The following is a 53,987-nucleotide window of genomic DNA, read 5'->3' as shown; positions in this document are numbered from 1 at the left end:
AGGCACTTTTCGGAGCCCGCGAACACCGTGAGGCGCCGGCCGATTTTTTCGGCGAGGCCGTCGATCGGCTCGGCATTGATCAGCCTCAAACTGATGCCATCGGGGCGCTCATCGGCCTCCACCGTCAGCACCACGGATTTGCCCGGCTGCAGCACATTGGTGAACTGGCTGATCTGCTCGGAAAACGCGATCACCTCGTAGCCGCCGCTGGCGTCCGACAGGCTGATAATCGCCATCGGCGTACCCTTTTTGGTACGCCGGTCGTTACGGGTTGCGATGGTGCCGGCAAGCCGCCCTGCCCGCGCGTCGGCCTCCTTCACCGCCCGCTCGAAATCGGCATAGGGCGTCACCCGCAGCCGGTCGAACAGTTCGGCATACTGGTCGAGCGGATGACCGGAGAGGTGGAAGCCGATCGCCCCGTGCTCGCGCGACAGCCGCTCCGCAGGTGACCAGTTGGTTACCGCTTGATTGAGCAGGATCGGCTCCGGGCGGTCGGCCGCGAACATATCCATGATGCCGTCGGCAGCATTGGCATTGGTGCGCTGTGCCGTCGCAACAATCGCGTCGATGGCGGCGAACGCCTGCTCGCGCCGCGGCACCAGTTGATCGAAGGCTCCCGCATTGATCAGCGCTTCCAGCGTGCGGCGGTTGATGATCCGCGCATCCACCCTGGTAGCAAAATCTCCGAGGTCGGCGAACGGCTTGTCGCCGCGCGCCTCCATGATGTGTTCGGCCACCGCCTGCCCCACGCCCTTCACCGCGCCGATGGCATAAAACACCTTGCCGTCGTGGGTGTTGAACACCGCGTCCGAGCGGTTGACGCAGGGCGGCACGATCTCGATGCCGTGCTTCTTGGCGTCCTGCCGGAATTCGTTGAGCTTGTCGGTATTGCCCATATCGAGCGTCATGGTCGCCGCGAAGAACTCGTGCGGGTAATGCGCCTTGAGATAGGCCGTCTGGTAGCTGACCAGCGCATAGGTCGCGGCGTGCGACTTGTTGAAGCCGTAGTTGGCGAACTTGGCGAGCAGGTCGAAGATGGTGTCGGCGAGGCCCTTCTTCAGGCCATACTTGATCGCGCCCTCCTGGAAGCGCGCCCGCTGCGCATCCATTTCGGCCTTGATCTTCTTGCCCATGGCGCGGCGCAGCATATCGGCTTCGCCTAGCGAATAGCCGGAAAGGATCTGCGCGATCTGCATCACCTGTTCCTGGTAGACGATGATGCCATAGGTCTCGTCGAGCACCTCGCTCAGCGCTTCATGCGGATACTCGATATCCTCATCGCCGCGCTTTCGCGCATTGAACAGCGGGATGTTCTCCATCGGACCGGGGCGATAGAGCGCCACCAGCGCGATGATGTCCTCGAAGCGGTCGGGCTTCATGTCGACCAGGGCTCGGCGCATGCCGGCGCCTTCCACCTGGAACACTCCGGCGGTGTCGCCGATCGAATAGAGCTTGTAGGTCTTCTCGTCGGTGATCGGGATATCTTCGATGCGGAACTTACCGTCGCCGCTGCGATTGATCATGTCGACGGCGCGCTTGATGGTGGTCAGGGTCTTGAGGCCCAGGAAGTCGAACTTCACCAGCCCGGCCGTCTCCGACCATTTCATATTGTACTGGCTGACCGGCATGTCCGAGCGCGGATCGCGGTAGAGCGGCGCCAGTTCCTGCAGCGGCCGGTCGCCGATGACGATACCGGCGGCATGGGTCGAGGCGTGGCGGTAAAGCCCCTCGAGCTTCTGTCCGATGGCCAGAAGGTCGCGAACCTGTTCGTCTTCGTCGGCCAGCTGCTGGAGCTGCGGCACTTCCTTCAGCGAGCGCTCGAGCGTCCAGGGGTCAGCCGGGTTGGCCGGCACGAGCTTCGCGATCCGGTCGACCTGCCCATACGGCATCTGCAGCACGCGGCCGACGTCACGCAGCACGGCGCGCGCCTGCAGCGTACCGAAGGTGATGATCTGCGCGACCTGCGCCTCGCCGTATTTCCGCTGAACGTAGCGGATCACCTCTTCGCGGCGATCCTGGCAGAAGTCGATGTCGAAGTCCGGCATCGACACGCGTTCGGGGTTGAGGAAGCGCTCGAACAGCAGGTTATAGGCGAGCGGATCAAGGTCGGTGATGGTGGTGGCATAGGCCACCAGCGAGCCGGCGCCGGAGCCGCGGCCCGGGCCGACTGGAATGTCCTGCGCCTTGGCCCACTGGATGAAGTCGGCGACGATCAGGAAGTAGCCGGGGTACTTCATCCGCTCGATGATACCGAGCTCGTATTCCAGCCGTTCGCGATAGATTTCCTCGGTCTTGCCCGGAGCGACGCCGACGACACGGAAGCGTTCTTCGAGTCCGGTGCGCGCCATGTGCGCCAGCGCCTGCGCCTCGGCGGCTACTGCCTCCTCGGCCGACTGCCCCGGGGACGCGGCAAAGGTCGGCAGCACCGGGTTGCGCTTCTTCGGCCGGTAACCGATGCGTTGCGCGATCTCGATGGTGTTGTCGAGCGCTTCGGGCAGGTCGGCGAAGAGTTTTTGCATCTCCTCGCGGGTCTTGAAATAGTGCTGGTCGGTGAGCTTGCGGCGCTCGGTCTGCGCGACGACCGTACCGCCGGCGATCGCCAGCAGCGCGTCATGCGCCTCGTGATCGCTCGGGCCGGGATAGAACGGCTCGTTGGTGGCGACCAGCGGCACGCCGCGGGCATAGGCGTAATCCAGGAGCTTGCCTTCGTTCAGCGTTTCCTGCGGGCGGCCATGCCGCTGCAGCTCGATATAGAGCCGGTCGCCGAACAGTTCACGCAGCCGGTCGAGCCGACCGAGCGCAATCGCATCCACATTGTTGGCGAACCACGGGTCGATGGCGCCTTCCGGGCCACCGCTGAGGCAGATGATGCCCTCGAGCGCCTCGCGCTGCAGCCAGTCGAGCTTTGCGGCGGCGCGCCCATTCTCGCCTTCGAGGTGAGCACGGCTGACGAGACCGGACAGATTGGCGAAGCCGGTCTCTGACGCCGCCAGCAGCACCAGCCCGCCCTTGCCATAACGGCCGCGATCATGGCCGCGCTCCTGCATGCGATCCTGGCTGTCCTCCATGGCAGAGAAGTCGACGGCCAGTTCGACGCCGATCAGCGGCTGAATTCCCTTCCCTGCCGCTTTCTCGGAGAACTCCAGCGCGCCGAACAGGTTATTGGTGTCGGCGATGCCGAGCGCCGGCTGCTTGTCCGCCTTGGCGAGATCGAGCAGCTTCGAAAGCGGCAGCGCTCCCTCGAGGAGCGAGTAAGCCGAGTGTACGTGCAGGTGAATAAAGCCGGGGCCAGCCATTCGTCGTTCCTAACCCCGTGGCGGCACCACGGCCACACACGAGGACGTCAATCCACAGCTCGTCACACGAGTCGGGCAGCGATATCCATCCAGGTCAGCGAGGCGACCGAGAAGCCGCAGATGGTGACGAAAGCCAGCAGATCCTTGACGAAAGAGAGCATCGGAACCTCCAAAGTTTCTGTTCCGTTCTTGTATGTTCTCAATTTGTTCTTGTCTAGCGTCATCGGCCTAGCCATGAATACGTGGTTAACGCGCGAGTCGCCGATCCACCAAGCCGTAAGGAGAACGAGTGTTGAACCAGGACCAGAAAGCCGAGCGTTTCCAGGCCCTTCACCAGGGCCCGCTGTTCGTCATCCCCAACCCGTGGGATGCCGGTAGCGCGCGCCTGCTCGCCGGCTTCGGGTTCAAGGCGCTCGCGACGACCAGCGCCGGCCTCGCCTTTGCCCTCGGCCGCCGCGACGGCGAAGGCAGCGTCAGCCGCGATGAGGCCCTGCGCAACGCGGCCGACATCGTCGCCGCGACCGACCTGCCGGTGAGCGCCGACCTTGAGAACGGCTATGGCGACACGCCCGAGGACGCCGCCGAAACCACGCGCCTCGCTGCCGAGGTGGGCCTGGTAGGCAGCTCGATCGAGGACGCGACGGGCAACGCGGCCGATCCGATCTACGACTTCAACCTCTCGGTCGAACGGGTCGCTGCCGCAGCCGAGGCTGCGCATGCCCGTTCCTTCCCGTTCACCTTCGTCGCGCGTGCCGAGAACTTCCTCCATGGCCGCAACGACCTCGACGACACCATTCGCCGCCTGCAGGCCTATGAGAAAGCCGGCGCCGACGTGCTGTTCGCTCCGGGACTGCCCAACCTCGATGCCATCCGGACGGTCTGCGCGTCAGTGACAAAACCGGTGAATGTCGTGCTTGGGGCCAAGAACACCCCCTACTCTCTCGCCGACCTCGCCGCCGCCGGCGTGCGTCGGGTAAGCACCGGCAGCTCGTTCGCACGCGCCGCACTGACCGGCCTCAGGGACGCGTCGATGGAGCTCCTGGGCCCCGGCACCGCCACCTATCTCGATAACTCCATCACCTTCGCCGAAGTGACGGCGCTGATGGCGCCGAAGCGCTAGGCTGTGAACGTCTCTGGAGCCCGCTGTTTTGCACTTCTCCCATCATGGGGGAAGTGAGGCGGCTGGATTTCGCGTAGCGATGCGGTTACCCCTTGCCCCATGGCGATAGATGCCCGCACCCGCAAGAAACTCATCCGCATCCTGAAACTGCTCGGATCGGACCAACCGGGCGAACGCGACTCCGCCGCGCTCGCCGCGCATAAGCTGGTCGCTTCGCTGGGGACCGACTGGGATACGCTGCTGGAGGCGCCGCCTGAAACCAAGGTGGTGGTCCGCCGCGTGCGCGAATGGGACATCAACCATCAGGAAGCCGCCGAGACGCGTATCCGCCAGCTCCGGGATACCAACGAGCGCCAGGCCCGACAGATCCGTGGCCTCAGGACCCGGGTGAACACCCTGCTCGATCGTGAGCGGCTGCGGCGCGCCAGCGAGGGTGATGAGGACGAGATGCGGCCAGACGGCTAGCGACCTCTGGTGCTCTCACCCATTTCGCCCACGTGCAAGCGGCTCGGGTCGCTTCTCCCCTCCAAGGGGGCGCAATAGCGCCTCCCGCGGGAGAAGGTGGCGCGAAGCGCCGGATGAGGGGTGAAGCGGTGCAGCGAGCGCTCACTGAGAAGCTGAACCCCTCACCCTAGCTCCGCTACGGACCTGACGGTCCTAGCTGCACTACCCTCTCCCCGCAGGGGAGAGGAGACGCAGGCCGCCCTACTTGCGTTGAACCACAAGCCGCCTACAGCGTGATCGGCTCGATCAGCCCGCCGCGCAGCGTCACGATGCGGTTCGCCCGCCGGGCCAGCTCGTGGTTATGCGTGGCGATCAGCGCCGCGGCGCCCTCTTCCCGGATCAGCGATGCAAGCGCATCGAACACCACATCGCTGGTGGCCGGGTCGAGGTTGCCGGTGGGTTCGTCCGCGAGGATGATCCGTGGATGGTTGGCCGCGGCGCGGGCAATGGCGACGCGCTGCTGCTCGCCGCCTGAAAGCTCGGCCGGTCGATGCTGGGCCCGCGGCGCGATGCCGAGGATATCGAGCAGTTGCATGGCCCGCTTCTCCGCCGCCGCGCGATCCCGTCCGGCGATCAGCTGCGGCATGGTCACGTTCTCGAGCGCCGAGAACTCCGGCAAGAGATGGTGGAACTGATAGACGTAGCCGATGGTATCGCGGCGCAAGAGCGTCCGGCCGCGCTCGTTGAGCTTGCTGGTCGGCACGCCGGTGATCTCGACCTCGCCGCCCTGTGGCCGCTCCAGCAGCCCTGAAATGTGCAGCAGCGTCGATTTGCCGGCCCCCGACGGCGCGACGATAGCGACGAGCTCGCCGCCCTTGACCTCGAGGTCGGCCGCCTCGAGCACCCGCACCAGCGTGTCGCCCTCGCCGTAGTGGCGATGCACCTTGGCGAGCTTCAGGTGGACGTCACTCATAGCGAAGGGCCTCGACAGGATCGTATTGGGCGGCGCGCCAGGCGGGATAGAGCGTCGCGAGGAAGGACAAGCCCATGGCGACGGCGACGATGGCGATCACTTCTGATGGGTTGGTACGGCTGGGCAGCGAGGACAGGAAGAACACCTCGGGCGGAAAGATGGTGAAGCCGAGCACGCTCGACAGGAACGCCCGGATCGCCTCGGCATTGGCGGCAATCAGCAACCCCAGCGCCAAGCCGAGCAGCGTGCCGCCGACGCCGATCGCCACGCCCGCGATGCCGAAGATTCGCATGATCGAGCCACGGGTGGCGCCCATGGTGCGCAGCACCGCGATGTCGGTGCCCTTGTCCTTCACCAGCATGATCAGGCTGGAGATGATGTTGAACGCCGCGACGACGACGATCATCGACAGGATCACGAACATCACGCTGCCCTGGGTCTGCAGCGCATCGAAGAAGTTCTGGTGCTGCTGCCGCCAGTCCGAGAGGATCAAAGGCCGCTCGATCTCTTGGCCGATCTTCAGCCGCATCGCATCGAGCGCGTTCGGATCGGCGATGAACACCTCGATCGCCGTGGCGCGATAGATCCGGTCGTAGGCGGCCTCGCGGTCAGCCTCGTCCGCATCGACCGGCGGCACGCTCGCATCGGGCTTCAGCACCCGGTCGAACATCTCAAGATAATCCTGCGCCGGCCTGAGCGGCATGTAGAGGTAGAAACTGTCGAACTCGGTCATCCCGAGATCGAAGATCACCTGCACCGGGAACGATCGGGTGCGCGGCCGGGCGCCGCTCTGCAGGCCCGATGCATCCGGGCTCAGCAGGGTGACGGTGTCGCCGATATTGACCTTGAGCTTCTCGGCCAGGCGCCGCCCGATGGCGACGCCGTTGCCGTCGTCCCAGCCATCCCAGTGGCCGAGGATCGCCCCGTCATGCAGCAGCTTGAGCTTCTCGATCGAGTCGAGCGAAACACCGCGGACGATCGCCCCGGTGGCATCGGCCTTGGCCCCGGAGGCCAGCGCCTGCCCCTCGACGAACGGGATCGCCGCCACCACGCCGTCGACACTCTGAATCTGGAACGCCGACTTCTCGTAGTCGGTGAAGCGCGCCTCTATCGGATAGGCCGAAAAGTGGCCATTGAGGCCCAGCAGCTTGCTGACGATCTCGGCATTAAAACCGTTCATCACCGAGGTGACGACGATCAAGGCCGCCACCCCAAGCGCAATACCCGTCAGCGTCAACGCGGCAATCACCGAGACGAAGCGGTCGCGTCGGCGGGCCCGCAGATAACGGCCGGCCACCAGGAACTCGAAGCGCGAGAATGGGCCGGGATCGGAAGCCGGAGCGCGATCGGTCATTGATTCAGCCCCTCGATCGGGTCGAGCCGCGCAGCGCGCCAGGCGGGATAGAGCGTCGCGAGGAAAGTTAAGCCCAGCGACAGCAGCACCACCACCGTCACCTCGCCCGGGTCCACGCGCGACGGCAGGGCCGACATCAGGAACAGTTCGGGTGGGAAGATCGAGATGTTGAGGAGGTTGGAGACGGTCGAGCGGATCGCTTCCACGTTGATCGCGAACACCAGCCCGAGGATCAGGCCAAGCAAGGTTCCCGACAGCCCGATGGCGGAGCCGGTCATCGAGAAGATGCGCAGGATCGAGCCGCGGGTCGCGCCCATGGTCCTGAGCACCGCGATGTCGGGTCCCTTGTCCTTCACCAGCATCACGAGGCTGGCGATGATGTTGAAGGCGGCGACGAGGATGATCAGCGACAGGATGACGAACATCACCACCCGCTCCACCTGTAGGGCGGAAAAGAACGTGGCGTTGCGCTGCTGCCAGTCGGTGATGGTGAAGTCGCCGTCCAGCGCCGCCTGCAGCTTTCCGCGCATCCCGGCGATGTTGTCGGGATCGGCAACGAACACCTCGACGCCGCTCACCTTGTAGGCACGCTCATAGGCAGCATCGATCTCTTCGTCGGTCGCCATCACCCCAGGCATCTGCACCCCGGGCTTCAGCTTGTCCTCGAACAGCCGGAAATAGACCTGCGCCTCCTGCATCGGCAGGTAGACGTAGAAGCTGTCATATTCGGGCATGCCGATATTGAAGATGACATTCACCGGCAGCGACAGTTCGGCCGGGGTCATGCCGAACGGCGTTGGGGTACCATTGGGGTTGATGATGGTGATCTGGTCGCCCAGCGACACGCCCAGCCGCTCCGAGAGCCGCTGGCCGATGGCGACGCCCTGGCTGCCATCCCACTGGTCCCAGCCGCCTAGCGCCGCCCCCTCACGCAACAGGTCGAGCTTGGCCAGCGACGCCTCGCTGATGCCGCGAACCACCACGCCGGTGGCGCTGGCATTGCCCGAGGCGAGCGCCTGCCCCTCGACATAAGGAATGGCGTAACGCACGCCCTCGACGCCTTCGAGGCGCGTCACCACGTCGTCGTAGCCGTCAAAGCCCCCAGCCGCGGTCTGCACCACGAAATGGCCGTTGAGACCGAGGATTTTGCCGAGGAGCTCGGTGCGAAAGCCGTTCATCACCGACATCACGACGATCAGCGTCGCAACGCCGAGCACCACGCCCAGCAGCGTCAGTACCGCGATGACGGAGGCGAACTTCTCCTTGCGGCGGGCACGCAGATAGCGGCCCGCCACCAGGAACTCGAAGCGCGAGAACGGCCCTGGCCCCTTCGCCGCGGTGGGCGGAGAAACGGTCAAACGCTATCCCGCCGCTGCGGCACGATCAGCGACTTGAGCCGACCGACGGCTTCCTCGATCGACAGTGTCTCGCGCTCGCCCGACTTGCGGTGCTTGATCTCGACCACGCCGTCCTTGAGGCCACGCGGCCCGACGATCAACTGGTACGGGATGCCGATCAGGTCGGCCGCAGCGAACTTGCCGCCGGCGCCCTGGTCGCGATCGTCGAGCAGCACGTCGATGCCCTCGCGCGTCAGATCGTCGTAGAGCCGTTCGGACGCCCGGTCGCTCTCCGCGTCGCCGACCTTGAGATTGATCACCACGGCCTCGAACGGCGCAACGCTGACCGGCCAGATGATGCCGGCATCGTCATGCGAGGCTTCGATGATCGCAGGCACCAGCCGGGTCGGGCCGATGCCGTAGCTGCCCATGTGGACGGTGACATCCTTGCCATCGGGACCGGTCACCTTGGCGCCCATCGGTTCGGAATACTTGGTGCCGAAATAGAAGATGTGTCCGACCTCGATGCCGCGGGCAGCGAGCTGGTTGTTGCCCGAGACGGAGGCGCGGAAAGTTTCCTCGTCAGTCATCTCATCGGTCGCTGCAAACAGCGACGTCCAGTCCTGGAAAATGGGATCCAGGTCGCCGGTGAAATCGGTGTCGATCGAAGGGATCGGTTTGTCCAGCAGGCCAGAGTCGAGGAACACCGCGCTCTCGCCGGTTTCCGCGAGCACGTGGAACTCGTAGCTCATGTCGCCGCCGATCGGGCCGGTATCGGCGCGCATGGGGATGCCGGTAAGGCCGAGCCGATAGAACGTGCGCAAGTAGGCGACGAACATGCGCTGGAACGCCTTCTTGGCGCCGGCCTCGTCGAGGTCGAACGAGTAGGCGTCCTTCATCAGGAACTCGCGCGAGCGCATGGTGCCGAAGCGCGGGCGCACCTCGTCGCGGAACTTCCACTGGATGTGGTAGAGGTTCAGCGGCAGGTCTTTGTAGGACTTCACATAGGTGCGGAAGATGTCGGTGATCATCTCCTCGTTGGTCGGCCCGAACAGCATGTCGCGCTCGTGCCGGTCCTGGATGCGGAGCATCTCCTTGCCGTAGGCATCGTAGCGGCCGGATTCCTTCCACAGGTCCGCCGACTGGATGGTCGGCATCAGCAGTTGCACCGCGCCCGAGCGGTTCTGCTCCTCTTCGATGACGCGGATGACCTTGTTCAACACCTTGAAGCCGAGCGGCAGCCAGGAGTAACTCCCCGCGGCCTGCTGCTTGATCATGCCGGCACGCAGCATCAGCTGGTGCGAGACGATCTCGGCCTCTTTCGGCGTCTCCTTCAGGAGGGGCAGGAAGTAGCGGCTCAAACGCATGTACGGTCCTCGATGGCGCCGGATTCGGATTGCGATCCCTATACCGCAAAGCGGGGCAAAGTGGAGCCCGCAAAAGCGCGCGAAACTTAGGCAAACGCTTGGCTCTGCGTCGCTTTTGCGCAACTTCGTGTCGCTGCCAAATGATGGCTTGAATACTATGTAAAAATGCGATGGCTGCCATGCAGAATCCGCTTGGCAGCCCCAGATTCAGTTGTTAGGGTCCGTCGCCATAAGAACACAGGCAACCGCAAGTTGCCGGACGTCGACAACGTCAAGGGAGGAGCGTTGGCAGCCACCTAACCGTGTGCCTAAGACCAGCGTATTGTCGAGAAACTTTACAAAGCAGGGCTTCGGCCCTGCTTTTTTCATTTGCGGATGAAGAATCGATGACAACTTCTTCTGACTTCAGAGCAATTGCATTGGCGCTGGAGGGCACAACCGAGGCGCCGCATTTCGATCGGCGCGCCTTCAAAGTCGCCCGCACTTACGCCACCCTCGCCGCCGACGGGCTCACCGCCAACCTGAAGCTCACCCCCGACGAGCAGGAGTTCAAGGCGATGCTGGCGCCGGAGGCATTCGTGCCGATCGACAATGGCTGGGGCCGCCAGGGCTGGACCACGGCGATACTGGCAAAGCTCTCAGCCGAGGAGCTGAAGGCAGCGCTGGAGATGGCGTACGCGCATGCACTGCCGAGGCCAAGAGCCAAGCGGCGCTAGCCACGCCTCGCTGCCGCCCCAGGGCACCGGGTCATTCCCGCGAAAGCGGGAAGCTCCGTTTGCGATCGTGCCGGAGGCAAGAAAACAGAGGTTCCCGCTTTCGCGGGAATGACACCGCGTCCAATCGGGCTACCGAGGGCTGCTTACCGCCAGTATTCCTGGAGCCACGGGGTGGTCAGCCCCCATAGCAGCAGGCCGGTGACGATTGCCGCGAGCACCGTGGTGATCAGCAGCTTTGGCCACAGCCGAAGAATCCCCGCCGGCGCACCGCGCTCGGTCCCCTGGATCCACTCGCCCGCGTCGACCTGATTGCGCACCTTGAACGGCAACACCAGGAACAGGCAGATCCACCAGGTGACGAAGAAGATCGCGAGGAACGTTCCGACTTGCATGGCGAGCCTCAGACTCGGTGTACGAACACCGTTACATTGGGTTTGCGGCCCCAGTAGGACGAAACCTCGCTGCGGACGGCCCGCTGCAGCGCCGTGTTGACCAGTTCCGGGTCATTGCGGCGCTTGGGCGGAATCGACTTGAGCGTACCTGTTACCGCACGGCGGACGATCTCGGGCAGCGACTCATCGTCATCCTCGACGTCCGGCAGGCCTTCGATCACCGTTTCCGGCCCGGCCAGCACCTGGCCGGAAGAATTGACGCAGAGGCTGACCACGATGTGGCCGCCAAAGCTGAGCCGGCGGCGGCCCTTTACGCCGCTCTCTTCGGGCGTGCAGAGCACGTTGCCATCGAGATAGAGCTGGCCGACACGAACCTCGCCCGGGAACTGCGTCGTCTCGGGGAACAGCCGCACCATGTCGCCGTTGCGGGCATGGACGACGGTGTCGATGCCATGCTGCCGGCCGAGCAGTGCGTGCGCCTCGAGATGCGCAGCCTCACCGTGTACTGGCACCAGCACTTCCGGCTTGATCAGATCGTAGAGCCGCTTCAGTTCTTCGCGGCGCGGGTGGCCGGTGGTGTGCACCAGCCCGTGCGTCTGGGTGATGACGTCGACGCCGCGGTCGATCAGCATGTTCTGGATGTCGATGACCTCGCGTTCGTTGCCCGGGATGGCCCAGGACGAAAAGATCACCCGGTCGCCGGCATTGAGCGAGATCTCCGGATGCTCCTCGCGGGCAATGCGGGCGATGGCGGCGCGCGCTTCGCCCTGGCTGCCGGTGCACAGCAGCACCACCTTGGAGCGCGGCAGCGCCTTGTACTCGTTCTGGTCGAGGAACGGATCGATCCCCTCCAGCATGCCGAGTTCGCGGGCGATGCCGCTGATGCGGTGCAGCGCCCTGCCCGACATCACCACCTTGCGGCCGGCCTTCTGCGCGGCGCGGGCCACCGAAATCACCCGACCGACATTGGAGGCGAAGGTGGTGACGGCGACGCGGTGCGTCGACGAGGCGATCAGCGCCTCGAGCGTCGACGCGACCTCGTCCTCCGACGGGCTGGTGCCGTCCTTCATGGCGTTGGTGGAATCGCAGATCAGTGCGATCGGCGTCGAACGGTCCTCGCCGATCTGGGCGAAGCGGCCGACATCGGTGGGCGGGCCACCCACGGGGTGCGGGTCGAGCTTCCAGTCGCCGGTATGGACGACCCGGCCGACCGGGGTGGTGATCAGGAGCGCACAGCTCTCGGGGATCGAGTGGGCGACGTTGATCGCCTCGATGGTGAAGGGGCCGACGGTGAAGGGCTTGCCCACCCGCATCGGCTTGACCTCGACATCCTCGACGATGCCCTCGGATTCCTTCTTGGCGCTCAGCATCGCCGCAGTGAACGCGGTGGCGTAGACCGGGCGGTCGAACGCCGGCCACAGGTCGAGCACGGCGCCGTAGTGGTCTTCGTGGCTATGGGTAAGGATCAGCGCGAGGATATCGTCGGCATTCTCCTCGAGAAATGCCGGATCGGGCAGAATGAGTTCGACGCCCGGCTCCTGCGGCCCGGCGAAGGTAACGCCGCAATCGACCACGATCCACTTGCGGCTGCGCTCCGGCCCAAAGCCGTAGGCGCCCATGTTCATGCCGATTTCGCCTACGCCGCCAAGCGGCACGAAGACGAGCTCATCGGGTCTCGGCTTTGCCATTGTCAGTTCCTAACGCTTGCGGTCGTGCCGAAATGCACATCACCGGCGGTGATGGCAATACGGCTGTTGTCATTGGCGCGAACGATCAGTCGTCCGCCCTCGTCGATAGTTTCAAAGATGCCGCGCACGACGTCGCCATCGCGGTTCACCGCGACTTCGGCACCGATCCCGGCAGCCGAACGGCGCCACAGCTCGAGCACCTGCGTAACGCCCCTGCCCCGGTCCCAGAGTTCGACGGCATCGACCCAGGTATCCGACAGCGCGCCGAACACGGTCTCGGCACTGGCATCGAGCCCGAGAGCGCGCAGCGACGTCGCCGGATATGGCAGCCCCTCAGGGGCCTCGACCACGTTGACGCCGATCCCGACCACGATCGCCATGCTTCCATCCGGGCGTTTGTGCGCTTCGAGCAGGATGCCGGCGAGCTTGGCGCCATCGGCCAGCACATCGTTGGGCCACTTGAGCGCGATGCGCCCGTCGGCTGTGTCGGCGCCGTCGATGCCGGTCTTGAGTATGGCGGCCGGCACGATGCTGGCGAGTGCCCGGTTAAGTGAGACACCGGCGACGAAGCCGAGCGTCGCAGCGATCGCCGGATCGACGTCGGGCACCACCAGCAGACTGGCAGCGAGGTTGCCGTATGGCGATTGCCACGGCCGGCCACGGCGGCCACGACCGGCGGTCTGCTGCAAGGCGCAGAACCAGACATCGCCGGTATCGCCCGCCTGGGCGGCCCTGGCCGCCTCGGTCGAGGTCGAACCGACGCTGTCGAAGCCGTTCAGCCGGTAGCCGCGGGTAACCGCCCTGGACCCAAGCCAGAATCCTGCCACTAGAACAGGCTTCCGGCCGCAATACGGGCAGCCGCAGTCAGCGGCGAACCCACCGTGACGAAATAGGTGACGATCAGGAAGCCGATGCCGGCCATGACCACGTTCAGTTCGCCCGGCACGGCGGCGAACTGCGCCACCGGCTCGTCGAAATACATCACCTTGACGATGCGCAGGTAATAGAACGCGCTCACCGCCGAGGCGAGGACACCGATCACCGCGAGGATGAACAGGTTCTGTTCGACGGCGGCGAGGAACACCTGCCACTTGGCGAAGAACCCGGCCAGCGGCGGCAGCCCGATGAGCGAGAACATCAGGATGGCGATGATGGCGGCGACGAACGGACGCTTCTGGGCAAGGCCAGCCAGCTCGGAGATCGTCTCGACCGGACCGTTCTCGGTGCGCAATGCCAGCACGCAGGCGAAGATGCCCACCGTCATGGCGATATAGATCGCCATGTAGACGGCCACGCCTTCGACGCCGGTCTCGGTGCCGGAAGACAGGCCCACCAGCGCGAAGCCGACATGGCCGATCGACGAGTAGGCCAGGAGGCGCTTGAGGTTGTTCTGCCCGATCGCGGCGAAGGCGGCGAGGACCATCGAGGCGATGGAGAGGAAGATGACGATCTGCTGCCAGTCGTGCGTGATCGGCGCGAAGCTGACGGTGGTGACGCGAATGAACAGCGCCATCGCCGCAACCTTCGGAGCAGCCGCAAAGAACGCCGTGACCGGCGTGGGTGCGCCTTCGTAGACGTCGGGCGTCCACATGTGGAACGGCACGGCGGAAATCTTGAAGGCGATACCGGCGAGCAGGAATACCATGCCGAAGATCAGGCCGATCGAACGGCTGTCGAGTGTGATAGCCGCGACGATCTGATCGATCTGCGTCGTGCCGGTAAAGCCATAGACCAGCGACGCGCCGTAGAGCAGCATGCCGGACGACAGCGCCCCGAGCACGAAATACTTGATGCCCGCTTCGGTGGCCTTCTTGTCCTCGCGCTTCATCGCCGCGACGACATAAAGCGCCAGGCTCTGCAGCTCGAGGCCGATATAGAGGCTCATCAGATCATTGGCCGAAACCATGATCATCATGCCAAGCGTCGCCAGCAGCACCAGCACCGCGTACTCGAACTTGTCGATGCCGTGCTCCTTGCTGTTCGACAGCGAAATCAGCAGCGTCGCCGCCGCGCCGCCGAGCACCAGCGCCTTCATGTAGCGGGCGAACCCGTCGACGATGAACACGCCGTTGAACAACACGCCGGTGGCTGGCTGCAGCAGCAGCACCGCCAGCACCACGAGGAGCAGCACGATAGCGACGATCGACACCGCCGTAGAACTGATGCCCTTCCAGAACAGCGAGACCAGCAGCACCACGATGGCACCTACGGCCAGCAGCAGTTCCGGATAGGCGGGGGCGAGCGAAGCGAAGCTCGTGACGTCGGACAGCATGCCCGTCTCCTAATGGCCGGTCGCCGCGGCAACCGCTTGCGGTGCGGCACCAATGGCGTTGGCAAAGTTTTCCGCGACGAGGTTCACCGAGGCGGCAGTCGCATCGAGGATCGGGGCGGGATAGAAGCCGAAGAGAATGGTGAGGAGCACCAGCGGCACCAGCACGAAGGCTTCGCGCCGGTCGAGATCGAGAATGCCCTTCAGCGATTCCTTGGTGAAAGCGCCGAAGATCACCCGGCGATACAGCCAGAGCGCATAGGCCGCCGACAGGATCACGCCGAACGCCGCGAAGAACGCCACCCAGGTATTGGCCTGGAACGCCGCCAGCATGGTGAGGAACTCACCGACGAAGCCCGAAGTCCCCGGCAAGCCGACATTGGCCATGGTGAACACCATGAACACCACGGCATAGCGCGGCATCGGCGACACCAGTCCGCCATAGGCATCGATCTCACGCGTGTGCATCCGGTCGTAGACCACGCCGACGCAGAAGAAGAGCGCCGCCGAGACGATACCGTGCGAGATCATCTGGAAGATCGCGCCGTGGATGCCGTAGATGTTGCCGGTGAAGATACCCATCGTCACGAAGCCCATATGGGCGACCGACGAATAGGCGATCAGCTTCTTGATATCGGTCTGCACCAGCGCGACGAGCGAGGTGATGATGATCGCCGCGATCGACAGGACGAACACGAAGTTCGCGAACTGGTGCGAGGCATCGGGGAACATCGAGATCGAGAAGCGGATGAAGCCGTAGCCGCCAAGCTTCAACAGGATTGCGGCCAGGATCACCGAGCCGCCGGTCGGCGCCTCGACGTGCGCTTCCGGCAGCCAGCGGTGGAACGGCCACATCGGCATCTTCACCGCGAACGAGGCGAAGAACCCGATCCACAGCCAGGTCTGCACCTCGGGCGGGAACTTGAAGGTCAGGAGCTTGGCGATATCGAGCGTGCCGGCCTGCCAGTACATCGCCATGATGGCGATCAGCATCAGCACCGTGCCGGTGAAGCTGTAGAAAAAGAACTTGTAGGTCGCCTGGATGCGCCGCGCCCCGCCCCAGATACCGATGATCAGGAACATCGGGATCAGCGTGCCCTCGAAGAACACGTAGAACATTGCCAGATCGAGCGTCGCGAAGGCGCCGATCATGAACGTCTCGAGGATCAGGAAGACGATCAGGTACTCCTTCACCCGCTTGGTGATGGAGCCCCAGCTCGAGAGGATCACGGCGGGCATCAGCACCGCGGTCAACGGGATGAACAGCACCGAGATGCCGTCGACGCCCATGCGGTAGCCGATCGAGTCGCTGAACGCCCACACTTCAACGAACTGGAAGCCGGTATTCGACGGGTCGAACAGGTACCAGAGCCAGAGGCTGAGGGCAGCCGTCACCAGCGTCACGCCGAGCGCGATATAGCGCGCCAAGTTGTTGGCAGCCTCGTCGCGACCACTGACGAACAGCAGCAGCAGCGCGCCCGCCGTCGGCAGGAAAGTGATGAACGTCAGAAGGTGGTCACTGAAGATCATCCAAGAAGTCCCCCGGCGGCGATGGCCCAGGTGAGCAGCGCCGCGATACCGATAAGCATGGCGAAAGCGTAGTGATAGAGGTAGCCGGACTGCAGCTTGACCACCTTGCCGGTGATGTCCTTGACCCGATTGCCAAGGCCCTCGGTGATAGTCTTGTCGATCAGCATGTCGTCAAAGCCCTTCCACAGGGCGTTACCTAGCCAGAGCGCCGGCTTGACGAAGATGCGGTCGTAGAGCTCGTCGAAGTACCACTTGTTCAAGAGGAACAGGTAGAGCCCCGGGTTGGCATGTGCCAACCGCTTCGGCGCCGCCGGATCGCGGATGTACATCTGGTAGGCCGCTGCGAAGCCGAGCAGCATGGCGATCGTCGCCGACCACTTGACCCAGAGCGGCACGCCGTGCGCCGCCTCGAGCAGCTCTTCGGAGACCACCAGCGAGCCCTGGAAGAAGTGCTCGATATGCTCGGCATGGCCGAAGAACAGGTCGTTGAACACCACGCCTGCCAGTACCGCACCGGCCGCCAGCACGTAGAGCGGCACCAGCATGACACTGGGGCTTTCATGTGCATTGTCATAGGCACTGCCATGATGCCCGTGATCGTCATGGGCATGGTCAGCATGGGCATGGTCGTCATGCGCCGCATGCGCACCGTGGCCGTGATGCTGGCCGCGCGGCTCGCCATGGAAGGTCAGGTGGATCAGGCGCCACGAGTAGAAGCTCGTGAACATCGCCGCGATCACCAGGGCCCAGAAGCCGATGTAACCGGTAGAACCACCCGCCGCGTAGGCGACTTCGATGATGCCGTCCTTCGAGAAGAACCCGGCAAAGCCGAGTGGCGTGCCCGGGATGCCGACGCCGGTAAGCGCCAGCGTGCCGACGATCATCATCCAGTAGGTGATCGGAATCTTCTTCCTGAGCCCACCCATGTTCCGCATGTCCTGCTCATGGTGCATCGCATGGATGACCGAGCCGGCGCCCAGGAACAGCAGCGCCTTGAAGAACGCGTGGGTGAACAGGTGGAAAATACCCACCGAATAGACCCCTGCCCCCAGCGCCACGAACATGTAGCCAAGCTGCGAACAGGTCGAATAGGCGATGACGCGCTTGATGTCGTTCTGGACGAGGCCAACCGTCGCGGCGAAGAAGGCGGTCAGCGCACCGACCAGCATGACCACAGTCATGGCAAACTCGGAGGCTTCGAACAGCGGCGAGAAACGGGCCACCATGAACACGCCGGCGGTCACCATGGTCGCGGCATGGATCAGCGCCGACACCGGGGTCGGGCCCTCCATGGCGTCCGGCAGCCAGGTGTGGAGCAGGAACTGCGCCGACTTGCCCATGGCGCCCATGAACAGCAGCAGGCACACCACGGTCATGGCGTGCAGATCCCAGCTGAGGAAGCGGAAAGTCAGGTCCTTGTTCGCCTCGACCGCGTGGAACGCGCCGTCGAAATCGAGGTGACCGAGCACCACGAAGGCCGCAAAGATGCCGAGCGCAAAGCCAAAATCGCCGACGCGGTTGACCACGAAGGCCTTCATCGCCGCCGCGTTGGCCGAAGGCCGCGTGTACCAGAAGCCGATCAGCAGGTAGGACGCGAGCCCCACGCCTTCCCAGCCGAAGAACATCTGCAGGAAGTTGTCGGCGGTCACCAGCATCAGCATGGCGAAGGTGAACAGCGACAGGTAGGCGAAGAACCGCGAACGGTGCGGATCATCGGCCATGTAGCCGATCGAATAAAGGTGCACGAGGCTGGATACGGTGGTTACCACCACCAGCATCACCGCGGTAAGGGTGTCGACGCGCAGCACCCAGCGCAGATCGAGCGCACCGGAGACGATCCAGCGCATCACTTCGACCTTGGTCGCCGCATGTTCTGCACCGTGCGCGCCTTCGGCTGCTGGCGGCGCAAACCAGTACTGGGCGAAGACGATCCAGCTCAGCACTGCGGCGCCGATCAGCAGCCCGGTGGTGATGTACTCGCTGGTGCGGTGACCGATGATGCGGCCCAGCAAACCTGCGATCAGGGCCCCGACGAGCGGGAAAAATACGATGGCCTGGATCACTTTGCGGTCAGCCCTTCAGCGAGTTGACGTCTTCCACGGCGATGGAGCCGCGGTTGCGATAGAAGATGACGAGGATGGCGAGACCAATTGCCGCTTCAGCAGCGGCGACGGTGAGAATCAACAGCGCGAACACTTGTCCGGCGAGGTCACCCAACTGCGACGAGAACGCCACGAAGTTGATGTTCACTGCCAAGAGGATCAGTTCCACCGACATCAGGATGATGATGATGTTCTTCCTGTTGAGGAAGATACCGAACACGCCCAGCGTGAAGAGGATCGCCCCGACGGTCAGGTAGTGCCCGAGCCCGATGCCTGTTGCTGCCAGCATTTAGAGCCCCTGCCCCGATTTGACCTTGACCAGTTCCGTGCCTTCCGAGCGCTTCCGCCCGGTCTGGCGGAAGATGTCCTGCCGCTTGACGTTGGACTTGTGCCGAAGCGTCAGGACGATCGCGCCGATCATGGCGACCAGCAGCACGCCGGCGGCGCCCTGGAACAGGAAGACGTAGCGCGTGTAGAGCAACTGCCCGATGGCGCGCGTATTGTCGATCGCCGCATCCATCGGCACCGCAGCCACGGCCGCGCCATCGACCGGCAGCACAAAGCTCCCCGCCACCAGCAGCAGTTCGAGCAAGAGGATCACGCCGACCACCACACCCACCGGCGCGTATTGCAGCATGCCCTGGCGCAGCGACGCGAAATCGACGTCGAGCATCATGGTGACGAACAGGAACAGCACCGCGACGGCGCCGACATAGACGACGATCAGGATCAGCGCCAGGAACTCGGCGCCGGCCAGCATGAACAGGCCGGCCGAATTCACGAACGCCAGAATCAGGAACAACACCGAGTGCACGGGATTGCGCGCCGCGATCACCATCAGCGCCGAAGCGACGGTGATGACCGAGAACACATAGAAGAAGAATAGCGGCAGCGTCATCTCGATCCCTTACCGGTACGGCGCGTCGGCAGCGAGGTTGGCCGCGATTTCGCGCTCCCAACGATCACCATTGGCGAGCAGCTTCTCTTTCGAGAAATACAGCTCCTCGCGCGTTTCGGTCGCGAACTCGAAGTTCGGCCCTTCGACGATGGCGTCGACCGGGCAAGCCTCCTGGCAGAAGCCGCAATAGATGCACTTCACCATGTCGATGTCGTAGCGCACCGTACGACGGGTACCGTCGTTCTGGCGCGGGCCGGCTTCGATGGTGATGGCCTGCGCCGGGCAGATCGCTTCGCAGAGCTTGCAGGCGATGCAACGCTCTTCGCCGTTGGGATAGCGGCGCAGCGCGTGCTCGCCGCGGAAACGCGGCGAATACGGGATCTTCTCGAACGGGTAGTTCACCGTCTTCTTGGGCGCAAAGAAGTATTTCATCGCGAGGAAGAAGGCGCCGACGAACTCACGCAGCAACAGGCCGTTGAGGAACTGGGCGAAACGCATCAGACGGACCCTCCGTGCCAACCCCAGCCGGTGAGCTGGAGCACCGCGGCGACGACGACCACCATGACGAGCGAGATCGGCAGGAAGACCTTCCAGCCGATGCGCATCAGCTGGTCATAGCGGTAGCGCGGCACGATCGCCTTGGCCATCGCGAACATGAAAAACACCAGGCAGAGCTTGAGGACGAACCAGACGACACCCGGGATCCAGGTGAACGGCGGCAGGTCGATCGGCGCCGCCCAGCCCCCGAGGAACAGGATCGTCGTCATCGAGCACATCAGGATGATGGCGATGTATTCGCCGAGCATGAACAGCAGGTACGGGGTCGAGGAATACTCGACCATGTAGCCGGCCACGAGCTCGGATTCACCTTCCGGCAGGTCGAACGGCGGGCGGTTGGTTTCCGCCAGCGCCGAGACGTAGAAGATCACGAACATCGGGAACAACGGCAGCCAGTACCAGTTCAGGACACTGAGCCACGGCACGCCGAGCATGTGCGCGATGCCGCCAGACTGCTGCGCCACCACGATATCGGTGAGGTTCAGCGAGCCGACGACCAGCAGCACGGTGATGATCACGAGGCCGATCGAGACTTCGTACGACACCATCTGCGCTGCCGAACGGAGCGCACCGAGGAAGGCGTACTTCGAGTTCGAAGCCCAGCCGCCCATGATGATGCCGTAAACGCCCAGCGACGAGATGGCGAAAATGTAGAGGATGCCGACATTGATATCGGCGAGCGCCCAACCCCTGTCGAACGGGATCACGGCATAGGCCGAGAGCGCCAGGATTGAGGTCACCAGCGGCGCCAGAATGAACAGCACCTTGTCCGAACTTGCTGGGATTACAGGCTCTTTGAGGACGAACTTCAACAAGTCCGCGAAGCTCTGCAACAGCCCGAGCGGGCCGACCACGTTGGGGCCGCGACGCTGCTGCACCGCCGCCCAGATCTTGCGGTCGGCGAGCAGGATGTACGCGGTGAACAACAGCAGCGCGATGAGGAGCAGCAGCCCCTTGTAGATGAAGCCAACCTGCGTCCCCCACCCGAAGATCGGGATACCGAGCAGGTAGTCCAGCGCTGAAACAACGAAATCCATCTGGGCCCCTTACTCTGCTGCCTGCCGGAGACCGGCCTGCAGCGCGGCGCATTCGCCCATCGTCGCGGACGCCCGCGCGATCGGGTTGGTGAGGTAGAAGTCGGCAACCGGCGAGGTGAAGGTTGCGGACTTGGTCTTGATCGCGGCGCCGGCGAGCTTCTTCACATCGGCCAGCGAACCCTGGGCGATCTGGTCGAGCCGCGCCAGGTGCGGGAACTCGGCATAGATCGCGGCGCGCAGCTGGCTCAACGAGTTGAACGGCAGCGGCTGACCGAGCACAGCGCTCAGCGCCCGGAAAATCGCCCAGTCTTCCTTAGCCTCGCCCGGCGGGAACACGGCGCGCTCGGCGAGCTGCACGCGACCCTCGGTATTGACGTAGGTACCCGACTTCTCGGTGTAGGCGGCGGACGGCAGGATCACGTCGGCGCGGTGTGCGCCGGCATCGCCGTGCGTGCCGACATAGACCACGAACGCCTTGCCCATGGCCGAGGTGTCGTACTCATCGGCGCCGAGCAGGAACAGCACATCGAGCTCGCCCTTGCCGGCAAGGCCGATCTGGTCGGCCGAGCAGACGCCGCCGTCATGCGGCACGAAGCCGATGTCGAGGCCGCCGACACGACCGGCGGCATTGTGCAGCAGCGCGAGGCCATTCCAGTCTTCCGCAGCGCCCGAGCCGGTAGCGAGCTTGGCCGCCATGGCGAGGACGTCACGGCCGATCTGCTTGGAATGGGCGGCGCCATGCGATACGGCGCCCTCGCCCACGATGATCAGCGGACGCACGGCCTTGGACAGGATCTCGCCGAAGTTGCCCTTGCGCGCCACGAGGTCGGCCAGCGCCGACAGCCCGTTGCCCAAGTACTCGTACTTGTAGGTGAGGTCGGCATTGTCGCCGATCAGCGCGATCGGAGTGTTCTTGGCGCGCCAGGCCTTGCGGATGCGCGCGTTGACCAGCGCCGCTTCCTTGCGCGGGTTCGAGCCGATGATCAGGATCGCGTCGGCTTCTTCGATCCCGGCAATGGTCGGGTTGAAGATATAGGCCGAGCGCGGCATCGACGGGTCGATCCCCGACATCGCCGGGCGGCAATCGGTCATGCCCGAGCCGAGCGAGGTCATCAGCGCCTTGAGCGCATACATGTCCTCGACGGCCGCCAGGTCGCCGGCAATGGCGCCGACCTTGTTGCCGCCGCCCGAAGCCTTGATCGCTTTGGCGATGGCGGCAAACGCCTCATCCCACGATGCCGGCTTCAGCTTGCCGCCGGAGCGGACATAGGGGCGATCGAGGCGCTGGCTCTTGAGGCCATCCCAGATGAAGCGGGTCTTGTCCGAAATCCACTCTTCGTTGATCGCCTCGTTGACGCGCGGCAGGATGCGCATCACTTCGCGGCCACGGCTGTCGACGCGGATATTGGAGCCGACCGCATCCATCACGTCGATGGTCTCGGTCTTCACCAGTTCCCACGGACGCGCATGGAACGCATAGGGCTTGGAGGTGAGCGCGCCGACCGGGCAGAGGTCGATGACGTTGCCCTGCAGCTCGCTGGTCAGCGCCTGCTCGAGATACGAGGTGATCTCGGCGTCTTCACCGCGGCCGAGCAGGCCCATCTCGGTGATGCCGGCAACCTCGGTGGTGAAGCGGACGCAGCGCGTGCAGTGAATGCAGCGGTTCATCTCGGTCTTCACCAGCGGCCCGAGATACTTGTCCTCGACGGCGCGCTTGTTCTCGGCGAAGCGGTTCTTGTCCACGCCATAAGCCATGGCCTGGTCCTGCAGGTCGCACTCGCCACCCTGGTCGCAGATCGGGCAATCCAGCGGGTGGTTGATGAGCAGGAACTCCATCACCCCTTCGCGGGCCTTCTTGACCATCGGGGTGTTGGTGAACATCTCCGGCGGCTCGCCGTTCGGGCCCGGACGCAGGTCCTTCACCGACATGGCACAGCTGGCCTGGGGCTTGGGCGGGCCGCCCTTCACCTCGACGAGGCACATGCGGCAGTTGCCGGCGACCGACAGGCGCTCGTGGTAGCAGAAACGCGGGATCTCCGCGCCGGCTGCTTCCGCGGCTTGCATCAGGGTGTAGTAATCGGGGACCTCGACGAGTGTACCGTCGACTTTGATGCTGGCCATTGGCCTTACTCCGCCGCGATCGAGGGCACGGCGCCCTCGCTGGTCGAGGACCAGGTGTATTGGTCGATCCGCGCCTCGATGACGTCGCGGAAGTTGCGGATCAGGCCCTGCACCGGCCAGGCCGCCGCATCGCCGAGCGCACAGATGGTGTGCCCTTCGATCTGCTTGGTCACGTCGAACAGCATGTCGATCTCGCGCTTCTGGGCGCGGCCTTCGACCATGCGTTCCATGACGCGCATCATCCAGCCGGTGCCTTCGCGGCACGGCGTACACTGGCCGCAGCTCTCATGCTTGAAGAAGGCCTGGATGCGCCAGATCGCCTTGATGATATCGGCCGACTTGTCGAGGACGATCATGCCGCCGGTGCCGAACGAGGATTTCTTCTCGCGCAGCCCATCGAAATCCATGATCGCGGTGCGCATGTCTTCGCCGCGCACCACCGGGCAGGACGCGCCGCCGGGAATGACAGCGAGCAGGTTGTCCCAGCCGCCACGGATGCCGCCGCAGTGCTTCTCGATCAGCTCTTCGAAGGTGCAGCCCATCGCATCTTCGAACACTGCCGGCTTGTTGACGTGGCCCGAAGCCATGAACAGCTTGGTGCCGGTATTGTTCGGCCGGCCGATGCCGCCGAACCAGGCGCCACCGCGGCGCAGGATTTCCGGCACGACAGCGATCGACTCGACGTTGTTGACGGTGGTCGGGTTGCCGTAGACGCCCATCGCCGCCGGGAACGGCGGCTTCAGGCGCGGCTGGCCCTTCTTGCCCTCCAGCGACTCCATCAGCGCGGTTTCCTCGCCGCAGATGTACGCGCCGGCGCCGTGATGAACGACGATCTCGAAGTCCCAGCCGTGCACGTTGTTCTTGCCGATCAGCTTGGCGTCATAGGCCTGCTGAACGGCGGCTTCGAAATTCTGCCGCTCGCGGATGAACTCGCCGCGGATGTAGACATAGGCGATGTGTGCACCCATGGCGCGGCCGGCGAGCAGACACCCTTCGATCAGGTGATGCGGGTCGTGGCGCAGGATCTCGCGGTCCTTGCAGGTGCCGGGCTCGGACTCGTCGGCATTGACGAGGAGCTGGCTCGGACGGCCGTCATTGACGCCTTCCTTGGGCATGAAGGTCCATTTCAGCGCGGTCGGGAAACCGGCGCCGCCGCGGCCGCGCAAGCCGGAACCCTTGACCTCGTTGACGATCCAGTCGCGGCCGTTGTCGATGAATTTCTTGGTATCGACCCAGCCACCACGCGCCCGGGCGCCTTCAAGGCCCCAGTCGCCAGTGCCGTAGAGGTTGGTGAAGATGCGATCCTGGTCAGCGAGCATCAGCGCGGGTCCTTCCCGAACACCTTGCGATATTCCTCGACGCCACCCTTGGCGAGCGCCTTGGCCTGCTTGATCCACTCATCACGGGCCACCCGGCCCGGGAATGCGAGGTGATCTTCGAGCTTCTGGATATCGGCCTTCTTCAGCGCCGCCACCTGAGCCCAGGTGGTGATGCCGATGGCATTGAGCTTGCCCTCGAGCACCGGGCCGACACCCGAGATCAGCTTGAGGTCATCCGGCTTGCCGGCAGGGGCCTGGAACAGCCTGGCGCCGCCATCCTCACTCGGCGACACCGCAGTCGCCGGGGCGGGTGCGCGCTTGGCCTTGGTGTCGGTCTTGCCGGCATCGATCTTGCCGGCCGGCGATTCCGCGCCGGTTGCCGTCTCGCGCATCGCCCTGTTGGGCGTGCCATCGGCCTTGGCCGCCGTGTTGGCAGCCTTGCGCTCGGCTTCGGCGGTCGCAGTCGACACCTTCTCCGGCGACGGCGACTTCAGGGCCGGCGCAGTCTCTTCCGTAGTGGTGTTCTTGCGGCCGGCAGCGGTCGGCTCGGCTGCCTTGGCGGCAGGAGCCGGCGCGGCGGCTGCAGGAGCCGCAGGAGCCGCAGCGCCGGGAGCAGCCGCGGGCGCGGCCGGCGGCGGCGGGAACGGCTTGTAGGTGCGCTTGGCGGTCGGCTTTTCGAGCAGCGTCGTCTGGCCGCCTTCCGCCGCAGCGAACTGGCGGACGACCTGCGGGCCGGGCTTTACGTCGCTGCCTTTGCCGGCGGCGAATTTGTCGAGGATCGCTTCGAAGCTCTCGACCGTCAGGTCTTCGTAGGTGTCGCTGCCGACCATCACCAGCGGCGCGTTCACGCAGGCGCCGAGGCACTCGACCTCTTCCCAGCTGAGGGTGCCCTCGGCATTGGTCTCGAACGGATTGTGGTTGATGCGGCGCTCGCAGACGTGGCGGATGTCCTCGGCGCCGCGCAGCATGCAGGGCGTCGTGCCACACACCTGGATGTGGGCGCGGGTGCCGACCGGTTGCAGCAGGAACTGCGTGTAGAAGGTCGCGACTTCGAGCACGCGGATATAGGGCATATCGAGCAGCTTGCCGACCGCTTCGATCGCAGCACGGCTGACCCAGCCCTGCTGCTCCTGCGCACGGAACAGCACCGGGATCACGGCCGACTGCTGACGGCCCGGCGGATACTCCGCCATCTTCTTTTCGGCCCAGGCCTGGTTTTCCTTCGTGAAGGCGAAGGTAGTCGGCTGGACGGCCTCATCTGCTAAACGGCGGACGGACATTACCGATCGACCTCACCAAACACGATATCGAGCGAACCGAGGATAGCGGCGACGTCGGCCAGCATGTGTCCCCGGCAGAGGAAATCCATCGCCTGCAGGTGCGCAAAGCCCGGCGCGCGGATCTTGCAGCGGTACGGCTTGTTGGTGCCGTCGCTGACCAGGTAGACGCCGAACTCGCCCTTGGGCGCTTCGACGGCGGCGTACACCTCGCCGGCCGGCACCTTGTAGCCTTCGGTATAGAGCTTGAAGTGATGGATCAGCGCTTCCATCGACTGCTTCATCTCACCGCGCTTGGGCGGCACCACCTTGCCGTCGGTCGAGGCCACCGGCCCCTGCCCTTCGGGCGAATTCAACAGGTCGAGCACCTGCTTCATGATCCGGATCGACTGGCGCATCTCGTCCATGCGAACGAGGTAACGGTCGTAGCAATCGCCGTTCTTGCCGATCGGCACGTCGAACTCGAGCCGGTCGTAGCACTCATAGGGCTGCGACTTGCGCAGGTCCCAGGCATCGCCCGAGCCGCGCACCATCACGCCGGAAAAGCCCCACTTCCATGCATCTTCCGCCGACACCACACCGATATCGGCGTTGCGCTGCATGTAGATGCGGTTGCCGGTGAGCAACTTTTCGAGGTTGTCGAGCACCAGCAGGAACGGGTCGCAGAACGCGCCGATATCGTCGATCAGCGCCTGCGGCAGATCCTGGTGCACGCCACCCGGACGGAAATAGGCCGCATGCATGCGGCTACCCGAGGCGCGCTCATAGAAGATCATCAGCTTCTCGCGCTCGTCGAACCCCCATAGCGGCGGGGTGAGCGCGCCGACGTCCATCGCCTGCGTCGTGCAGTTGAGCATGTGCGACAGGAGCCGGCCAATCTCGGCATAGAGCACGCGGATCAGCTGGCCACGCAGCGGCACTTCGATGCCGAGCAGCTTTTCGACCGCGAGGCAGAAGGCATGCTCCTGGTTCATCGGGGCGACATAGTCGAGCCGGTCGAAATACGGCACCGCCTGCAGATAGGTCTTGGTCTCGATCAGCTTCTCGGTGCCGCGGTGCAGCAGACCGATATGCGGATCGACGCGTTCGACCACTTCGCCGTCCAATTCCAGGATGAGGCGGAGCACGCCGTGGGCGGAGGGATGGATCGGCCCAAAGTTGATGGTGAAGTTTCTTACATCGACTTCGGACATCAGTTCTTCGCCTTCTCGTCGCCGGGCAGCACGTAATCCGTACCCTCCCACGGTGACAGATAATCGAACTGCCGGAATTCCTGCGGCAGCTTCACCGGCTCATAGACGACGCGCTTGCGCTCTTCGTCGTAGCGGACTTCGACATAGCCGGTGGTCGGGAAGTCCTTGCGCAACGGATAGCCGTCAAAGCCGTAGTCGGTCAGCAGCCGGCGCAGATCGGGGTGGCCGGTGAACAGGATGCCGAACAGATCGTAAGTCTCGCGCTCGAACCAATCGGCGCCCGGGAACAAGCCGGTGATCGACTGCACCGGCTGCGTGTCATCGGTCGAGAGCTTCAAGCGCACCCGCAGGTTCTGCTTGGGGCTCAGCAGGTGGTAGACCACGTCGAAGCGCTCTTCGCGCTCCGGATAATCCACCCCACACACGTCGGTGATACCGACAAACGCCTCGTGATCGTGCAGGAACGTCGCGACATCGATAATGGCGTCGCGCTGCACCGAGAGCGTCAGTTCGCCGTAAGCCAGCTTGTGGTCGAGAATCTTTTCGCCGAGCGCGTTGCGGGCGCGTTCAGCGAGCGCCGCGAGCGGTGAAGGAATGGGGCCGTCAGTCATGGCCGGTCCTAACGTTCGATCGTGCCGGTGCGGCGGATTTTCTTCTGCAGCAACAGGATGCCGTAGAGCAGTGCCTCAGCGGTCGGCGGGCAGCCCGGAACATAGATGTCAACGGGCATGACGCGATCACAGCCGCGCACCACAGAATACGAATAGTGATAGTAGCCGCCGCCATTGGCGCAGCTGCCCATCGAGATGACGTAGCGCGGCTCCGGCATCTGGTCGTAGACCTTGCGCAGCGCCGGGGCCATCTTGTTGGTCAGCGTGCCGGCGACGATCAGCACATCGGCCTGACGCGGCGAGGCGCGCGGCGCAGTGCCGAATCGCTCGATGTCGTAGCGCGGCATCGACATCTGGATCATTTCCACGGCGCAGCAGGCGAGGCCGGTCTGCATCCACATCAGCGAGCCGGTGCGCGCCCAGGTGATCAGCTGCGACGCCGTCGAAACCAGGAAGCCCTTGTCGGCGAGCTCGGCGTTCACGTCCGCCATGAACGGATCGTCGGCGCCGATCGGCTTGTTGGTGCGCGGGTCGATCAGGCCCTTGGGCTGCGGCGCGACCAGAGTTTGTTCACTCAATCCCATTCGAGCGCGCCCTTCTTCCATTCATAGATGAAGCCGATGGTCAGTACGCCAAGGAAGATCATGACTGACCAGAAGCCGAACCAGCCGACATCACGGAACGCCACTGCCCAGGGGAACAGCAGCGCCACTTCGAGATCGAAGACGATGAACAGGATCGACACCAGGTAGAAGCGCACATCGAATTTCATGCGCGCATCGTCGAACGCTTCAAAACCCGCTTCGAACGCCGACACCTTTTCCGGGTCGGGTCGCTTGTAGGCAACGATGAAGGGGGCAACCATGAGGGCCAGGCCGATAACGGCAGCCAGACCGACGAATATGATGATCGGCAGGTAGTTGCTGAGCAACTCGTTCATTGTGCAGCCTAATGGTCGGGCCGGCTGGAGTGGCCGGCTCGCGCGGCCAGACGGGCAATTTTGGGCCCCTCGGACGACGCGACTTCGTGTGGCACGGGCTTAGCCCACGCCTTGCAGCGATTCAAGAAAAACTAATGTTGATCATTACGGTCAACTTAGTACGGAAAACCGGCTGAGACGCCCTGCCCGCAACGGACTTCCGGCTATTGGCGCCCCGTGAGTGTTCCACTCATGGTTGAGGCCCCGCAAACGCAACGCTGCGCCTGGCCGCGACGCCCTCGGATTCGGCTAGAAATGGAACCGCGCGCCAAGGCTGAACTGGTTCTTGTCATTGCCGCCCTCGAGGGCGAAGCCGCGCAGATATTCGGCATTGATCGAGATATCGTCGGTGACCGCATATTCGATGCCACCGCCGGCCAGGAAGTCGCGCTCGCCGGTGCCGCTGAGCTCCATGCCGTAACCCGCGGACGCGTAGGCCAGGAGGTCATCCGTCACCAGCAGGCCGCCACGACCGGTCACTTGGCCATAGGCGGTATCGATGGTGTCGCCGGTCAGCCCGTGCAGCGCCACCTCGCCACCGACGAGGAAGAAATCGAGCTGGGCGTTGACGCCGGCAGCGATTCCCGCCCCGACCTCGGTCCCGCGGACCGGGCTGGACTGAACGACGCCGTAAACCCCGGCATAAAAGCCGCTCCAGTCGAATCCAGTGGCAACCGGCACCGCGACATCGCTCGAGGCCACCGGCACGGTGATCAGATCAGAAGCCGTCGCAGCGCCTGCCATGGCGGCCAGCAACGTTCCTGCAAACACCAATGGCAATGGCACCAGCATGGCCGGCTTCTCCTGGATCGCCTCCAACAGTTCTAAATGCACCACACGCATCCGCGGTTCCGTCAGGATTCGCGGAGACTTACATCTGAAATGTGGTGTGGCGGCGGCCATTGCAAGGACAGCCGCCCCCAAAACCGTAACGAGCCGGCTACACGAGATCGTTCGGTGCACCTGGCTGGTTGTTCTGGTTGGCAGGGGCATCAGACGCGCCCTCTTCGAGCATCGCCAACAATGGACCGGCCTTGAGCTTCACGGTGGGCTTTCGCCCGCAACCTTGCCTAACAGCGGGCATGAAAGAACCCGCCGATTTGGCGGGTTCGCTCTACTCGTCGATGCGTAGCGGCTAGCCGCCTCGAAGCGCCGAAGGCGCCTGGGCTCGCTGGAACGCCGGTTTCTTCACCGGGGCAGCAATCAGGCCTTCACGAATGGCGGTCTTGCGAGCGGCCTTTCGGCCCCGACGTACGGCCTCAGCGGCTTCACGAACCCGCTTTTCCGACGGCTTCTCGTAATAGCTGCGGAGTTTCATCTCCCGGAACACACCCTCACGCTGCAAGCGCTTCTTGAGTACCTTGAGAGCCTGATCGACGTTATTGTCGCGAACGAGAACCTGCAAACATTGTCCTAACGTGGGTGGCGGCTTCATGATTGAAGCCACTTCGAACGCCAATGCGTTCGCTGCGCTAGTACCATGCGTCAGCCTGAACATCACCCTCTGAGTTGGATGCGGCACGGAGACCCTCGTCGCTGCCATAGGTGTCGCGCTCTAGCCGGCCAGCTGTGGACAGTCCTTCTAGGTTGCCCGGAAGCCCCCGTCTAAGCGTCCTACAGCGCGCCTGGGCGACGCGCCGATCTTCCGGAACCGGTCGGGAGCACCCTACGGCAAGGACACCCCTCGGGAGGATTTCCGGATCACCAGGGCGACGCCTTGCGCTCTGAGTGAGGACGGGATGCTCGGATACGACTTCTGCCGTTCTGGAGCCGTGGAAGCGACCGCCGGCGGTGCCCAGCGTTCAGTCGGAACAAGACCGCACAAAAAGTGGGAACATGTCGGAGGGGGACGTGAGAACATCGCTCGAAGGCGACCAGCGCCACCCAAAGTTCATCACTGATTTGAAGAAAAAGGGTGGCGCGAGAGACGGGGCTCGAACCCGCGACCTCCGGCGTGACAGGCCCTCTATATATAGAGAGTGGTCAGGAGGTGTTCCTACTCCGGATCGGCCGGAAACGGCCAGACGGCGGCCGATAGTGGGAACGCCGTGTTTGCTTCCCTGCGGGGATCGAAGCTAGGCTGCTCACATGTGCAACCTCTACAGCATCACCACGAAAGAAGAATGCTCTCGCCCAGTATGCGATGCTTGTGAGGCCTTGCCTTGAAACCCCGATCACCTACCCCGTTTGGTCGTCGCCCAAGGATCGCTCCGCAGCAGCCCAGACTGATTCCTCGATCTCCCCGGCTAGTTTCCCGGGGACGTGGCTCGATGGGCGCCTACGCGATCCTGGCGTTGTGCGGCGTTGGGGTACTCGGCTTCGTTGCGGGATCCAGCAACGACCAGCGCAGTCCTGCGACATCGAGTTTTCAGCAGGCTTCGGCTGGCGAGTTCCGGATGCAGTTCGCGATGTGTGGCGGCGGCAAGCGCTACACGTGCGTTGTCGACGGTGACACCATTTGGCTGCAGGGTATGAACCTGCGACTTCAGTCGTTCGACACCCCAGAGCCCTTCAACGATATCTGTGGTGGAAAGCAGGAGGTGGCTCTCGCCAAGCGAGCAAGCGCGCGCCTGCTGGATTTGCTCAACGACAATTCTTTCACGGTTGAAACCTTCGGAATCGACGGAACAGGAAAGCGCACTCTCGCGACGATCAAGATCGCTGGTCGTGATGTAGGGGACATTCTGATTGAGGAGCGTCTGGCGAGGCGATGGCCGGACGGCGAAGAGTGGTGGTGCTGAGTCGCCATATCGTGATGTTCGGCCTGCTGCGCAGAAGAGATGGCGCGCGATTCAACGCACAACCCTCAATCCGCCCTTCCCCATCCCGGCAGACCTATGCACCGCTGGTGCCGTCGGCGCCGGCGCCTGCAGCTTCTCCCACCTGATCAGCACGTGGTCGGACTGGCATTCCGGACATTTCAGATGTCTCGGCAACTTTGAAAGCGGGAAATCGTAGGGTAGCGCCATCAGAAGCGAGTGCACGTCGGCCATGAACTCGCCCGGGCACGCCTTCGCCGGCTTCAGTGATGCGCGCCGTCTGTCGCAGGACAGCCAGCCCACCCAGTTGCCCAGCCGAGCATCCGACAGTGTCGCCCACTGTTCGAAGGGCGGCTCCATTGGCTGGACAGAGCAGCCCTCCCCCAGCTTCGCGAGTTCGCACGGGGGATTTCCGTCCGCCGCCACCAGGCGGGCCAGTTCGCCGAGAGGACGGTCTCCGTACCTGCGCTGCAGCTTGCCGGTGCCGGCGGAGGCAATGCGCTGGCATCGCCGGCAGACGATATCGAGCTGTCTCGGCGTATAGGCCGAGAGCCGTAGATTGGCGAGGTCGTCCACGGCTTTCAGTCGGCGATTTCTCGCATCGCGTAAACGGGCATCCGGTCTGAGTTTTCCTGAGGCAACTCGCGGAGCGCGCGCTCCACGGTCCCGAGGCGAAAGCCGGTGACTTGCGAGATGTCGTGGGCGGTGAAGAATGGGCAGGTCCGTTTAAGCGACTTGATCTGATCGGACGGACTGACTGAGGTGGACATTTCGAGCTCCTTTACGTCGGGAGCCACGAGTCATATACCCGTGAACGAAATGAGAACAAGCCACGAGGGATTGCGGTCCGAAAGGGTCCATCCATACTAGACGGATGAGCGAGCGGCTGAAATGGGAGCGGGACGGCAAGAGCGGGCTGCGCGCCGAGTTCGAGGACGGCTACGCGACAATCGTCCATAACACCGCTACGGGCGGCTGGCGTTGGAGCGTCAAGATCGGCGAGGCCGTCGGCAGCGATATTTCCAGCACGAAGCAGTTCGCCTCGAACGCTGCCAATGAAGCCCTGCCGCGGGTGCGAGTGATTGCGGAGCAGGTCAAAGCGGCCCGCGCGCACAAAGCGGCCATCCTCGCCAAGATCGATCAGGTTACCGTCGAGGCTGATCCAGACGTCGGCTCGATCTTCGGCATCGCGGCGGCCGATAGAGAAAACCTGTCGTGGATCATGGACCAGGTGCGGCACCGAACCCGCACGCCCGGGCTCAACAAGCTGGTCGATGCGCTGTCGCGCGAGCTCTACAAGTTCAGAACGGGGCAGCGACGCTAGTCGAGCTTGTGGCGCTCCCTCAGGCGGGCCCTAACCCCCGGCGGCAGGTCGAGCTTGCGGAGCATGTCGCGCACCACCTCCTGCTGCGTCATCGGCTTCTCACCGGGCAGCAGCGCTCGGCTCCGCTCGATGGCTGGCGCGATCTTCTCGTGAACGCTGGGAGCTGGTGGTTTCGGCGGGAATTTCGGCATGGGACGCGCCTCACTGAACAGTCGGCACAACAGCCTTTGGCCGACGTCCGTTCCAGCAAAACGAATCAGTGATCGCGAGTCGACTCGGATTCGTTCGGCACTCGCACTAAATTGCCGGGATGCTGCTAGAACGCCCCGCCCTGCGCTACATCCAACCCATGAAACCGCGCCTCGTCGAGACCGCGCCCAGCGGCGACGGCTGGCTGCACGAGGTGAAGTTCGACGGTTACCGCACCCAGCTGCATGTGGAGGCAGGCACTGCTCGAGCCTTCAGCAGCAGCGGGGCGAACTGGACCAGCAAATATCCGCAGATCGTCGAGGCCGCTGCTCAGCTGCGGTGCACGTCTGCGATCGTTGACGGCGAGGTCTACCTGCCGGACGCCCGCGGCGCGGCCGACTTCTCAGGCTTACCGGCGGCCATCCGTTGGCGGCCACAGGATCTGATCTTCGTCGCCTTCGACCTGCTGCATTTGGATGGGGGCGACGTCCGCAGCAGGTCGGTGGAGAGCCGGCGCGCTATGCTGGGTGGCCTCATGCAGAGCGCGCCGGCCCCATCTCTCGCCTTCAGCCAGGAGCTTGGCGCCGACGGCCCCGAGGCCTTTGCCGCCGTCGACGCCATGGGCCTCGAGGGCATCGTCAGCAAGAAGCGCGGCAGCCGCTACAAGAGCGGCGACGCCGACACCTGGCTGAAGACCAAGACCTTCACCGTGGGCGAGTTCGAGGTGATCGGCGCCGACCTGTCGCCAACCGGCGCACCGGTGGCGATCCTCGCGCGGCGCGACGAACACGGGCTGCACTTCGTAGGGGATGCCTTCATTACGCTGAAAGCGGCGGACCGTGAGGACTTCTGGGCCTACGTCGAGGCGAACACGGTCGAGGTCCCAGCTCTGCCGCTGAAGCGGCGCGGGACGTGGTTGCGGCCGGGGCTGGCGGCAACGGTCAGGCACCTACGCGGCGAGGGCATGCTGCGGCACGCCACCCTCAGGGGGCTGCGCCATGGCGACAGTTAAGACGTCAATTCCAAGCCCGCCCGATCCCGGTGAACCCGAGGTAGAATTCCTCGAGCCCGACTTTGCCCGGTGGACCTTTCGCACCGATGACCCCGCCTTGCAGCGTGCCCAATTCAACTACTGGCGAGGTTGGTACGGTTTCGAGGAAGAGGACGAACCCCACTCCATCGAGGGGCGGGTGTGGCTAGTACGCCGGCAGCGATATACGCCTCAGTGAAATTGCCGGGACGCCCCCCGGCATGGCCTCACTTGATGAACCCGCGCCGCTGCAGCCAGCTCTTGCCGCGCTGCGTGATGTGGACCCGCTTCTTGTTCCCACCCATCACCAGGCGCTCATCCCATAGGATCTGGAACTCCGGCCGATCCTCGATCGGCGTGCCGACCTCCTTGGACAGCCGGATGAGCTCGTCGATTGCGATCTGGGGAAGGTCATAGTCCTGCATGAAGCGCGGCGTAGCAGATTCGCCCGGCATCACTGGACGCAGACCCGCACGATCCCCTGCCCTGTTGGCGCCAGCTTGGCGAAAGCGGCCTTGCTGAGGTCGATGATGCGGCCGTACTTGCCGAACCCGCCCCGATCGGTGATCCGCACCACGACCGAGCGTTTGCCCGCGGTGACCCGCGCACTGGTCCCAAGCGGCAGCGTGTTCGAGGCTGCGGTCAGAGCGTGCATGTTGAACGGCTTGCCGTTGGCCATCAGCCGGCCATGGTGCGCCTCGCCGTACCAGGACGCCTTGCCGCACTGCGCGGCGTGAACGGGCATGGCCCAAAGCACCGCGGCCGCCACCACAAGGATGACGGCCGCGCCGAGCGTGCTGGCGATGATGGGATGCCTCATCGGCCTGCCCCCTTGCTGTTCGATGATCGGACGATTTCCCGGGTGAGCTCGCGGATATCGGCACGGGCCTCGTTGAGCGCCGTGACGGCCCGCTCCATGGCGTCGGTGTTCGCCTGAAGCGTTCGGCGGTTGGCCTCGCGGTCGTTGTGCTCTTCCCGGCGGAGCACGTTGTTCTCGGTCAGGATGGCGTTGCTCGCCTCGAGAGTGGCCGCGAGCTCGTGCATCGCTACGCTATCGGTGGTGATGATCTTCGTGTCGGTGCGGATCTGGGGAGGCGCCGCCGCGGCGATCTGGGCCGCCTTCCTGATGGCCGCCCAGGCAGCGAAGCCAACGGTCACGACGACGGTGGTGATGCCCCCGGCCCAGAGGGCGATGGCATTGAAGTCGATCGACGTCGGATCAGGTATCGTCGCCATCGTGGCCATCCGGAATGGCCACATCGAAGATGGACCAGTAGAACGAAAACAGGCCGAAGAAGCCGAGCACCGAATAGACGGCGAGGCCGGTCGGCCAGGTCCATGAGAAGAGGAAGCCGAGCGTCAGCACGGCGAACAGGGCTATGCCGGTAAGCGCGCCGGCGGCGCGGACGATGGCGGTTGGCTTGGCCATGTAGCCATTGACGCAGAGGGCGGCGATGCGCAGCGTCCCGGCGAGGAACACCACCCAGCCCCACAGCGCCGGGCCGCCTGCAAAGGCAGCGAACGCCCGGCCCGAGAACACATCGGGGTTGCCGAGCACGATCAGGCCCCACAGCGTGGTGATGGCTGCGTGCTCCCATTCGAGGACGCGGGAGCGGAATCGGGAGACGATCCGCCCGGCGACCTCGCGGGCCTTGTGCTGGATCATGATCATCGCCCTACCCACAGTTTTGGTAGACGGATGGTCGAGCGCGGCTTCTTGCGCTTCTTCCGGCCGAACTCGAATGGCGCGGCAGCGTCCGGGTGATTGTCGGGAATGGCCTCGTGTGCCTCGCTGCCCTTGGGCCTGCGCGGCAGGAGAGCCAGGACCAGCCCAAGGATCATCGCCACGGCCCCGACGACTGCCGGCCAGCCGCCGACCTTGTGCAGCAACCACAGCAGGGTGCGGGCGGCTGCCATGATGATCAGCATCAGACCGCCGACGATCAGCAGCTTGTTGAGCCAGCTGACCTCAGCCCACCACTCCCAAGCAGCGCCTTGGATGTGGCAGGGGATATCGAGCAGAGCGCAGTTCATCGCCGGGCCCCTTCCTGCACCGCCTCGACGGATGCCGCCTCGCCCTTCCGGCCGTTGAGGTAGAGCCACAGCGCGCCGCCGGCGAACACCAGCGCGTAGACCCAGACCGGCACGCCGGCGAGCAGATCGACAATCGGCTGCATGAACTCGCGGATCTCGGCGAAGCTGCCGATCACCCAGTTGACGAAGGCGACGACGGCGCCGACGACAGCGCTCCAGAACCCGGCCACCTTCGACCACCAGTTTGCCTTGGCCTCGGGCGCAACCTCGCGAACCTCCTTCGGCGTGGCCTCGGCACGGCCGGCCGGCATCTCGCGAGGCTTGGCCTTGGCGAGCGCCACGATCAGGTTGCTGTCGATTGCGCCGCTCAGCGGCAGGCCTGCGTCGTGCCGGAAGATCAGGATGGCTTTCTCGGTCAGGTCGCCGAAGTCGCCGTCGATGTTGCCGATCTCGGAATAGCCGAGCTCCTTCAGCCGGCGCTGCACCTGGGCGACGACTTCATCGTTCCGCGCGCCCTTCACCGGGAAGGCTGCCGGGCCGGTCGAGGGTTCCTTGGGCGCGGGCTTACGGTCCCGCTCGTTCAGCGCCTCGGCGAGCACGCTCTCGAACGCCGCGGCATCGTCCAGCGACTTGTTGATGCCGTCGCCGGCGTAATAGCTCTCGCCCCGCTGCACGGTGCGCGGGCGCTTGCCGCCACGCTTGATGGTCGACAGCACGGGCAGGCTCGCCCATTCCTTCGCTAGCTCGTTGCCGAAGCTCTTCAGCGGTAGAGCGCCGCTGAAGAAGCGTCGGTAGCCGCGGCGCTCGAGCAGCGCCAGGCCGAAGGCATCCTGCAGCTCGGGGGTGAACTTGGCGGACAGTGGCAGCTTCAGTTCGGCGATCAGGCTCTTCAGCGTCGCCCGGATGATCTGGTACCGGCCGGCCGCCCCGCTCTTCTGCTTCAGGTTCCGCACCCAGCGCAGTTGCTCGGTGAGCAGTTCCTCGAGCGTCATCTCGGTGACGGGCTTGGGCAGCTTCCCCTTCTCGTCGATGTGGCCGATGACGGTGTTGTAGGCGGCGACGCCCTTCCGGGCAGTCTCAAGCCCGCCGATGTAGTCGAGCAGGACCGCCGCCCCGCGGGGGACGTTGGGGTTCATGGGGGGTCTCCGAGTTTGATGGTGCGGCTACCGCCGCAGGGCTATGATGGCTGTCGCGGCGAACGACTGCGCATGGGGGATGACATGCTCAAAGGTCGATACGGCGTAGGATGGATGCTGGCGAGCTGGCTGGCTCTGGCCGGGATGCTCGCGTTGTGTGTCTGGGCGGCGATGTGGATCACGGACATCATCACGTGATCCGCCCGGCTCTTCACGCAAAGGAGTAAGATGCGATAGGAGCTACAAGGAAGCGCCGGCCAAGGAGGTTGGATGCGCAGCCTTCACTTCATCGCGTCGTACCCACGCTCTGGAAACACATGGGTCCGAACGTTCCTGTTCCACCTTTTTAGGGATCAGGGCCATATTCCAGCAACGTCGACGCTTCGGCAGGTCGAGAGCCTATTGCCTTGGGATGCTCACCCAACGGTATATCGACATGCCATGGGCAGGGACGGCGGCGAGTTAGATATTGCTGCCGCGCTGGCGGCCAGGCCGCAAATCCACCGCTGGCTATCCACCGAGCTCAAGACGCCGCCAGCAATCAAGACGCATTCGCTGTTCGGCAGCATCGGCGGCAGTCCGTTGTTCAACATGGACGTGACGCAAGGAGCGCTCTACCTGGTTCGAAATCCCCTCGACGTAATACCCTCGTTGGCGAAGCTGCTCGGCAAGACGGTCGACGAGGCGATCCAAATCGCCGAACGACCGCTGTACGTCCATGCAGGCATCCTTGAGGCCGCCGATGCAAACCAAGTACCAGAACCCGGAGAAGCGCCTGACCTGTGGGGCAGTTGGAGCCAGAATGTGCTGAGTTGGACGAAGGGCGGCCCGAAGGGAACGCTGGTGGTCAGGTACGAGGATCTGATCGCAGATCAGGCAAAGTGGTTCTCAACAATCTGCGCCGATATGGGGCTGACATTCACCGGAGATGAGATAGACCGCGCCATAGAGGGCGCTTCGCTCAAGAACATCAGGGAGAAAATCGCATCGAAAGAAGCCAGCCCACCCGGCTGGAACCGCGGAGTTGTCGGCAGCGGGGCAAATGTCGGTTATGAGGACAAGTTAACGCGCGACCAGGCCAGGCGGATCATTGAGACGCACGGAGACGTCATGCAGTCATTCGGGTATCTCGATGATCGGGCCAACCGCTTTGTTAACGGGTGATGGCGGGATCACTCTAAGGTGGACTCGTACCATCCATTGCCCCAAAGCGTGACCAACCGATTGAAGTAACTTTCATACTGAGCGGCAACGACGTCCATCGACCACCGGGCCATAGCTCGCTTCCGAATGACGTGACGATCCAGTTTTGCGACCCGCTCAACAGCGGCAGTGAACTCCCCGAATGAGCGACAGCGGAAGCCATCGGCGCCGGGCTCCACAGTCTCGGTAAACGCGCCCCAGTCAGTGCTGATAATGGGAGTGCCGCAGGCCATCGCCTCGATCGTAACGGTACCGAAAGGCTCGATGTAGATCGTCGGCGCAAACAACGCGATGGCGCCGCCCATCAGCTCGGCGCGTCGACCTGGTCCGACTTCACCGAGGAACTCGCCATAGCCGTGCTGCTCTCCGGGCCCGACGATGATGAGCCTATTGCCCAGCTTCTCGCATACCTCCTGGGCAATGCCGTAGCCCTTCCGATCGATCAGTCGGCCGACGTAGAGGAAGTAGCCGCCGTCGCCGGCGCCGGCGGGGAACAGCGCTGGGTCTACTTGGTTTGGAATTACCGCATCCCACCAGCCACCGTCGGCGCGCGAGGCATCGCCGGCTTGGGCACCGTAGACCATGTGCATCCACGCATAGCTTTCGAACACCCGGTACTTGGCGAAGGTGCCCGCGTAGCCGATGCCGAACTCAACGGAGAGATGGTTCGGAAAGGCGTCCGCAATCGGCTTGTGCGCCACGCCGCCGATGAGGCAGATGAAGTCGTGCGGCTCGATCCGCTGGTGCATCTGGCCGATGACGTTGGCGTTGAAAGCCGCCCACGCCGGATGGTTCCAGTCGGCCTCGGTGTAGTGCTTCGCACCGACGATATCGACGCGGCGCTTCTCGCTGATGCACGGCACGTGCTCGTCGCAGGGTGCTTCGTTCTGCTCGCCGGCGTAGAGGATCACCGTATGCCCGAGCCCCTTCATCATCTGGCAGAAGCGCGTCACCTTTTGCGTGAAGGCGCAGGCCGCGAAGGCGTCTGTGGTGTGGGTGTGCGGCAGGCTCACGACGTGGAAGCGCATTTACGTTCTCCGCTGCATCATCGCGGTTACTCCCACATCACATTGACGGAACCGGCATCAAAGCTTCCGCCAGTGTCGATTAACCTGATGGTCGTAAGTGCGCCCGATAGAGTTTTGGAACCAGCCAGACTTATAGTCCCGGTCGTGTCCAGAGCAGTATTTCCGTTGGCTATCCAAGTGTTAGAGCCATTCATGAGAGTCAGAACCAACGACCCGCTCAGAACAGAAGATCCTGCGGATATGGACTGAGCCAGCAAAAACTGATCGCCCGTGCTTGCCGGGAAACCCGTATAGCCCGACGTTTCTATACCGCCGGAGTCCCCTAGTTGTATCCCTATTGTGTCATTAGTTGAATTTGAAGAAACCCCATTATACATAACCGTAACACGTTTGGCGCCGGCAGGGATGGTAAAGTCCTTTGTCGTGCCGGACGTTGTTGCCTGCTCGGTAAGTAATGTGATTCCACCACCGCCGGGACCCGTTGGCCCCGTGGCGCCCGTGATACCCGTCGGACCTGTGGCACCGGTAGCCCCCGCTGCGCCATTGTTGGCCGACGCGCTGAAACTCAGGGCAAAGGTCTGCCCGTTCGACCATGTTCCACCCGAAGCGCTGTGCGTCAGCGTCAGCTTGCGATATCCGGTACCATCGACAACCGTGCCGGTGACCTGAAACACCGCCCAGTCCGTGGGGTCCGTGACACCGCGGAAGTGGAGATAGCCACGCACCGTAGCCGTGGGGTCATCGAAAGCATCGAGCCAAGCGGTGATCGAGCTGCCGCCGATTTCCGTATTGTCTATGTAGGCGGCGGTCGCAGACGCGATGGCTGCATTGTTAAGGCGGAAGGTACCCGCGCCAGGGTCACTGTCGGTGGTGGTGGTCGAGTAGAGCAGTTGCACGCCGACTGTCGCGCCGGTGGGGCCGGTGGCGCCCGTAGGTCCCGAAGCCCCGGTCACACCCGTGGGGCCAGTTGCTCCGGTGATGCCGGTAGGGCCGGTCGAGCCGGTGGCTCCGACAGCGCCTGGATCCCCTTGCGGACCGGTCGGACCAGTTGGCCCCGAAGCGCCGGCAGGTCCGGTCGACCCCGTCGCTCCCTTCTCCACCCACAAGTCCCATTCGGGATCTATACCCGGTTCCTTGTTGGTGCTCGGGGCGCTGGCGATCCAGCTCGATCCATTGTGCTCGACGCCATCGAAGGCGGCGAAAGCCGTGACCCCGTCCCATGGACCGAGCCAGTTCACCCCCGCGCCGGCGATCCCGGAGGGGCCGGTGGCGCCTGCGGGACCCGTTGCTCCGGTGGGCCCTGTAGGGCCGGTCGCACCGGTCACGCCGGCGCCGGTCGGTCCTACCGGCCCAGTTGCGCCAGTCGGGCCGGGAACCGTACTTGCGGCGCCGCTTGGACCAGTTGCCCCGGTGGGGCCTGTTGCACCCACAGGGCCGGTAGCTCCCGCGGGACCAGTCGCACCGTCAGAACCGGTCGGACCTGCCGGACCACTGGCGCCGGCAGGCCCAGTTGGGCCGGTGGCCCCGCCAGCGAACAGCGACGCGGGCGCCTTCTTGTTAGCGCCGCCTTGCACGATGGGAACAACGGCCCCAACGAGGTCGGAAGCGGTCGGATCGTCAGAAATCTTGCCGTCAGCCATCGCTCAGCCTCACCACACCGTAATCCGAACCATGCCGTCACCGCCCTTGCCGGAATTGCCGCTTTCCGAGCCGCCACCGCCCCCGCCAGGCTGCGCACCGGCAGTGGCTGCAGTGGTACTGGTGGAGCCGGCCCCACCATTGCCGCCCTCAACCGAAACGCCACCAGTGCTGCCGCCGCCCGAGTGGGCGCCGCCGCCGCCGCCGCCGCCGTGACCCGATCGGCCACCGGCGCCACCTGCCTGGCCGCCCGTTGCGGAGCCGCCGCCTCCACCTCCGCCACCGTCAATCGAAGCGCCCCCAGCCGCGCCGGCCGAGCCACCGGAACTGGAGCCACCGCCGCCGCCACCGCTGCCCTCGGAGCCGTTGCCGCCAGCGGCAGGCGGTGCGCCGGTGGCCCCACCAGTCGAGCTGATAGCCGCGAGGTTTTGCCCGCCTGCGCCTCCCGCCGTTGATACGGCGTTGGCGCCAGCTACCGACGCCCCTGCCGATTGTTGACCGCCGCCGCCGCCGCCGCCGCCGGAGAACGACACATTGCCGGCACCGCCGCCGCCGCCGTAGGCAGTGACATGTGAGCCGAACGACGAGTTGCCACCTGCAACCCCGTCCTGATTGTCCGCAGTTTGAGCCGCGCCACCGGCCCCAACGGTGACTGCTACGGTGCTCGCGAGATCGCTGAGCATAAGCAGCCGGCGCCGGTAGCCACCGCCGCCACCGCCCCCGCCATAGTCAGACGAGCCCGCGCGCCCACCGGATCCGCCTGCGGCCCAGCACTCGACGAGAGCGACGGTTCCGGTCGCAGGCTTCGACCAGGTCGCGCCTCCGGCGGTCGTGTACGTGTCAACATGCGCGCTCGTATCGGCGAACGGGTCCTCGGGCATCAGGACGCTCTCGGCAAAGTCGATGAAGCGCTGCCGCACGTCTGCGGGCGAGATGTCGCCAGCGTTATTGTCGGCAAGGTAGAGTGCGAAGTCCGCGAGGAGCTCCGCCCGGGTGCGTACCGTCATGTGGTGGTGTCCTAGTAAAGGCCGCTGCCGAAGCCGGAGCTGAAGCCGCTGGAGAAGCCGGAGATGCCGTAAATTTCGTCGGCGGCGTAGTCGATCGCCGTGATGTTGGCCGTGAGATCCGGCCCGGGCTGGATGTCCCAGGCCAGCACTTCCCGAGCCACGCGGCTGAGCCAGCCCGTCGCGACCAGCGTCCCGTGGCCGAGAAGGTCGTCACCGCTGGCGGTCGGCATGGCGAACGGTGTCTCGAAGGTGACTAGGGTCCGGTCGGAATCGTCTTCAGTGACCGGCGCGGTCAGCAGGGTACCGTCCGCCAGTCGCAGGATTACGCCCCGGGCTGGTTGGTCGCCGTCACGAATGAAGCGTCCGCCGTCCTCACGCAGCAGATAACCGCCATCCTCACGAAGGATGTAGCCGCCGCCTTCGCCAACGTCTGATCCGAAGTTCCACTCTTCGTCGAGGCGCAGGCCGGAGACGAGACCGCCGTCATAAACAATCTCCTTGACCCGACCGCGCCCGCCGATCTGGCCGAGGATGTCGGTCTCCAGCCACACCCGGTCGCCCATGGTGAACTCGAGGTGCTCAATATCCATGCTGAAGGTGATCAGGCGGCTGCGCCATTTCGCGGACCTCAGGTCGCGCTTGGCCCGCGCGATGGCCTTGTCCTCGTGGACGATGCCCGGATAGGTGATGCTCTCGAACCGCGTCGCCTCGATCAGGCCGCCCGACCCATCGGCATTGTAGCCATCGGCGTAGACGATGAGCTCGCGCACCTCATAGTCGTTCTCGATATCGGCGAGGTTGACTTTTAGCGCGTGCGCAAGGCGCATGAACGGCTTCTCGAAAGCGAAGCCGCCGGCGTTGCGCTGGGTGATCAGGCCCACTGGATCACGGCGGCGATCGATCACCACGCGATAGGGCGAGCCGTAGCTCGGTCGCGCAAACCCAGCCTGCGCAATGGTCGACAGCACCGAGGTGACCGGCTCGCCCTCGAAGATGGCATTCACCTCGAGGCCGCGCGACGCGCACCAGCCGTGCCAGTCGGCCAGACTCGGCCCGTCGATCAGGCTCAGCGGCACCGGCTCAGCATTCAGGTCGCCGGTCAGCACCTCGCGGTACCAGCTGGCAGGATTGCTGGTTAGCTGCTCGGGCACCCAGGCCGCGCCGTTCCAATCCGGAGCATAGCCGGAGGCAACGCAGCTGACCTGGTTGATGGAGCGGTTGCGCGCTCGCATCGCAAGGACGGCAGTCGGCTGGGTGGCGAAGTTGAACGGCGCTTCATCGAAAACCGACTGCACATTGTCGATCTGGATGTCCCGCACATAGCGGTTGATGCCTCTCGCCAGCACCAGCTCTGAGCCGGTGTCCCGGTAAGAGTAGAAGCTATCGAGGATGGTGGAGCCGTCACCCAGCTTATGGGTGCCGGGGTCCCAGATGTAGGAATGCACCGTCGAGCCGCGAATGGCCTCGATCTCGTAGCGATCCTGCGGGAACACTGCCGTGTCGAGGTAGACGGTGAGGTGCTGGCTATCGACCCAGTCGATCACCGCGCCCGAGAAGTAGGAGTCTGCCGCGAAGACGCCATCCATGTCGGTGACGGTGTTGTAGCGCCAGCTGAAACCGCGATAGTTGGGGTTGAAGGCACTTACGGCGGGGATGTCGCCGGCGGCGCACCAGACGAACCGAACAGCGAAGCGCAGGGTATCCTGCCCGCGCCGGCCGCGCAGAACGAACTCCGGCAGGTTTGACCAGATCGTCTCCCCATCCTGGCGGATGCGAAGCCGCAGCGCGGTGACGGCAGCGATGTCGGCATCGAGGTCGGGGTTGTCGGGGCTGACATTGAACAACCCGCCCGGAAAGCTGAAGTTGACGATCGCCTCATTGGGCGCGCGCTTCGTCTCGATGTGGTGCCAGGTGGGCACGAAGCTCGGCTGCGACTGATCCAGCTCGTCGCTCGATTCCTCTGAGCTGATGGTCTGGAAATCGGTCATCACCACGCCGGCTTGCGTCTCGATCACCGTGTTGGTGATCAGCGTCAGCGGCAGGTCGTCGGCAAAGCCCTCGCGGATCTCGATCTCGATGTTGGGGTCATCCTCGACCGCGGCATAGCCTACCCGCACGTCGCTGATGGCATGGGGGCCGGCTAAGCCGTAGGCCAACACCACGATCTGGTCGTTGCCCTCGAAGTACGTCCAGGGCGGCATAATCATCTTGGGCGCGATCTTGCGCGTGCCGGCGACCCGCTGCAGATAGCCGCCGAGCTCGAAGCTGTTCTGCGCCGAGGCAACGCCGACCTCTTCGCTCGCCTGCTGCCCGCCGCCCGGGCCCGTCTGCGGGTTGAGTCCCTGCAGCAGCAGCGAGGCCGCGATCGACAGGCCGCCGGCAACCAGGTTGGCGCCGATCGAACCGGCTGCGAAGGCGGTCCCGAGGAACGGCACGCCGAAGGCACCGACAAACAGCGAGGCCCCGATGAGGGCGATGGCGGCGATCGACGACAACAGCTTGCCGCTGTCGCCGCCGCCGCCGTGCACTGGCAGGTACACCGTGATGTAGGCCATGTCCTTCGGGCGGATCAGCCGATAGAGCTGCGGCGCGATCATCTCGCCGTTGAGCTTCACCCGCAGATACGGGCGCAGAGCCTCTTCGTCCAGCGGCACCAGGTCGATCAGCTCGGCCAGTGTGGCGTTCATCGGCCGCGGCATCTCGATCACCGGGCCGGCGGTGCCGTGCAGCAGGTCGGGGAAGGCGCGGAATGTCGTCACGCGAGCACCGCTGGCCGGAACAAGCCCGTTACCCGGTTGACCACGGTGGGCAGCGCCGAGAAACGCGCGGTGTCGCGATAGGCCCGAACCATCACCCCAGTGGTCTCCTCGATATCGATCATCCGTCCAGGCTCGATGACACACCCGACATGCAGCGGCGCCGATCGGGCTGCCCGACCCTCGCCGACGACGCCGCGCATCATCACCATGTCGAAAGGCCGTTCATCGCCGGCGGCAACCGTCAGCCAGCCCGGACGGGTCCAGCCGCTCGCCATGGTTCGCGCGATCGCGTACGGCCTTTCCACCCCGCCGAACTCGTCGATCCATACGCCCAGCCGTTCGCCGACGATCAGGCGATAGAGCCCGTAGCAGTCGACAGCGGGTCGGGCCCGCCCTCCCATCAGGAAGCCGAGCCGCAGATAGTCGGCGGGGTTGATCATCAGGAGATCCGGAAAGCCGCCCTGAAAACGCTCGGGCGCAGCCAGTGCTTGGGATAGGGTTCTACCGTCAACGCCGGCCGGCTCACCTCGCCTTCGACGACAAGCGCGTCACCACGGACGTTCATCAGCTCGAGCATCAGGTGCGGGCCGCCGACAATCACCTCCGGCTGGCTGGCCAGCACCGCAGTGATGGTGATCCGTGCGGGCGTCGAGATGCTGTCGACGGCCTCGCCGATCCGCATGTCGATGTTGGGGATGGTGATCTTGCCGTTCAGCTGCTCGTCGCTCTGCCCGGGTGGCACGATCGCGATGGGCATGGTCACGTAGGTGCCGGCGAGCGCTGCCACATTGCCGTTGGCGTCGAGCAGGTCAGCGGCATAGACGATGTCCTCGCCTGCATCCGTCAGCAGGATCGGTGTCGGCAGTTCGTCATGCTCGATAGTCAGGAGCATGGCAAAGACTTCGCCGGTCTCCTGCGGATATGCCGCGTCGCGAAAGGCCTGGTTGGGCATCAGGGTATCCGGACGATGGTCATGGACAGGATCCAGAGGTCCTGAGCGAGCTCGCGCAGCGAGTACGGAGAGCCAACGTCAAAGCGCCAGTTGGCGAAGTCGCCAGCAAAGGGATCGGTCATCTCGAACGGCAACGACCCGTCGGCAAGATCATCTTCGAAGAACATCTCGAAGACCCGGGCTTGGTCCATCGTCAACTGCATCGAGACGGTGTGCGGTTTCGTGCGCGCCGTGGACCTGCGCCGCTGCTTGCCAGGCCCAACCTCAGTGCCGAACGAGACGACATTCGGCTGGGGGGACCGGGTAAAGCTGTCGCGCAGAAAGTCCTGAGGCAGGGTGACGGGCCAACTGAACATTAGGTGCGCCTTAGACCCGGAGCGACGCCGAACTGCTTATAGCCGCCGTTACCCATGTTCTTCTTGATCCGCCGCTCGACGGCGCCAATGATCACCTCGAGCCCTCCACCTGGGCTTTCCCGCGTCTCTACGGGCTCGCCTGTGTAGTTGTTGATCACCACGGGGGAGCGGTTGCCGCCGCCCCCTGCCGACGCCAGTTGGGCGGGCGTCAGAATGCTGCCGTTGGTGCCGGGCGCGAAGTACTCGGTGTTTGGGGTGTTCTCGTTCACGGCATAGATTTTGCCGGCCTCGACCGGCCCGCCGCTCGCACGACCTCCACCAAACAAATTGGCGATCCTCCAACCACCACCGCCAACCGACGTTGGCGAGAACAGCGTCTGGAAAGCCTGGTTGATGAAGAGGTTGCCGAGCGACTTGGCCAGCGAAGCGATGCCGTCCGCGGCTGACCGGCTCCCATCGAGTATTCCGATAAACAAGTTGGCGAATCCAGACGCCAATGCCTGATTGATCTCGTCGATGCGCTCCTGCTCGCGCTGCATGGCTTCTAGCTCGGCGGTCGCCGAAGCGAGCTTCCCTGCCATGTCGTCGATTTCACCATTCAGCTCGTCGGTGATGGGGATACCCGCTTGCTTGGCCTCGTTGAGCAGGTTGATTGCCTCTTTCTGGCGCACGAGTTCCTCGGTACCCTTGCCGAACAGGTCGATTTCTGCCTGCACCTGGTCAATACGCTTCTGGAAGTCGCCGACAGTGTTGCCCCAGCGGTCTAAATCCTTCGTCGCTGACTTCCCGGCGCGGGTGTTGGCGCGCGCGAACGCAAGCTCCCCAGCCTCACGAATCTTCTGCTCCCGCAAGGCCTCCGAGATCTCCTCGTCGACGAGCTTCAGCCGCTCACGCCGGCGAGCAATCTCCGCCATTTGAGCCGGCGTTACCGCCTTGAGCGCATCCAGCTCAAGCTGATGCATCTCTGCTGATCGACCGGCTTCGATGCTGGACTCGAGGGCCATTTGAAGGCCGCCGTTTACCGCAGTGCCGGCCAGCGCGTGCGAGACGGCCACTAGCGACCGCTCGAACGCGGCGGCTACCTGGGCGCCCTGTAAAAGGTCATCCACCACGCCCTTTACGATGAATCCCAAAGGACCGAGGTCCGAGTTGGCGATCCGCGTCAGCTCGACTACCAGGTCTTCGGCCGCCAGTGTGCCGTTGGAGAAGCTGACAAGAAGCTTGCCCAACTCCTGGTCGGTCGCGTTGGCCCCTCCGCTGAGAGCTGATCCGAGCGACCGCGCCTGCTCCTGAAACTTGCTCAACTCCCTAGTCATCTCGTTGAAGGAGGCGCCGAGTTCGACTTGGATAGCGCCACGAGGTAGGCGCTGAGCCTCCGCGAGGAAGTCCTTCACCGCTGATTCCGCGTCGTCATAGCCGGCAACGACGCGCTTGAGCTCGTCGCCATGTCGATCGAGGGTATCAGTGGCTTTCTCAGTTTCGCCGACCAGCCCGCCAAGGGCCTGGAGGCCGAGAGTGCCTAGCCCGATGATTGCGATGGTGGCGAGGGAAATCGGGCTGACGATTGAGGTGAAAGCAGCCGCAAGTGCGGTCGCATTTCCCCGCAAGCCACCGGGTCCAAGTGCCGCGGAAAGCTGGGTACCCTGCTGAAGGGCAACCTGCAGGGGGTTCATGCCCATCTGGGCCGAAACGACGACGTCTTGCAACTGAGCCGCGATATTGGCGCTGTTCAGCGAGATCTGCTGGGTCGCCGCAGCTGTCTTGACCGACGCGCCAGCTAGCTGGGACACCCCAGCCTCCGCCCGCCCTGCTGCGCCGGTGAGTTTGTCTAGGTCGACAGCCGCCTTGTCAGCGTTCGACGTCACCGCAATCCCGAGCGTAGCAGTGGTCATGTTGCCCCTCGAACGAGCTTGCGATAGCGTCCCGCCCCATCGACGGAGGAGCCGAGATGCGGTTGTTGCTTGGTGGTGCGGTCTTGGTGACTTGCGTGATCGTGAGCGCCGCCGCCGGGCTATGGCTCTGGCAACAGCATCAAGCTTCCGTCAACGAGGCAGCCGAGCAGAAGCGGATTTTCGACCAAGCCGCCGAGTTTAGCAGGTGCGCGGAGTTTACGATGACGCTTGCGGACAATGTCATAACGCCCGGCTCCGTGGATCAGGCTGCAGTAGACGCAGCGACCGCTGGGTCCATCAAATGCCGAGACGCCGGGATTTTCTAAAGGAGCGCATCGAAGAGCGCCGGCGTGAGCTGGCGCGCGGCCACTACAGGCTCGCTCGCCTTCGACTGCACGGCATCAAGCCACACTCGGTCCATATCGAGGACAGCGTCGACTTCCCAAGGCGCCAGTTCCTCCCGCATCACCTCGAGGTAGGCGCTGACATCTTGAAGGGTGATATGATTCGGCACCCACCCGTTGCCATTACGGGTTCGGGTGAGCGTCCAGAACGCGTCCCACGCCCGCTGCCCCGAGGGAGGGATGCGAGGCGCCCGCCCCTCTACTGCGGCTCGGACGGCGTCGCCGAGGAGCCGGGCAACGCTGAGATGAAAGCTACCCGACTGCCGGCGACGATATCGACCTGCTGCCGGATGAATCGGTAGCGCTCGTAGACCCGGATCGCGTTGGCTTCCGTGTACTCAAGCTCCTTGCCGTCGATCTTCACCTTTGGCGCCCATCCGACGGTGAGCTTGGCGAGGAACTTAGCGCCCTGCGTGAACGTCTCAGCGGCGGTAAGGGGAGTCACCCGCTGGGCATCAACGAGCTCCTGGTGGAGCTCGGCCCGAGCCTTCTGGGCGCGATCGCTGTCCGGCCCTGCGACGGTGATGACAAGGCCGGTGGGGGTCTTGCCATCCATTCCCATGATGGCCACGTCGATACCTGTCTCCTGGCGTTCGATAATCTCGTCGAACTGCGAGAGGTCGACCGTCACAGCGTCACGCCCATGTCTGCGAAGTCCAGCACGAACTGCGACGTAGTCTTGGCCCAGCCGATGCGGACGGGGTCGTCGCCGGTCGTGACGTCAGCCCGCGGGCAGATGCCGCCAGGTGTGCCGGAGAGGAAGTAATCGACTCCGGCGGTGAGGATGGCGCCGAGATCCACGATCGCCCCGTTCTTGGCGAGCGTCACTGGCTGGTCGAGCAGCGCGGCATGCAGGGTAAGCCCCCTGATCCCGCGAATGCCTGCGGTCGCATGATCGTTGTCAGCCAAGATCGCTTTAGCCGTGCTGGCATCGGCAACCACAGCCTGGGCAGCCGTAAGGGTGGTCCCGGCCTGAAGCTGCTCGGTGGGCCCGCTGATCAACTTGACGTTGGCCGCGGTGATGGTGAGGTCTGCCATGGTTCAGGCTCCTGTTAGGCCGCGGCCGGGACGGTGACGATGTTGGTGTTCGGTGCCACCGTGGCGGCGAGCATGCGGGCCGTGTTGGCGCCACCGCCCTGCTCCTGAGCGGACATCACCGGGCCGATGAAGTACTTGGTCGTCGGCGTGCCGCCCTCTGGTGCGTCGTCGAATTCGATCTTGTGGGGGAAGTTGCTTCGGCTGTTCGACGCGGCGATGAGCGCGATCTGGCCGGCATCATCCGAATTAACCGCGAAGACATTCTGCATGGCTGGGGAGCGATAGGTGCCCTTCTGGACCACCGTGCGGCCCCGGCTGATGAGGTCCGTGGCGATTTCCGCGGCAGCATCGCCGATGGCACCCATGGTTTGCCAGTCGGCCACCTCAAGCCAGGTGACGCCCGCGAAGTCGCCTTCGTCGACATCGACACTGGGGGCGACTATGGCGGCCGTACCGATGAAGTACTTTGCGCCGGCAACGGCGTAGAGATCGGCCATTTGGCCCTCCGTGAGTTGGGAACGCCGACCCGCTATGCGGGTTGAACGCTCATTGCAGTTGAACAAGGCCCGCGCCATGTCCCAGAAAACCCCGCCCAACGGCGCCCCCCACCTGGTCGCCATCATCGACAGGAAGACGTTGAAGAATATCGAGAAACTGGCCGCAGAGTTCGGCGTCGAGCCGGGGGACGTGATTGTCGAGCTGCTGCGGATCCAGGCCTCAGAACGACCGGACGGCGTGACGCTGCACTAGGCCCAGCACTCCCAGGCGATCATCACCGGGATCTGGATTGCGGCGTCCTCGACGATCAGATCTGCAACGTCGGGGCGTTTCGTGATGCGCACCGTCACCGGTGCGTTGTGGAGCTTGAGGTCGGTCGAGAAGTGTGCGGCCACCAACCCGGCGACCTCGCGTGCCCGGCTCTCGCCCTGCCCCTTCGTGTCGTAGACCGAGACCTGAGTCAGGCCGAGATGCTGGTGGGGGCCATCGCTCGAGATCAGCAGCCGGTTGGCAACATTCGGCACGAACTGCACCCGCAGGTACCGTTGGTTGCCGGGCGGCGTGAAGGGCACGTTCGGCCACGCAATCGTGTGGACCGGGACCAGAGCGAGCGTTGCGAGGTGCCCGAACAGCGCCTCCATGATGGCTACTTCCGCCGTGGTGGCCATTCTGATAACTCCGCCCGCCGAGGGCCTTCAGATGTTCAGACGATTATTCGCCGCAGCAGCGCTGTTACTCGCGACAGTGCCGGCCGAAGCCAGGACGATCGACGCGAAATTCATCGGGGATGTGGACCTCGAGCAGTTTCAGTGCACCGAGACCGTCTCAAGCTTCGTCCATCGGATCTGTTACGACGTGACGGACAGCCGAGTGATCGTGCTGCTGAGGGAGACCTTCTACCAGTACTGCAACGTCGACCCTGGCACCGTTGCAGCCTGGCTCGCCGCGGATTCGAAGGGGCGGTTCTACAACCAGAACATCAAGAGCAACGCGGTCGACGGTCGCTTCGACTGTCGTTAAAGCCCGAGCCGGCTCTTCACTTCCGCCGACTTCGCCGCCACGATCGAGGCCCAGCGCTGCGCCACCATGTCGACCCACGGGCGCCCGGCGCGGCCGTTCGCCCCATAGTGGACGTGCGCCCCGTACTTGGCCGTGTAGCCGAGGTAGATCGTGTCGCCGAGGTCGGCCCCGACAATCACAAGCTCGATGGTGCCGGCGTCCAGCGACTGCGAACCGCCGGGGTTGTCGAGGCTAAGAACCGGCATCGCCGAGGTTGAGGCTCGGAGCGATGCGCGGAGGAACCCGGTATCGACCGGGACCAGCGAATTGAGTTGCGAGACAAGCTCTTGGACCGACTGCTTGAAGACGGCTTCGAGAGCGCCCTCGGCCCTGCGGACCCAGTCACTTACAACCGCAGCGAAGCTCGTCACAGCCGAGGAGCCTGATGAATATGGCCGGAGCCGGCACTTCCCACCTCGACGGAAATGCGTAACTCTTCATCGCAGTTATTCTGAGGCTTGGGCGATTCACGATGGAAGTTGAGCAGCAACTCGCGCACATAACGACGCGACTGGTAGTAAAAAAGAAAGATGGCGTTCATTTTGGTACAGGGTTCTTCCTTGCATATGATCTCGGAGATGGTCGAACGCGGATCTTCTGTGTGACGAACCGGCACGTCCTTGCCGGTGCACAAATTTGCTCCGTTCCAGTCACGACCGCAAAGGCGGATGGCTCGCCGGACTATGCAAGCAAAGTCATGATCGACGTCACCGACGTAGGGACATCAACCATCTTTCATCCAAACGCTTCTGTAGATCTCGCCGCGTTTTCTGTGGTCAACGTCTTCAACAGCATGATCGAACGAAAGTTCACGCCGTTTTTTCGCGCCCTCAATCGGTCGGACTTACCGTCGTCGTCTACCTTCGCGAGCCTCGGCGTTGCTCAGGATGTTCTGATGGTTGGGTACCCCAACGGCTTGTTCGATGAGGCGAACAATATGCCAATCATTCGTCGTGGGATTACGGCTACCACACCCGCGCTGAACTTTAACGCGAAGCCCGAGTTCATGATCGACTGCGCCTGCTTCCCAGGGTCCAGCGGTTCACCGATTTTCCTGCATCAGCCACTCGGCTTTCGTCAGCCGAATGGTGACTATGTAATCGGTTCAGGTCGAACGATCCTGATAGGAGTTCTATACGCCGGTCCCCAGGTAACAATTAGCGGAGACATCGTTCCCGTTACAATTCCAACAGCTTCCAAAATCGGAGTTAGGTCGCAGGCAATGATGCATCTGGGCTACTGTATCCGGGCTACCGAGTTAACCTTCCTTGACCAACATGCGCCTGAATGGAGCCCCGTTCCCGAGCAACCTGCCGCTGCCTAATTCACTCCCTTCAAGCCAACCGCCGGGCGTAGTCGACCTTGTACTCGACGGTGCACCTGCACCCGCTTGTCTCTGAGATTGGAGCCTGCGGGTCACCGGGGAATTGCAGCATCGCGCCCGAGGGCGAATGGAAGGCGCCATCGAACCCGATGGACTTGCCGTTGAGCGTCCGGTGCGTGTGCCGCACGCGGTTATCGCCGGCCGAGCGCCAGTGCTTGGTCACCAGGTCCGCGGACACCTTGCCCGACGCGATCGCTTGGCGCATCGCATCATGCCGGCTCTGACCGAGCGCGAACATCGTTTCGGTCCGCGCCAGCAGCTCGCCGCGTAGCGCCAGCAGGCGATCGGAGTAGCGACCCACGATCCGATCGACCATTTCGGACGGTAGCGCCCTGCCCTCGTGGATCGCCTTCTGAACGGCGGCATCGAACCGACGATCACGCCGCTCGCGGGTCAGGTAGGTCCGCATGGCCTCCGCGCTGCCCGATAGAAGCTCACGGCGGGCGGTCGTGACGAAAGTGGTCTGCCGTGCTGTCAGCCCAATAAGGCCGCCCTCGCGTTTCCCTGTGGCCCGGTTCACCCTTCCGACGATGGAGAGAGCGGTCCTGCGCGGGTTGAGCCCCTGCGACATGCCTTCGGTCAGTGCTGAGCGGATGCCTTGGAGTTGCCCCTCGAGGATCTGCGCCACAGCACTGGCGGAGTGCTCGCGCAACCAGGCCTCGGCCTCCGGATTGCGGACGCCGAAGCGGAACACGATGCGGTGCCCCTGCGGGTCGCGCAGCATCAACTGCTCGGCCATCGAGATCCCGCCGCCCTCGTAGGCTCGAGCGACGGCGGTTTCGAACTGCGAGAACGCTTCACGCTCGATGTGCAGCACATCAATGGCGCCGGCGATGTCGTTGCGCTCCAGACGCTCGATCAACAGCCGGAGAGTGATCCTCGAGCGAATGTCCGCGATGGCGTCGAGAAATGCTTGGTGGATGACCGGTTCGAACTCGGCGATCAGAAGAGCCAGGCGCTCGTGCTGTGATAGGCGCTTCAGCATGTGCTAGATCGTCCTCATGGCTACGGCATCATTCGACATGACCAGAGGGACTTTTGAGGATCTGCTGGAGATGCTGAACGACATGGGGCTTGTGCCCCACGAAGGCTATTCATTGGTCAGCACGGTCGAAGAATACTGGGCAACTAACAGGGTCGATATCGACTTTCGAGCGGAGGAGAGGGCGTACGTCGCAAAGGCCCGCTGGACGCTCGGCATCACGAGGACAGATCAACCTCATAGAGTAGTGCGACCCCTGCGGGGCTGATCGGCCTCACCTCGGCGATCTCGTTCCAGACGGTGTCGTCAGTCACGTCCGCCTCGGCCACACCCACGGCAATCTGCTGGCCCTTCATGGGGACGGCGCCGGCGGCGCTCACCATCAGTGTCCGCAAGGTCTGCAGCACCGTCGTGCCGGCGGCATCGCGGATCTCGCGCACCCCCTCCACCACATAGACAGTGGAATACGTTGGGGAGCCAGCCGGCGGATCCCAGGCGTTGACCGGAACACCTGCCGGCGGCATCTGCAGCGTCGCAGGGTAGCCGCCCGCCTGGCTGACGTCGGCGACCGACTTCAGCGCCGCGTCAACCTCGGCCGCGATGGCGTTCCAGTCCTCGGGCATCAAACCACCAAAATCCCGGGCACGGGCTGGATGAGGAAGGGAGCAAGCAACCCCTCGACGGCCGAGATCACCGGGATCATCGCGCCGGGCTTCGAGGCGTCGCCGACGACC

61 protein-coding genes (2 of these 61 only partly in view) are annotated in these 53,987 nt (G+C 64.1%); 11 read left to right on the top strand and 50 right to left on the bottom strand.

Features of this window, described 5'->3' with window-relative positions; all coding sequences use genetic code 11:
- Positions 1-3,296, bottom strand: the 5' portion of a protein-coding gene (gene dnaE, locus AC1ROK_RS23785) for a DNA polymerase III subunit alpha (protein WP_492851563.1). The gene continues 178 nt to the left of window position 1, outside the view; the window shows 3,296 of its 3,474 coding nt (coding positions 1-3,296); it begins with the start codon at positions 3,294-3,296; the stop codon falls past the left edge of the window.
- A gap of 292 nt (positions 3,297-3,588) precedes the next feature.
- On the opposite strand from dnaE, the gene AC1ROK_RS23780 reads away from it, so the two are divergent.
- Positions 3,589-4,416, top strand: coding sequence for an isocitrate lyase/PEP mutase family protein (locus AC1ROK_RS23780; protein ID WP_492851561.1), 828 nt, complete (start codon positions 3,589-3,591; stop codon positions 4,414-4,416).
- A gap of 99 nt (positions 4,417-4,515) precedes the next feature.
- Positions 4,516-4,881, top strand: a complete 366-nt coding sequence (locus tag AC1ROK_RS23775; protein ID WP_492851559.1) for a hypothetical protein — start codon at positions 4,516-4,518, stop codon at positions 4,879-4,881.
- Between the two features lie 265 nt (positions 4,882-5,146).
- Here the strand turns inward: AC1ROK_RS23775 and AC1ROK_RS23770 are convergent, their stop codons facing one another.
- The 4 genes from AC1ROK_RS23770 to proS are packed head-to-tail and all read right to left on the bottom strand — an operon-like array spanning position 5,147 to position 9,891.
- Complete coding sequence (locus AC1ROK_RS23770) at positions 5,147-5,833, bottom strand: ABC transporter ATP-binding protein (RefSeq protein ID WP_492851557.1); 687 nt, start codon at positions 5,831-5,833, stop codon at positions 5,147-5,149.
- Positions 5,826-7,187 (bottom strand): ABC transporter permease, encoded by a 1,362-nt coding sequence (locus AC1ROK_RS23765; protein ID WP_492851555.1) that lies wholly within the window; start codon positions 7,185-7,187, stop codon positions 5,826-5,828. Before AC1ROK_RS23765 ends, AC1ROK_RS23770 begins: the two co-directional genes overlap by 8 nt.
- A complete protein-coding gene (locus AC1ROK_RS23760) occupies positions 7,184-8,545 on the bottom strand; it encodes an ABC transporter permease (RefSeq protein WP_492851553.1) in 1,362 nt (453 codons plus the stop codon). Before AC1ROK_RS23760 ends, AC1ROK_RS23765 begins: the two co-directional genes overlap by 4 nt.
- Positions 8,542-9,891 (bottom strand): proline--tRNA ligase, encoded by a 1,350-nt coding sequence (proS, locus tag AC1ROK_RS23755; protein WP_492851551.1) that lies wholly within the window; start codon positions 9,889-9,891, stop codon positions 8,542-8,544. The genes AC1ROK_RS23760 and proS overlap by 4 nt, the downstream gene beginning before the upstream one ends.
- Before the next feature lie 386 nt (positions 9,892-10,277).
- Between proS and AC1ROK_RS23750 the strand changes: the two genes are divergently transcribed.
- Complete coding sequence (locus AC1ROK_RS23750; protein WP_492851549.1) at positions 10,278-10,607, top strand: MmcQ/YjbR family DNA-binding protein; 330 nt, start codon at positions 10,278-10,280, stop codon at positions 10,605-10,607.
- A 143-nt stretch (positions 10,608-10,750) separates the two neighbouring features.
- On the opposite strand, the gene AC1ROK_RS23745 is transcribed toward AC1ROK_RS23750, so the two are convergent.
- The 19 genes from AC1ROK_RS23745 to rpsU form a co-directional block, all read right to left on the bottom strand.
- Positions 10,751-10,999 (bottom strand): DUF1467 family protein, encoded by a 249-nt coding sequence (locus AC1ROK_RS23745; RefSeq protein ID WP_492851547.1) that lies wholly within the window; start codon positions 10,997-10,999, stop codon positions 10,751-10,753.
- Positions 11,000-11,007: 8 nt separating this feature from the next.
- Positions 11,008-12,687 (bottom strand): ribonuclease J, encoded by a 1,680-nt coding sequence (locus AC1ROK_RS23740; RefSeq protein ID WP_492851545.1) that lies wholly within the window; start codon positions 12,685-12,687, stop codon positions 11,008-11,010.
- Between the two features lie 2 nt (positions 12,688-12,689).
- Positions 12,690-13,514 (bottom strand): biotin--[acetyl-CoA-carboxylase] ligase, encoded by an 825-nt coding sequence (locus tag AC1ROK_RS23735; protein ID WP_492851543.1) that lies wholly within the window; start codon positions 13,512-13,514, stop codon positions 12,690-12,692.
- On the bottom strand, positions 13,514-14,959 hold the full coding sequence (nuoN, locus tag AC1ROK_RS23730) for an NADH-quinone oxidoreductase subunit NuoN (protein ID WP_492851541.1): 1,446 nt from the start codon (positions 14,957-14,959) through the stop codon (positions 13,514-13,516). The genes AC1ROK_RS23735 and nuoN overlap by 1 nt, the downstream gene beginning before the upstream one ends.
- A 9-nt stretch (positions 14,960-14,968) precedes the next feature.
- On the bottom strand, positions 14,969-16,486 hold the full coding sequence (locus AC1ROK_RS23725) for an NADH-quinone oxidoreductase subunit M (RefSeq protein ID WP_492851539.1): 1,518 nt from the start codon (positions 16,484-16,486) through the stop codon (positions 14,969-14,971).
- On the bottom strand, positions 16,483-18,549 hold the full coding sequence (gene nuoL / locus AC1ROK_RS23720; RefSeq protein ID WP_492851537.1) for an NADH-quinone oxidoreductase subunit L: 2,067 nt from the start codon (positions 18,547-18,549) through the stop codon (positions 16,483-16,485). The genes AC1ROK_RS23725 and nuoL overlap by 4 nt, the downstream gene beginning before the upstream one ends.
- 7 nt (positions 18,550-18,556) lie before the next feature.
- Positions 18,557-18,877, bottom strand: coding sequence for an NADH-quinone oxidoreductase subunit NuoK (gene nuoK, locus AC1ROK_RS23715; RefSeq protein ID WP_326867889.1), 321 nt, complete (start codon positions 18,875-18,877; stop codon positions 18,557-18,559).
- Positions 18,878-19,486, bottom strand: coding sequence for an NADH-quinone oxidoreductase subunit J (locus AC1ROK_RS23710; RefSeq protein ID WP_492851534.1), 609 nt, complete (start codon positions 19,484-19,486; stop codon positions 18,878-18,880).
- A gap of 9 nt (positions 19,487-19,495) precedes the next feature.
- Complete coding sequence (gene nuoI, locus AC1ROK_RS23705) at positions 19,496-19,984, bottom strand: NADH-quinone oxidoreductase subunit NuoI (RefSeq protein WP_055881640.1); 489 nt, start codon at positions 19,982-19,984, stop codon at positions 19,496-19,498.
- Positions 19,984-21,081, bottom strand: a complete 1,098-nt coding sequence (nuoH, locus tag AC1ROK_RS23700; protein ID WP_492851531.1) for an NADH-quinone oxidoreductase subunit NuoH — start codon at positions 21,079-21,081, stop codon at positions 19,984-19,986. The genes nuoI and nuoH overlap by 1 nt, the downstream gene beginning before the upstream one ends.
- Before the next feature lie 9 nt (positions 21,082-21,090).
- Positions 21,091-23,202, bottom strand: a complete 2,112-nt coding sequence (gene nuoG, locus AC1ROK_RS23695) for an NADH-quinone oxidoreductase subunit NuoG (RefSeq protein ID WP_492851529.1) — start codon at positions 23,200-23,202, stop codon at positions 21,091-21,093.
- A 5-nt stretch (positions 23,203-23,207) separates the two neighbouring features.
- On the bottom strand, positions 23,208-24,521 hold the full coding sequence (nuoF, locus tag AC1ROK_RS23690; RefSeq protein ID WP_055881645.1) for an NADH-quinone oxidoreductase subunit NuoF: 1,314 nt from the start codon (positions 24,519-24,521) through the stop codon (positions 23,208-23,210).
- A complete protein-coding gene (gene nuoE / locus AC1ROK_RS23685) occupies positions 24,521-25,801 on the bottom strand; it encodes an NADH-quinone oxidoreductase subunit NuoE (RefSeq protein WP_492851527.1) in 1,281 nt (426 codons plus the stop codon). Before nuoE ends, nuoF begins: the two co-directional genes overlap by 1 nt.
- A complete protein-coding gene (locus tag AC1ROK_RS23680; RefSeq protein WP_055881649.1) occupies positions 25,801-26,991 on the bottom strand; it encodes an NADH-quinone oxidoreductase subunit D in 1,191 nt (396 codons plus the stop codon). The genes nuoE and AC1ROK_RS23680 overlap by 1 nt, the downstream gene beginning before the upstream one ends.
- On the bottom strand, positions 26,991-27,602 hold the full coding sequence (locus AC1ROK_RS23675; protein ID WP_492851525.1) for an NADH-quinone oxidoreductase subunit C: 612 nt from the start codon (positions 27,600-27,602) through the stop codon (positions 26,991-26,993). The genes AC1ROK_RS23680 and AC1ROK_RS23675 overlap by 1 nt, the downstream gene beginning before the upstream one ends.
- Before the next feature lie 8 nt (positions 27,603-27,610).
- Positions 27,611-28,186 (bottom strand): NuoB/complex I 20 kDa subunit family protein, encoded by a 576-nt coding sequence (locus AC1ROK_RS23670; protein WP_055881654.1) that lies wholly within the window; start codon positions 28,184-28,186, stop codon positions 27,611-27,613.
- Complete coding sequence (locus tag AC1ROK_RS23665; RefSeq protein ID WP_055881655.1) at positions 28,177-28,542, bottom strand: NADH-quinone oxidoreductase subunit A; 366 nt, start codon at positions 28,540-28,542, stop codon at positions 28,177-28,179. The genes AC1ROK_RS23670 and AC1ROK_RS23665 overlap by 10 nt, the downstream gene beginning before the upstream one ends.
- Before the next feature lie 288 nt (positions 28,543-28,830).
- A complete protein-coding gene (locus AC1ROK_RS23660; RefSeq protein WP_492851522.1) occupies positions 28,831-29,415 on the bottom strand; it encodes an outer membrane protein in 585 nt (194 codons plus the stop codon).
- A gap of 301 nt (positions 29,416-29,716) precedes the next feature.
- A complete protein-coding gene (gene rpsU / locus AC1ROK_RS23655) occupies positions 29,717-29,986 on the bottom strand; it encodes a 30S ribosomal protein S21 (protein WP_069911195.1) in 270 nt (89 codons plus the stop codon).
- Positions 29,987-30,851: 865 nt separating this feature from the next.
- Here rpsU and AC1ROK_RS23650 point away from each other — a divergent pair.
- Entirely contained in the window at positions 30,852-31,322 is a 471-nt protein-coding gene (locus AC1ROK_RS23650; RefSeq protein WP_492851519.1) for a thermonuclease family protein, read from the top strand.
- A gap of 51 nt (positions 31,323-31,373) precedes the next feature.
- On the opposite strand, the gene AC1ROK_RS23645 is transcribed toward AC1ROK_RS23650, so the two are convergent.
- Positions 31,374-31,916 (bottom strand): hypothetical protein, encoded by a 543-nt coding sequence (locus AC1ROK_RS23645; RefSeq protein ID WP_055881668.1) that lies wholly within the window; start codon positions 31,914-31,916, stop codon positions 31,374-31,376.
- 5 nt (positions 31,917-31,921) lie between these two features.
- Entirely contained in the window at positions 31,922-32,110 is a 189-nt protein-coding gene (locus AC1ROK_RS23640) for a hypothetical protein (RefSeq protein ID WP_492851517.1), read from the bottom strand.
- 104 nt (positions 32,111-32,214) lie between these two features.
- Between AC1ROK_RS23640 and AC1ROK_RS23635 the strand changes: the two genes are divergently transcribed.
- On the top strand, positions 32,215-32,664 hold the full coding sequence (locus AC1ROK_RS23635) for a hypothetical protein (protein ID WP_492851515.1): 450 nt from the start codon (positions 32,215-32,217) through the stop codon (positions 32,662-32,664).
- Here AC1ROK_RS23635 and AC1ROK_RS23630 read toward each other — a convergent pair.
- Entirely contained in the window at positions 32,661-32,855 is a 195-nt protein-coding gene (locus tag AC1ROK_RS23630) for a hypothetical protein (protein ID WP_492851513.1), read from the bottom strand. The two genes, AC1ROK_RS23635 and AC1ROK_RS23630, sit on opposite strands and share 4 nt — an antisense overlap.
- 158 nt (positions 32,856-33,013) lie before the next feature.
- Between AC1ROK_RS23630 and AC1ROK_RS23625 the strand changes: the two genes are divergently transcribed.
- A complete protein-coding gene (locus AC1ROK_RS23625) occupies positions 33,014-33,865 on the top strand; it encodes an ATP-dependent DNA ligase (protein WP_492851511.1) in 852 nt (283 codons plus the stop codon).
- Between the two features lie 245 nt (positions 33,866-34,110).
- Here AC1ROK_RS23625 and AC1ROK_RS23620 read toward each other — a convergent pair whose 3' ends face one another.
- Genes AC1ROK_RS23620 through AC1ROK_RS23595 form a run of 6 tightly spaced genes read right to left on the bottom strand, consistent with a single transcriptional unit; the run spans position 34,111 to position 37,053 of the window.
- The gene (locus tag AC1ROK_RS23620; protein ID WP_492851509.1) at positions 34,111-34,338 is read right to left on the bottom strand and encodes a hypothetical protein; all 228 of its coding nucleotides are present in this window, start codon (positions 34,336-34,338) and stop codon (positions 34,111-34,113) included.
- Positions 34,338-34,703, bottom strand: coding sequence for a septal ring lytic transglycosylase RlpA family protein (locus AC1ROK_RS23615; RefSeq protein ID WP_492851508.1), 366 nt, complete (start codon positions 34,701-34,703; stop codon positions 34,338-34,340). The genes AC1ROK_RS23620 and AC1ROK_RS23615 overlap by 1 nt, the downstream gene beginning before the upstream one ends.
- Entirely contained in the window at positions 34,700-35,119 is a 420-nt protein-coding gene (locus AC1ROK_RS23610; RefSeq protein WP_492851506.1) for a hypothetical protein, read from the bottom strand. The genes AC1ROK_RS23615 and AC1ROK_RS23610 overlap by 4 nt, the downstream gene beginning before the upstream one ends.
- Positions 35,103-35,549 (bottom strand): hypothetical protein, encoded by a 447-nt coding sequence (locus AC1ROK_RS23605; RefSeq protein WP_492851504.1) that lies wholly within the window; start codon positions 35,547-35,549, stop codon positions 35,103-35,105. The genes AC1ROK_RS23610 and AC1ROK_RS23605 overlap by 17 nt, the downstream gene beginning before the upstream one ends.
- A 2-nt stretch (positions 35,550-35,551) precedes the next feature.
- Complete coding sequence (locus AC1ROK_RS23600; RefSeq protein ID WP_492851502.1) at positions 35,552-35,917, bottom strand: hypothetical protein; 366 nt, start codon at positions 35,915-35,917, stop codon at positions 35,552-35,554.
- Positions 35,914-37,053, bottom strand: a complete 1,140-nt coding sequence (locus tag AC1ROK_RS23595; RefSeq protein ID WP_492851500.1) for a peptidoglycan-binding protein — start codon at positions 37,051-37,053, stop codon at positions 35,914-35,916. The genes AC1ROK_RS23600 and AC1ROK_RS23595 overlap by 4 nt, the downstream gene beginning before the upstream one ends.
- Before the next feature lie 270 nt (positions 37,054-37,323).
- Here AC1ROK_RS23595 and AC1ROK_RS23590 point away from each other — a divergent pair, with 270 nt between their 5' ends.
- Entirely contained in the window at positions 37,324-38,217 is an 894-nt protein-coding gene (locus tag AC1ROK_RS23590; RefSeq protein WP_492851498.1) for a sulfotransferase domain-containing protein, read from the top strand.
- Between the two features lie 8 nt (positions 38,218-38,225).
- On the opposite strand, the gene AC1ROK_RS23585 is transcribed toward AC1ROK_RS23590, so the two are convergent.
- The 8 genes from AC1ROK_RS23585 to AC1ROK_RS23550 all read right to left on the bottom strand — a co-directional run bounded on the left by AC1ROK_RS23585 (position 38,226) and on the right by AC1ROK_RS23550 (position 47,888).
- Positions 38,226-39,284: a glycosyltransferase gene (locus AC1ROK_RS23585; protein ID WP_492851496.1), complete on the bottom strand. Its 1,059-nt coding sequence runs from the start codon at positions 39,282-39,284 to the stop codon at positions 38,226-38,228.
- Between the two features lie 26 nt (positions 39,285-39,310).
- Entirely contained in the window at positions 39,311-40,180 is an 870-nt protein-coding gene (locus AC1ROK_RS23580; protein ID WP_492851494.1) for a hypothetical protein, read from the bottom strand.
- A gap of 753 nt (positions 40,181-40,933) precedes the next feature.
- Positions 40,934-41,929 (bottom strand): glycine-rich domain-containing protein, encoded by a 996-nt coding sequence (locus AC1ROK_RS23575; protein ID WP_492851492.1) that lies wholly within the window; start codon positions 41,927-41,929, stop codon positions 40,934-40,936.
- Between the two features lie 11 nt (positions 41,930-41,940).
- Positions 41,941-44,688, bottom strand: coding sequence for a hypothetical protein (locus AC1ROK_RS23570; RefSeq protein ID WP_492851490.1), 2,748 nt, complete (start codon positions 44,686-44,688; stop codon positions 41,941-41,943).
- Positions 44,685-45,128, bottom strand: a complete 444-nt coding sequence (locus AC1ROK_RS23565) for a hypothetical protein (RefSeq protein WP_492851488.1) — start codon at positions 45,126-45,128, stop codon at positions 44,685-44,687. Before AC1ROK_RS23565 ends, AC1ROK_RS23570 begins: the two co-directional genes overlap by 4 nt.
- Entirely contained in the window at positions 45,128-45,640 is a 513-nt protein-coding gene (locus tag AC1ROK_RS23560) for a DUF1833 family protein (RefSeq protein WP_492851486.1), read from the bottom strand. Before AC1ROK_RS23560 ends, AC1ROK_RS23565 begins: the two co-directional genes overlap by 1 nt.
- Complete coding sequence (locus AC1ROK_RS23555) at positions 45,640-45,996, bottom strand: hypothetical protein (RefSeq protein WP_492851484.1); 357 nt, start codon at positions 45,994-45,996, stop codon at positions 45,640-45,642. The genes AC1ROK_RS23560 and AC1ROK_RS23555 overlap by 1 nt, the downstream gene beginning before the upstream one ends.
- Entirely contained in the window at positions 45,996-47,888 is a 1,893-nt protein-coding gene (locus AC1ROK_RS23550) for a phage tail length tape measure family protein (protein WP_492851482.1), read from the bottom strand. Before AC1ROK_RS23550 ends, AC1ROK_RS23555 begins: the two co-directional genes overlap by 1 nt.
- Before the next feature lie 56 nt (positions 47,889-47,944).
- Between AC1ROK_RS23550 and AC1ROK_RS23545 the strand changes: the two genes are divergently transcribed.
- A complete protein-coding gene (locus tag AC1ROK_RS23545; RefSeq protein WP_492851481.1) occupies positions 47,945-48,214 on the top strand; it encodes a hypothetical protein in 270 nt (89 codons plus the stop codon).
- Here AC1ROK_RS23545 and AC1ROK_RS23540 read toward each other — a convergent pair.
- Genes AC1ROK_RS23540 through AC1ROK_RS23525 form a run of 4 tightly spaced genes read right to left on the bottom strand, consistent with a single transcriptional unit; the run spans position 48,211 to position 49,827 of the window.
- Positions 48,211-48,588 (bottom strand): phage tail assembly chaperone, encoded by a 378-nt coding sequence (locus AC1ROK_RS23540; RefSeq protein WP_492851992.1) that lies wholly within the window; start codon positions 48,586-48,588, stop codon positions 48,211-48,213. The genes AC1ROK_RS23545 and AC1ROK_RS23540 overlap by 4 nt on opposite strands.
- Complete coding sequence (locus tag AC1ROK_RS23535; RefSeq protein ID WP_492851479.1) at positions 48,492-48,923, bottom strand: hypothetical protein; 432 nt, start codon at positions 48,921-48,923, stop codon at positions 48,492-48,494. The genes AC1ROK_RS23540 and AC1ROK_RS23535 overlap by 97 nt, the downstream gene beginning before the upstream one ends.
- Positions 48,920-49,330 (bottom strand): hypothetical protein, encoded by a 411-nt coding sequence (locus AC1ROK_RS23530; RefSeq protein ID WP_492851477.1) that lies wholly within the window; start codon positions 49,328-49,330, stop codon positions 48,920-48,922. Before AC1ROK_RS23530 ends, AC1ROK_RS23535 begins: the two co-directional genes overlap by 4 nt.
- Before the next feature lie 14 nt (positions 49,331-49,344).
- A complete protein-coding gene (locus AC1ROK_RS23525; RefSeq protein WP_492851475.1) occupies positions 49,345-49,827 on the bottom strand; it encodes a hypothetical protein in 483 nt (160 codons plus the stop codon).
- A 76-nt stretch (positions 49,828-49,903) separates the two neighbouring features.
- Between AC1ROK_RS23525 and AC1ROK_RS23520 the strand changes: the two genes are divergently transcribed.
- Positions 49,904-50,080 (top strand): hypothetical protein, encoded by a 177-nt coding sequence (locus tag AC1ROK_RS23520; protein WP_492851473.1) that lies wholly within the window; start codon positions 49,904-49,906, stop codon positions 50,078-50,080.
- Here the strand turns inward: AC1ROK_RS23520 and AC1ROK_RS23515 are convergent.
- Complete coding sequence (locus AC1ROK_RS23515; protein ID WP_492851472.1) at positions 50,077-50,496, bottom strand: phage tail terminator-like protein; 420 nt, start codon at positions 50,494-50,496, stop codon at positions 50,077-50,079. The two genes, AC1ROK_RS23520 and AC1ROK_RS23515, sit on opposite strands and share 4 nt — an antisense overlap.
- A gap of 31 nt (positions 50,497-50,527) precedes the next feature.
- Here AC1ROK_RS23515 and AC1ROK_RS23510 point away from each other — a divergent pair, with 31 nt between their 5' ends.
- Positions 50,528-50,848: a KTSC domain-containing protein gene (locus tag AC1ROK_RS23510; RefSeq protein WP_492851470.1), complete on the top strand. Its 321-nt coding sequence runs from the start codon at positions 50,528-50,530 to the stop codon at positions 50,846-50,848.
- Here the strand turns inward: AC1ROK_RS23510 and AC1ROK_RS23505 are convergent.
- Entirely contained in the window at positions 50,845-51,093 is a 249-nt protein-coding gene (locus AC1ROK_RS23505; RefSeq protein WP_492851468.1) for a hypothetical protein, read from the bottom strand. The genes AC1ROK_RS23510 and AC1ROK_RS23505 overlap by 4 nt on opposite strands.
- 266 nt (positions 51,094-51,359) lie before the next feature.
- On the opposite strand from AC1ROK_RS23505, the gene AC1ROK_RS23500 reads away from it, so the two are divergent.
- A complete protein-coding gene (locus AC1ROK_RS23500; RefSeq protein WP_492851466.1) occupies positions 51,360-52,211 on the top strand; it encodes a S1 family peptidase in 852 nt (283 codons plus the stop codon).
- A gap of 10 nt (positions 52,212-52,221) precedes the next feature.
- On the opposite strand, the gene AC1ROK_RS23495 is transcribed toward AC1ROK_RS23500, so the two are convergent.
- The 3 genes from AC1ROK_RS23495 to AC1ROK_RS23485 form a co-directional block, all read right to left on the bottom strand.
- Positions 52,222-53,256: a phage minor head protein gene (locus AC1ROK_RS23495; protein WP_492851464.1), complete on the bottom strand. Its 1,035-nt coding sequence runs from the start codon at positions 53,254-53,256 to the stop codon at positions 52,222-52,224.
- A gap of 215 nt (positions 53,257-53,471) precedes the next feature.
- Positions 53,472-53,876 carry a hypothetical protein gene (locus AC1ROK_RS23490; protein WP_492851462.1) on the bottom strand — a complete coding sequence of 135 codons (405 nt, stop codon included), beginning with the start codon at positions 53,874-53,876 and terminating at the stop codon, positions 53,472-53,474.
- A protein-coding gene (locus AC1ROK_RS23485; RefSeq protein ID WP_492851460.1) for a DnaT-like ssDNA-binding protein crosses the window boundary here: on the bottom strand, positions 53,876-53,987 show its final stretch. It continues 362 nt past the right edge of the window; the window shows 112 of its 474 coding nt (coding positions 363-474); the start codon falls outside the window, past its right edge; its stop codon occupies positions 53,876-53,878. Before AC1ROK_RS23485 ends, AC1ROK_RS23490 begins: the two co-directional genes overlap by 1 nt.

It is taken from the genome of Devosia sp. GW821-FHT12F11 (assembly GCF_058806655.1).
The sequence above is the reverse complement of the archived record's forward strand: the minus strand, read 5'-3'. Positions and strand labels throughout refer to the sequence as shown.

What these genes read in the sequence shown, in the direction of transcription:
- AC1ROK_RS23775 (WP_492851559.1), top strand. Translation starts at nt 4,516, where the DNA reads ATGGCGATAGATGCCCGCACCCGCAAGAAACTCATCCGCATCCTGAAA.
- AC1ROK_RS23770 (WP_492851557.1), bottom strand. Translation starts at nt 5,833, where the DNA reads ATGAGTGACGTCCACCTGAAGCTCGCCAAGGTGCATCGCCACTACGGC.
- AC1ROK_RS23765 (WP_492851555.1), bottom strand. Translation starts at nt 7,187, where the DNA reads ATGACCGATCGCGCTCCGGCTTCCGATCCCGGCCCATTCTCGCGCTTC.
- proS (WP_492851551.1), bottom strand. Translation starts at nt 9,891, where the DNA reads ATGCGTTTGAGCCGCTACTTCCTGCCCCTCCTGAAGGAGACGCCGAAA.
- AC1ROK_RS23750 (WP_492851549.1), top strand. Translation starts at nt 10,278, where the DNA reads ATGACAACTTCTTCTGACTTCAGAGCAATTGCATTGGCGCTGGAGGGC.
- AC1ROK_RS23745 (WP_492851547.1), bottom strand. Translation starts at nt 10,999, where the DNA reads ATGCAAGTCGGAACGTTCCTCGCGATCTTCTTCGTCACCTGGTGGATC.
- AC1ROK_RS23740 (WP_492851545.1), bottom strand. Translation starts at nt 12,687, where the DNA reads ATGGCAAAGCCGAGACCCGATGAGCTCGTCTTCGTGCCGCTTGGCGGC.
- nuoN (WP_492851541.1), bottom strand. Translation starts at nt 14,959, where the DNA reads ATGCTGTCCGACGTCACGAGCTTCGCTTCGCTCGCCCCCGCCTATCCG.
- AC1ROK_RS23725 (WP_492851539.1), bottom strand. Translation starts at nt 16,486, where the DNA reads ATGATCTTCAGTGACCACCTTCTGACGTTCATCACTTTCCTGCCGACG.
- nuoK (WP_326867889.1), bottom strand. Translation starts at nt 18,877, where the DNA reads ATGCTGGCAGCAACAGGCATCGGGCTCGGGCACTACCTGACCGTCGGG.
- AC1ROK_RS23710 (WP_492851534.1), bottom strand. Translation starts at nt 19,486, where the DNA reads ATGACGCTGCCGCTATTCTTCTTCTATGTGTTCTCGGTCATCACCGTC.
- nuoI (WP_055881640.1), bottom strand. Translation starts at nt 19,984, where the DNA reads ATGCGTTTCGCCCAGTTCCTCAACGGCCTGTTGCTGCGTGAGTTCGTC.
- nuoH (WP_492851531.1), bottom strand. Translation starts at nt 21,081, where the DNA reads ATGGATTTCGTTGTTTCAGCGCTGGACTACCTGCTCGGTATCCCGATC.
- nuoG (WP_492851529.1), bottom strand. Translation starts at nt 23,202, where the DNA reads ATGGCCAGCATCAAAGTCGACGGTACACTCGTCGAGGTCCCCGATTAC.
- nuoF (WP_055881645.1), bottom strand. Translation starts at nt 24,521, where the DNA reads ATGCTCGCTGACCAGGATCGCATCTTCACCAACCTCTACGGCACTGGC.
- nuoE (WP_492851527.1), bottom strand. Translation starts at nt 25,801, where the DNA reads ATGTCCGTCCGCCGTTTAGCAGATGAGGCCGTCCAGCCGACTACCTTC.
- AC1ROK_RS23680 (WP_055881649.1), bottom strand. Translation starts at nt 26,991, where the DNA reads ATGTCCGAAGTCGATGTAAGAAACTTCACCATCAACTTTGGGCCGATC.
- AC1ROK_RS23675 (WP_492851525.1), bottom strand. Translation starts at nt 27,602, where the DNA reads ATGACTGACGGCCCCATTCCTTCACCGCTCGCGGCGCTCGCTGAACGC.
- AC1ROK_RS23670 (WP_055881654.1), bottom strand. Translation starts at nt 28,186, where the DNA reads ATGGGATTGAGTGAACAAACTCTGGTCGCGCCGCAGCCCAAGGGCCTG.
- AC1ROK_RS23665 (WP_055881655.1), bottom strand. Translation starts at nt 28,542, where the DNA reads ATGAACGAGTTGCTCAGCAACTACCTGCCGATCATCATATTCGTCGGT.
- AC1ROK_RS23650 (WP_492851519.1), top strand. Translation starts at nt 30,852, where the DNA reads ATGGGCGCCTACGCGATCCTGGCGTTGTGCGGCGTTGGGGTACTCGGC.
- AC1ROK_RS23640 (WP_492851517.1), bottom strand. Translation starts at nt 32,110, where the DNA reads ATGTCCACCTCAGTCAGTCCGTCCGATCAGATCAAGTCGCTTAAACGG.
- AC1ROK_RS23635 (WP_492851515.1), top strand. Translation starts at nt 32,215, where the DNA reads ATGAGCGAGCGGCTGAAATGGGAGCGGGACGGCAAGAGCGGGCTGCGC.
- AC1ROK_RS23630 (WP_492851513.1), bottom strand. Translation starts at nt 32,855, where the DNA reads ATGCCGAAATTCCCGCCGAAACCACCAGCTCCCAGCGTTCACGAGAAG.
- AC1ROK_RS23625 (WP_492851511.1), top strand. Translation starts at nt 33,014, where the DNA reads ATGAAACCGCGCCTCGTCGAGACCGCGCCCAGCGGCGACGGCTGGCTG.
- AC1ROK_RS23620 (WP_492851509.1), bottom strand. Translation starts at nt 34,338, where the DNA reads ATGCCGGGCGAATCTGCTACGCCGCGCTTCATGCAGGACTATGACCTT.
- AC1ROK_RS23615 (WP_492851508.1), bottom strand. Translation starts at nt 34,703, where the DNA reads ATGAGGCATCCCATCATCGCCAGCACGCTCGGCGCGGCCGTCATCCTT.
- AC1ROK_RS23610 (WP_492851506.1), bottom strand. Translation starts at nt 35,119, where the DNA reads ATGGCGACGATACCTGATCCGACGTCGATCGACTTCAATGCCATCGCC.
- AC1ROK_RS23605 (WP_492851504.1), bottom strand. Translation starts at nt 35,549, where the DNA reads ATGATCCAGCACAAGGCCCGCGAGGTCGCCGGGCGGATCGTCTCCCGA.
- AC1ROK_RS23600 (WP_492851502.1), bottom strand. Translation starts at nt 35,917, where the DNA reads ATGAACTGCGCTCTGCTCGATATCCCCTGCCACATCCAAGGCGCTGCT.
- AC1ROK_RS23595 (WP_492851500.1), bottom strand. Translation starts at nt 37,053, where the DNA reads ATGAACCCCAACGTCCCCCGCGGGGCGGCGGTCCTGCTCGACTACATC.
- AC1ROK_RS23590 (WP_492851498.1), top strand. Translation starts at nt 37,324, where the DNA reads ATGCGCAGCCTTCACTTCATCGCGTCGTACCCACGCTCTGGAAACACA.
- AC1ROK_RS23585 (WP_492851496.1), bottom strand. Translation starts at nt 39,284, where the DNA reads ATGCGCTTCCACGTCGTGAGCCTGCCGCACACCCACACCACAGACGCC.
- AC1ROK_RS23575 (WP_492851492.1), bottom strand. Translation starts at nt 41,929, where the DNA reads ATGACGGTACGCACCCGGGCGGAGCTCCTCGCGGACTTCGCACTCTAC.
- AC1ROK_RS23565 (WP_492851488.1), bottom strand. Translation starts at nt 45,128, where the DNA reads ATGATCAACCCCGCCGACTATCTGCGGCTCGGCTTCCTGATGGGAGGG.
- AC1ROK_RS23560 (WP_492851486.1), bottom strand. Translation starts at nt 45,640, where the DNA reads ATGCCCAACCAGGCCTTTCGCGACGCGGCATATCCGCAGGAGACCGGC.
- AC1ROK_RS23555 (WP_492851484.1), bottom strand. Translation starts at nt 45,996, where the DNA reads ATGTTCAGTTGGCCCGTCACCCTGCCTCAGGACTTTCTGCGCGACAGC.
- AC1ROK_RS23550 (WP_492851482.1), bottom strand. Translation starts at nt 47,888, where the DNA reads ATGACCACTGCTACGCTCGGGATTGCGGTGACGTCGAACGCTGACAAG.
- AC1ROK_RS23545 (WP_492851481.1), top strand. Translation starts at nt 47,945, where the DNA reads ATGCGGTTGTTGCTTGGTGGTGCGGTCTTGGTGACTTGCGTGATCGTG.
- AC1ROK_RS23530 (WP_492851477.1), bottom strand. Translation starts at nt 49,330, where the DNA reads ATGGCAGACCTCACCATCACCGCGGCCAACGTCAAGTTGATCAGCGGG.
- AC1ROK_RS23525 (WP_492851475.1), bottom strand. Translation starts at nt 49,827, where the DNA reads ATGGCCGATCTCTACGCCGTTGCCGGCGCAAAGTACTTCATCGGTACG.
- AC1ROK_RS23520 (WP_492851473.1), top strand. Translation starts at nt 49,904, where the DNA reads ATGTCCCAGAAAACCCCGCCCAACGGCGCCCCCCACCTGGTCGCCATC.
- AC1ROK_RS23515 (WP_492851472.1), bottom strand. Translation starts at nt 50,496, where the DNA reads ATGGCCACCACGGCGGAAGTAGCCATCATGGAGGCGCTGTTCGGGCAC.
- AC1ROK_RS23510 (WP_492851470.1), top strand. Translation starts at nt 50,528, where the DNA reads ATGTTCAGACGATTATTCGCCGCAGCAGCGCTGTTACTCGCGACAGTG.
- AC1ROK_RS23505 (WP_492851468.1), bottom strand. Translation starts at nt 51,093, where the DNA reads ATGCCGGTTCTTAGCCTCGACAACCCCGGCGGTTCGCAGTCGCTGGAC.
- AC1ROK_RS23500 (WP_492851466.1), top strand. Translation starts at nt 51,360, where the DNA reads ATGGAAGTTGAGCAGCAACTCGCGCACATAACGACGCGACTGGTAGTA.
- AC1ROK_RS23495 (WP_492851464.1), bottom strand. Translation starts at nt 53,256, where the DNA reads ATGCTGAAGCGCCTATCACAGCACGAGCGCCTGGCTCTTCTGATCGCC.
- AC1ROK_RS23490 (WP_492851462.1), bottom strand. Translation starts at nt 53,876, where the DNA reads ATGCCCGAGGACTGGAACGCCATCGCGGCCGAGGTTGACGCGGCGCTG.